We start from the raw sequence: 57,671 nt of genomic DNA, 5'->3' as shown, positions 1-57,671 counted from the left end.
CCTGGCACTGTTTGAGTCAGGGGCTATTTTGGAATACCTAGCTGATAAGTGCGGACAATTTCTGCCCGCTGAAGGGCGAGAGCGTTATGTTGTGCTGCAATGGCTTCATTGGCAAGTGGGCGGGTTGGGGCCGATGGCGGGTCAAAACCACCATTTTTGCCACTATGCACCGCAGAAAATCGAATATGCTATCGGGCGTTACGTTCGCGAGACGTATCGCTTGTACAGCGTGCTAGATCAACGACTATCTCAGCAGCATTATGTGGGTGGTGATCGTTACTCCATTGCTGATATGGCGATTTATCCATGGATTGTGCCATGGGAAAAGCAGTGCCAAACGTTAGAGGAGTTTCCTGACCTAGAGCGTTGGTTTGATGAAGTAGCACAGCGCCCAGCTGTTCGAAAAGCTTATTCTTTGATCGAAGACGTCAATCCACAGGCGGGGGGAGAAATAGATGAGCAGGCACGTAAATACTTGTTTGGCAATCGCTAAGTAGTCACTACTTGGTTGATGAGGTTGCTGCCTTCAATCGCTAGCAGCAATGTTGTTAAAAAATAATGTTGCGCTGCACAAAAGGCACTGCTAGCTTTGTTGTTAGTAAAGGCAACCGCCTGATCATCGACCGCTTATCGATGCGTGTCGAATCGCTAGCTCACTTAAGGAGATTATGTGATGAACAAGGCCGCAGAGAAATCCACCCAGCAGTTTGAGTCTGTCTTTGTATCGCCAATGCGTTCTTATACCCTGGCAGCGCTTGATTATTATCAGCAAGTCGTCAGCGCGCAAATGGATGCAGCACGTGCATACTCTGACATGACGGTTGCTCAGGCACGCACATGGTTAGACGTTAAAGATGCCGACAGCTTTAAAAAAGCTATGGAAAGTCAGCAAAAAACAGCTTCTGACCTAATGGAGCGTATGAAAGGAGACTCTGAAAAAGTCACCTCGATTAGCCAAAACTTTATGCAAGAGAGTCAGAAAATGGCGGAAGAGACCACTAAGAAAGCAGTGGAAACCGCTAAGCAGTAACCTATTTTTCATTAGGTAAATGCCTGATAGTAAGCGATCAGATGCTATTGATTGATCGATGAAATGCCGCACCGTCAGGTGCGGCATTTTTTTGTCTATATGCATTTTAACGCGTTGTAAGATGTTATTTCTGCAAGCAAAAAAGAGTGGCTGCATGCGGTGGGCTTTGCGTGGTGATATGCCCGTTACAACGGCTGTTCAGCCCGTACGTTCAACCTGAAACGGGCGATACGAATGATCTCCTTAATTGCTGTTTCACGCTCTTCAGCTAAACCATTGTGTAAGCGTGCTTCAAACGCTGCCAAAATGGCGTGGCGATCAAGCCCCTTCACCGCAATGACGAAGGGGAAGCCAAATTTTTGTTTGTAAGCAGCGTTAAGTTGTTCGAAGCGGGCAAACTCTTCAGGCGTACATTGATCTAGCCCAGCGCCTGCTTGCTCGCGTGTAGAGTCTTGGGTCAGCTCACCCGACATCGCCGCTTTGCCTGCTAAGTCAGGGTGGGCCTGAATAACAGCGATTTGCTGTTCAGGTGTTGCCCGCTGCAGCATAAGTCCCATCAGGTCAGCTAGCGCGTCAGGTGCGTCATGCGCATTGCTTAACCCTTCCTTCCAGGCTGCTTCCGCCACCCAGGGGGAGTGCTCATATACATCGCCGTAATGTTGGGTAAAGCTTTCTAAGCTGCATGTACTAGGAGCGGGCGAAAGGGTCAGTGATGTTGAGGTAGCCACTAAATTTCTCCAGTATGTTTAATAATGGGAATACTGTATACAATAAATGGTATCAACGGTACTCTTTGACCGATAGGTTAAGTCGGTCAGCTGTTATCAACAACAGTAAACAACAACTGTGATTATTAAGGAGTTGCTATGGGACGGTTAACGACTCACGTACTCGATACCGCTAAAGGACAGCCCGGCCAGGGGATTACCATTGACGTGTTCCGCCTAGCAGGCACCACGCGCGAACACTTGTGCAGTGTGATTACCAACAGCGACGGTCGTTGTGATGCGCCTATCTTAGAGGGTGATGCCCTCACGGTAGGCGAGTACGAGCTGGTTTTCTACGCGGGTGACTACTTGCGCGCCCAAGGCATCGCCTCTCAAGAGCCGCGCTTTTTGGACGTGATTCCTTTACGTTTTGGCGTTGCAGATGCCAGCCAGCACTACCATGTGCCGTTACTGCTATCCCCTTATAGTTACTCTACCTATCGCGGTAGCTAGAGCTTGGCTATCTTTTTGCCGCTTTTTGCCTAGCCTGACATTCGCTCGCTGAGTTACCAGGTAAACCTGCTAGGACTTGTTTATGCAAGCATATATTATTGATTTTGCTAACTTATTGTTACGCTGGTTGCACGTTATAGCAGCCATAGCCTGGATCGGTGAGTCGATCTATTTTGTCATGTTGGATAATGGCTTAAGAACGCCGAAAGCAGCCGAAGATCGTGAAAAAGGCGTTTTTGGAGAGATGTGGGCCGTGCATGGCGGTGGTTTCTACCATAATCAAAAGTATGCTACTGCGCCTGCCAAGCTGCCGAATGACCTTCATTGGTCGTTCTGGAAAGCCTATACGACATGGCTATCGGGTTTTGCCTTGTTCGTTATTCTCTATATGGCAAACCCGGGCTTCTATCTAGTTAACCCCAACAGCAACTGGGCGTGGGCGGCGAGTATGACAGGCTGGCAGGCCAATCTACTGGCGCTGGCCTTCTTGCTCGGCGGTTGGGTGGTTTATAACGAACTCTGTAAACGCATAAGTCCTAATATGGACCGCGACGGTCTTCTCAGCGTTGCCGTTGCGGTGATGATGATAGTGGTCGCCTATTTAAGCACTCAGATGTTCACAGGACGTGCCGCCTTCCTATTAACCGGGGCTGTGATGGCCACCGCCATGTCAGCTAACGTGTTCTTTTGGATTATTCCCGGTCAACGCCGTATGGTGAAAGCCATGAAGGCAGGTGAGGCGCCTAATCCATTAGATGGCAAGCGGGGCAAGCAGCGTTCGGTACATAACACCTACTTTACGTTGCCGGTAGTACTGTTGATGGTGAGTAACCACTACTCTTTCATCTACTCCCATGAGCTTTCCTGGGTGGTCATGGTACTGTTTATTTTTGCCGGTGCCCTTATCAGGCAATTCTTTGTATTAATGCACGCAGGAAAAACGCAGCCAGCCTATCCTGCGGTTGGGATAGGGCTTATTCTATTAGCGTTTTGGGTAGCCGCACCGAGCCCAGGTGCTGGTAATGTGAGCGCGTCTGGTGCGCCCAGCCAAGCCCAAATTTCAGGGTTAATTGATCAGCATTGTAGTCAATGCCATGCTCGCAACCCTGAGCATGCCGGTTTTTCAGCGCCGCCTGCAGGCTACGCGTTTGATACTTGGGATGAAATCCTGGGACATCAAGCGCAAATTAAGCAAGTTGTCGCGAGTCGATATATGCCACTTGGCAACATCACCAACATGAGTGATGAAGAGCGCGATATTATTGCCGCGTGGGAGGAGTGATTAAAGGAGATCCTATGAGTGATGCGCAGGCGGCGTTAAAGCAAAGACCCGCAGAAAAAGAAGGCGAGGAGCGTCACGAGTCAATCTATCGCGCGGTTAGCGATGCCATTGTAGAGCAGCGGCTAAAACCGGGGGCTCGGCTGCGCGAAGACGCCTTGTCAGACGTCTTTGGTATCAGCCGTACCGGTATTCGTAAAATCTTGCAACGCTTAGCATTAGAACAGTTGGTAACGCTCACGCCACGTCGGGGAGCCAGCGTAACACGGCCTACCGCCGAAGAGGCCAAGGATGTGTTCGACGCACGCCAGATGATTGAGTGTGGGCTAATGCCTGATGTAGCAAAGCGGATTGGAGAGAAAGAAGCCGCTGAACTACGGGAAATGGCTCGTCAGGAGCGTCAAGCGCTGCGCAATGGCCAACAGAGCATCGCTATCCGCCTGTCTGCTGACTTTCACGTGCGCCTTGCCCAGCTTTCGGGTAACGCAACGCTTGCTGAGTTTGTTGAGCGTCTGTGCTCACGCTCGTCGTTGATTCTGGCGGTTTACGGTCATCGTGGCCACTTAGGCTGCGAATCCCACGATCACGATGATTTGATCGGCTATCTAGAAGCGGGCAATGGCGAGCGTGCGAAAGCGTTTATGAGCCGCCATCTCAAAGCGATTGAAGCCTCACTTTCGATGGTTGAAGAAGAAGAGAATGTGCCAGACCTGCAGCAGATTTTTGGTGGTTAAGCAGGTTAAGTAGTCATATATAAGCAGTGAAAAAGCCCAGGCCTTTAGGCCTGGGCTTTTTTGTGAAGGTAGGAAGTTTAATGCTGTGTGAGTGCTTACATCGCAGGTGCTGGGACGGCCTTAAACTGGCGCATTAAACCATAATAGAACAGCCCACCTAACCCTGCGCCAATCAGCCAACCAAAGCCGCCAAGGCTTTCGAACGCGGGCACGATGACCGTAGAGAGCGAGAATAACGCTGCACCGCCGAAAGCAATCAAGGCGCGGCTATTCCAGCCATTAACGTAGTAGTAGGCGCTGCTGGGCGCTGAAGAGAATAGCTCTTGCATATTGAGGTGTTGGCGTTTGATCAGGTAGTAATCCACCACAATGATGCCGTAAAACGGCGCTACTATGGCACCTAAGGCGTTAACGAAGCCGGGTACGCCGATTTGGCTAATCACCGAAATCCATAGCGCACCGACAAAGAAGGCAATCACTGCGGTAATCAGGCCACCTATTTTAAAACTGATTTTGCTGGGAAACAGGTTGGCCAAGTCGTAAGCCGGTGGAATAAAGTTAGCGACCAGGTTGATGCCTACAGTGGCCGCGAAGAAGGTGAGGGCAGCCACAATGGTCAATGGTAGTGAATCAACACGCTCAACAATGTCGGCGGGATTGGTCAGCGCATCCCCAAACAGTACCAATGTGCCAGCCGTAATGATTAGCGCAATAAACGAGAAAAATGCGACGTTTAGTGGCAAGCCCAGCAAGTTGCCAAGTTTCATTTGGCGCTCGGTTTTGACAAAGCGAGTGAAATCGCCAAAGTTAATCACTACCGCTGCAAAGTAGGCCACCATGGTGCCAACAATTGCTAGAAACGCCCCAAGACTACTGCCACTTTGCTCACCGCTACCGCTAAAAATAGTGCTCACTGCGGGTAGCAGTTCACTTCCGGCCTGGAACCATACAATGATCATCAGTACGACCATCACCACATAAACCAGCGGCCCAGCCCAGTTTAGAAAGTGTTTGATACGCTCAATGCCCTGCCAGAAAATGGCAATTTGAAATAACCAAACAATCACGAAAGACAGCCAAGCGACCCCAGAAAGGCCCAGAAAAGTGCTGCCATTGTCAGCCCCAAACAGGGCTGTGATGAGCAGCGCCACTGCCGTTGAGGCAAAGTAAGTCTGTACGCCGTACCAAAAAATACCAACGATAGCGCGTAACAACGCTGGCAGGTTAGCCCCCCGTACCCCCATGCTGGCGCGAACCATAACAGGAAAAGGGATGCCATATTTGACGCTTGGTTTGCCGGTTAGGTTGACCAGGAACATGACAATGACCCCGGCAAGAATGATGGCTGCCATCACTGCCCAGCCATTCAGGCCGTAGGACAGAAACAGCGATGCCGCTAAGGTGTAGCCAAACAGGCTTTGAATATCATTCGACCACACGTTGAAGATTTCAAACGCGCCCCAGTTACGGTCTTGGGGCTTTAAGGGCGCAAGATCTTCATTGTAAAGAGTGGGATCAATTTGCTTTATATCGAGATCACTGCTGGACGGCTGCTTATTCATGGTTAACGCTCTCTTGTCGGAAACGTTTGCCTGCTACGCACAGCGAGCAGGCAGACACGCATCATGGTTACTGGGTAAAACGTTGGCAGGCAGGCCAATGCTTCATCAGTAGGTAATAGGTCAACCCGGCAGGAATAAGGCTGGCGTACCATGAGACCGAAGAGAATGTCAGCGCGGCCACAATGCCGACTACCGTGGCAATTAAGGCGGCTTTGTTGACGCCTTGATAGGGGCCAGAAGGGTCGTATAGTTTACTAATGTCCAGTGTGCGACGGCGGATGATGTAGTAATCGACGACGAGAATGGCAAAGATAGGCCCAAGAAACGCAGAGTACGTTTGTACGAATAGCTGCAGACCAGCAGCCGACTCAGGCTGAACAAGTTTCCATGGGAAAGTGGCAAATGCCAGTAGGCCTACAATAACGGTGGCGACCGGAAACTTAAGTTTGAATACGTCCATTAATACGTAGGTGGGGGGCACCACATTATTCAGTACATTCGTGGTTACCTGTGCAAAGGCGATGAATAGCAGTGTGGTCATTAGCAGGGGCGTGTTGTCTACAGCGTTAGCAAATACCTGAATGGGGTCTGCTGTGCCTGTCGCCTCTGACACCATGTAGCCAATCAAGCCCATAAACAGCGTACAGGGCAGAATAGACATGGCATAGATCGTTGTTAATAAGCTTTGGCGGGTGCCTTTCTTGTGCTCTCGTGAATAGTCGCTAACATTCAGCATCATGGTGCTATAAATGCCCAGAAACAGCATGGTAGCGCTCCAGAACGGCAAGCCCCAAGAGCCTTCCATGGTCAAAATGCTGGCCGACAGCTCATCGCCGTAGCGTTGCACCGTGGCGTAGAACATATACATCAGCGAAAGCAAAATAAAGACGCTGCCTATATTCTCAAGCCATTTAATCCCCTGAAAGCCCAGTACTGACAAACCAATCTGCAAAAATTGGAAGGTAATAAAGTAGAAAATCAGATTATCGAAACCGAACAATGTGGCAGACACCATATTGAGCGCGCCTGCGCCTATCCAGCTTTGAAAGCCGTACCACACCACCGCTGGCACAGCCCTTACCAAGCCAGGAATGCGGGTGCCGGTAAAGCCAAAGGCGCTACGCGCCTGCACCATAAAGGGAATGCCATATTTGTAGCCAGCTGCGCCATTAACTGCCAGCGCAATACCGATTACAAAGCAGCCAATCGCTATAGCGAGTGTTGCCTGTAGTAGGTTTAAGGTGCCCACCACGCTTGAACCCATGGCAAAGGTACCAATTGAGACGCATCCACCAAACCAGGCTAAAAAGTAGGACGTTCGCCCCATGATTCGCGTGCTTTGCGGTGCTAGGCTTTCTGCGCCGATGGCTTTGTCAGCTATTGCGGTGTTCGCAACGGGAGGTTCTTCTGACGTAAGAGCAGGGTTGGAGTTGCTCATGTTTCCGTCCTCGCAAGATTGTCGGTGTTATTGGCAGCTTGAGCGCATTACGCGCCCAAGCGATGCTTGCGGCATGGCGTGCTAACGGGAATACAGTTATTTTTGAAGTTATTGTTTTTAAGACCTGTTTTTAAGATCTGTTTTTAGGATCTGCTTTTAAGGTCATTCTTTTAAGTCATGGCTACTACGTGTTTTTTAGTGATATTTACCTGGGTAAGGGGAGGTGAAGGTCGGAGAGTGCAGAGAACTTGCCGGTAAATGCTTTCGGGCGCGGGTAGTCCAGGTCGCCATGTTTGCTGGTGTGGAGACCTAGGCTAACCAACGATTCTGCAAGCTTTAATGCGGCACTAACGCCCTCTATCACCGGTAAGCCAACCTCGCGGGTGATCTCTTCCGTTAAATTGGCCATTCCGCCACACCCTAAAACGATGGCACCAATGCCGTCTTCATCGCGGGCGCGGCAGCACTCTTCGACAATGCGGGTAAAGGCGGCATCAGGGTGATGTTCAAGATCGAGAACCGGAATTTCTGCAGCGCGTATGCGGCGACAGTGGTGGCGGAACCCATACTGCTCAAGTAAGTGTTCTGCAATAATGCCGGTACGCCCTAACGTCGTTACAATCGAGAATCGGGTGCTGACCAGCGTGGCTAAATGAAAGGCGGCTTCCGCAATGCCGATGACTGGCGCGCGGGTTAACTCTCGGGCTGCGAGTAAACCAGGATCGCCAAAGCAGGCCACCACGTAAGCATCGATGCCGCCTTCACGCTCTCCTTTAAGAACTTCTTCAGCAACGCCTACCGCGCTAATGGCCTCGTCAAAATGACTCTCGATGGACACCGGTCCCGCATCAGGCTGGGTGGCGGTAACCGTTGTCGATGCCGCTGCCTGCCGCTGGGCGGCTTGATGAATGGCAGCCGTCATTGAGGCTGTTGTGTTTGGATTGATAATGCGTATATGCATGTTGAATCGCTCGCTGGTAGACAAAATTGAGCATCTTGTATACGAAAATAGGGCGGTTTTGCGTGGATCGCAAGCCTTTTTATGCGGTTTAAGTACCAGCATTGCTTGACCAAATGTTCAGGTTTCAACAGGTTAGCGACTTGCCTACTATAAAATGCTAACCATCTCAGCTAATTAAGCGGTTATTGGATTGCGGTTGTTCTATAAAGTCGCTATTTTGTATACAATTATTTTCTGTATTGTAGATCTTTAATTTCAATAAAATGCTCTGCAACCCGCTATCTACAATCGTATAAAAGGAGCCGTTGAATGCCTCATTCATCTAATCGACCATCGAATGCTTACTCTCGCGATCTGGTGGGATATGGTCGTACCCCCCCTCATGCTAATTGGCCAGGCAAGGCGAAAATTGCTGTTCAGTTTGTGCTTAATTATGAAGAGGGCGGGGAGAATTGCGTCCTTCACGGCGACTCAGGCTCCGAACAGTTCCTGTCGGAAATCATCGGTGCACCGGCTTATCCGGATCGCCACTTGAGCATGGAGTCTATCTACGAGTACGGCTCCCGCGCCGGGGTGTGGCGCATTCTGCGTGAATTTGAAAAGCGTGATTTGCCTCTCACGGTGTTTGGCGTTGCCATGGCGCTGGAGCGTAACCCTGATGTCGCCCAGGCATTTCAAGAGTTAGGTCACGAGATTGCCTGTCACGGCTACCGCTGGATTCACTATCAGGAAGTGCCCGAGCACGTTGAGCGAGAGCACTTGCAGAAAGCCATGGAGATTTTCCAGCGTCTTTACGGTGAGAAGCCACAAGGCTGGTACACCGGGCGCGATAGCCCCAACACCCGGCGCTTAGTGCTAGATGAAGGCGGTTTCCTTTACGATAGCGACTATTACGGTGACGATCTGCCATTCTGGACCTCTGTGACCGATAGTCAGGGTAGTGAGCATAATCACCTTGTTGTGCCCTATACCTTAGATACTAATGATATGCGCTTTGCTGCCCCGCAAGGCTTTAATACCGCGGATCACTTCTTTACCTATCTGCGTGACGCCTTTGATGTGCTTTACGCGGAGGGCGATAATTCGCCAAAAATGCTCTCTATTGGTATGCACTGCAGGCTATTAGGGCGTCCTGGACGCTTCCGCGCGCTGCAGCGTTTTTTAGACCATATCGAGGCCCATGATCGCGTATGGGTAGCACGCCGTGTGGATATTGCTCGTCACTGGGCAGAACATCATCCCGCTCCAACCCGCTAAAAGGCAAAATAATGAATAAGTCTCCTTACTACGCCCCTACGGGGGGGCATCCGCCACAAACACAGCTAACCGCTGACCGTGCCGTGTTCACAGAAGCGTATGCGTTGATTCCCAAAGGCGTGATGCGCGATATCGTCACCAGCAACTTGCCTTTCTGGGAAGGCACTCGGTTATGGGTGCTGGCGCGTCCGCTTTCAGGCTTTGCTGAAACGTTCTCTCAATACATTATGGAAGTACAGCCTGAGGGCGGCAGTGAAAAGCCGGAGCTAGACCCCCAGGCCGAAGGCGTACTGTTCATTGTGGAAGGTGAGTTAACGCTTACTCTGGCGGGTGAGCGCCACACGATGCGCCCCGGTGGCTATGCGTTTCTTCCCCCAGGTAGCCACTGGCAAGTGCGCAATGAGTCATCTGCTCCCGTACGTTTTCACTGGGTGCGTAAAGCGTATCAGTTTGTGGAGGGGCTAGACGTACCGAAGGCTTTTGTCACCAATGAGCAAGACATTGCTCCCCTCGAAATGCCGGGAACCGAAGGTCGCTGGGCAACCACGCGCTTTGTTGATCCTGCTGATGTGCGCCATGACATGCACGTCAATATCGTGACTTTTCAGCCAGGTGGCGTGATTCCTTTTGATGAAACTCACGTGATGGAGCATGGGCTTTATGTGTTGGAAGGGAAGGCGGTGTATCACCTTAACCAGCAGTGGGTTGAGGTAGAGGCTGGCGACTTTATGTGGCTTCGCGCATTCTGCCCTCAAGCGTGTTACGCCGGCGGCCCAGGGCCATTCCGCTACTTACTGTACAAAGATGTCAACCGCCACGCCGCACTCAAGCTCTAGCATTGAGCTCAGGCGGTTAAGTTCTGGTATATAAGTTCCGGCGTTGGCTGCTTCGCTGTGTTGTTATCCGGAGAAGCAGCCTATTTTAGGATTTTATAATGATTAAATTGATAGCCGAACCGCTAACAGCTGAGGCGTTTGCGCCTTTCGGCGATGTGATAGATGCCCGTACGTCGGCGTCGTTTCCCATTAATGCAGGTCGTACCCAGCGTCACCACGACCTAGCACGTGTAGAAACGCTAGGTGACAACGCCCATACGCTGATTAATATTTTTGTCAGCCAGCCGATTACGTTACCGTTGGAATTAACTTTCTTAGAGCGCCACCCTCAGGGTAGCCAGGCCTTTATGCCGCTGCATCAAGAGCGCTTTATTGTGGTGGTAGCCCCCCCTGGCGACACTATTAACGCTGCAGATGTACGCGCGTTTGTTACTGATGGCCGTCAGGGCGTCAATTATCGGGCAGGCACCTGGCATGCTATTCAGTCGGTGCTTGAGCGTGAGGGCGAGTTTTTAGTGGTAGATAGGGGAGGTGATGGCAATAACTGCGATGAGTACTCGCTTGATATTACCGTTACTCTAGGCGAATAACTTGCGCTAACAGCATACGGTTGTCATCTTGCTCAGGTTAGCTTTTGACTGAACGAGAAAAATAGAGCGCACATTGCGCGTAGGAGACCAGCATGTCACAAGCCCACCGTTTGCCAAAACTACTCAAAATGCTGCGTCACTACGACGATCCAGTCAGCGGTGCGGATTTGTCTGAAGCGCTAGGTATACCGCTGAGTGTTCTCTACAAAGATATTGCTGTGCTTAGAGCCGTTGGGGTCGAGATTGTTAGTGAACCAGGCCAAGGCTATGTGCTCCCGCCTAGCGCTCAATTACCTCCCCCAACGCTTTGCGAGCCAGCCGCCGAACGGTCTGACGAACTGGTTTTCTATACGCATCCCCTTTCGCGGGGAGGCATTGTGCACTGGATGCTTGAAGAGCTTGGTGTGCCTTATCGCTTAGTGGTCCTGGAGTACGGGGCCACAATGCATTCGCCAGACTATTTAGCCATCAACCCGATGGGTAAGGTGCCGGCTATTCGCCACGGTGAGCGAGTGGTCACGGAGGCTGCCGCTATCTGTGCTTATCTTGCCGATGCCTTCCCTGAGGCAGGTTTGGCACCACCGCTTTCAGCAAGAGGCAACTATTATCGCTGGCTATTCTTCGCTGCTGGGCCGCTAGAAGCTGCTGCCTCGCTTAATAGCTTGGGCTTCCAACCTAACGCAGAGCAGCGGATGCGGCTAGGTTCTGGCGACTTTGCGACGGTGATTGAGGTTCTGGCTGCGGCCGTCAATGGACGCCGCTACATCGCTGGTGATGCTTTTAGCGCCGCCGATGTTTATGTCGGTTCCCACATTGGATGGGGAATGCAGTTTGGAACCCTTCCACGCCGTCCTGAATTCGAACATTACTGGGCGGGGCTGCAAAACCGTCCTGCACGGCAGCATTGCGAGATGTTCATCCAGCAGGCGTTGGCACAGTAGTTGCTCTGTAAATGGTGACGCGCCAGAGGTAGTCGTCCCCACGCTGATGAACGCTTATATAAGTTTTTATTTTCATTCTATTAATAATTAGGAAAATTATGAACGCACTGCACTTCTCTTCGATCCGTCGTACTAAAATTGTCGCCACCCTGGGCCCCGCCAGCGACCGGGAAGGTGTCTTAGAAGCCATGTTAGCGGCGGGTGTTGATGTGGTGCGTTTAAATTTCTCGCATGGCACCGCGGATGATCATCGTCGACGCTTAATGCGCGTGCGCGAAATTGCTGCTCAGCTGGGCCGAAGTGTCGCGGCGCTGGGTGACCTTCAAGGCCCTAAAATTCGCATCGCGCGCTTCAAAGAGGGCGCTGTGGTTCTTCAAGAGGGCCAGCCGTTTATTCTCGATATGGCGCTTGATGGTGATGCGGGCGATGTGCACCAAGTGGGCTGCGACTACAAAACCTTGGCGCAAGATGTGACGGCCGGTGACCGCCTACTGCTAGATGATGGTCGTGTGGTACTGGATGTCACACGAGTAGATGGCCAACAGGTACACACCGACGTGGTTGTGGGCGGTAAGCTCTCCAACCACAAGGGTATTAACAAGCAGGGCGGTGGGCTTTCTGCTCCCGCGTTGACCGAGAAAGATAAAGTTGACCTAAAAACCGCTGTTGAGATTGGTGTCGACTACCTTGCTATCTCATTCCCCCGGCATGCGGAAGATATGTTAGAAGCGCGCCGTCTACTCGGTGAGGCAGGTAAAGATATTGGCTTAGTTGCCAAGGTGGAACGTGCTGAAGCCGTAGCGGATGAGGCAACCCTTGACGGCATTATTGAAGCATCAGAAGCGGTCATGGTGGCGCGTGGCGATTTAGGGGTCGAGATTGGCGATGCCAAGTTGGTCGGTGTGCAGAAGCGCATGATCAAGCGCGCGCGTTCGCTTAACCGCGCTGTGATTACTGCCACGCAAATGATGGAAAGCATGATTTCTGCGCCGCTGCCTACCCGCGCAGAGGTATTCGACGTTGCCAACGCAGTACTGGATGGCAGTGATGCGGTAATGCTTTCCGCCGAAACGGCTGCAGGTGATTACCCACTGGAAACCGTTGAGGCGATGGCACGAGTCTGCTTAGGCGCCGAGCGTGAGAAAACTGCCCAAGAGTCAGGACACCGTATTCATGAAGGCTTCTCACGGCCAGACGAAACCATTGCACTGTCGGCAATGTATGCTGCTAACCATATGAAAGGCGTTACAGCGATTGCCTGTATGACCTCCTCGGGTTATACGCCGCTAATTGCCTCGCGTATTCGTTCAGGCTTGCCTATTGTAGGACTTGCCCACACCCCCATTGCTCAACGCCGTATGGCGCTTTATCGTGGTGTTGTATCACTGCCGTTTGATACCTCAGCAATGAGCGCCACAGAGTTGAATGACGAAGCGCTGACGCTGTTGGTTAAGCAGGGTGTTGTTAAGCTTGGCGATCACGTGATACTGACTCGAGGTGATCATATGAACGCTCACGGCGGCACTAATACCATGAAGATCATGGCAATTACCGAACAGCATATTGAGCAAGCCAAGGAATAGCGCATGCGTGCCATGTTACTGGTGTTATCGTTGCTAATCAGCCTGCCTGCCATGGCGAGTACACCGATCGTTGCGGCGGCTTCCGACCTGCAGTTCGCTTTGACGGAAGCCGCCAAGCGGTTTACGGCAAAAACAGGAGCGGATGTCAGGCTTAATTTTGGCTCATCGGGCAACTTTCGTCGTCAAATTGCTCAAGGAGCTCCTTTTGAGCTCTACTTATCGGCAGATGAAGCATATGTGTTTGCCCTTCACGAAGAGGGCCATACGCAAGATGAAGGCGTGATTTACGCCATCGGTCGATTGGTATGGCTTCAGCGCGCCAATCGTGGCGACCTACCGGATGAGGCCAACCCATTGGCGGGTGTTCAACAAGCGGTTGCAGCATACGCTAATGGGGCGCAGGAACGTATCGCTTTGGCTAATCCTGAGCACGCACCTTATGGCGCGGCAGCACAGCAAGCGCTGCGCTTCGCTACACTATGGGAGCCAACCGAGCCGCTGCGCGTGCTAGGCGAGAATGTCTCCCAAGCCGCTCAGTTTGCGCTGGCAGATGATGCTCGCGGTGGTCTAGTCGCTTACTCTCTCGCATTGGCACCGGCTCTTGCCGAACGTAGTGAGTATCTGTTGATCCCTGAGGAGTGGCATGCACCTCTGCGCCAACGCATGGTGCTCACTCGACAGGCGGGTGACGTAGCGCAAGCATTTTATGAATGGCTTCAGGAAGAAGAAGCGATGGCTATTTTTCAGCAATATGGCTTTAGTACCGAGTAATGGACTGGACAGCGCTCTCGGTATCGCTGCGCTTAGCAGGCTTGACCTGCCTCTTTTTGCTGCCCGTTGGAGTGTGGCTAGGCCGTGCGTTGGCTACCGCACATTTTCGCGGCAAAGGGCTTTGCGAAGCGCTAGTGGCGTTGCCGTTAGTGTTGCCTCCCACCGTGCTCGGCTTTTATTTGCTACAGCAATTTGGCCGCGACGCACCTTTGGGCAGCGTTTGGGCCTCGTTCACAGGGGGCGGGCTCAACTTCACTTTTAGCGGTATCTTGCTAGCCTCATTAATCGCTAATTTACCTTTTGCAATTCAGCCTATTCAGCGGGCGTTTGAGAATGTGCCCACTAATCTGCGTGAAGCGGCTTGGTGCAGCGGGCTGAGCCCTTGGCAGACCTTTTTGCGCATTGAACTACCGCTGGTATGGCCAGGCATTCTTTCCGCTATCGCATTAACATTTGCCCATACATTGGGAGAGTTTGGGGTGATTTTAATGGTCGGTGGTGCGATTGATGGGGAAACCCGCACGTTAGCGATTGCTATTTATGATCGGGTACAGGCGTTTGATGAGCAGGGGGCCGCACGTATGTCAGCGCTGCTGCTATTGGTGTCGTTAACAACCCTAGGTCTGGTCTACGGGCTTGCAGGCAGGCGCAGGTGGGTTCGTGGCTAAAGTGATCACTGGTAGCGGACTGGAGGTAATGGCCAAGCAGCGTAGTCCGATACCACTGGACGCGGCATTTAGCTGCCCAGCGGGCGAGCTTCTAGCGCTGGTGGGCCCGTCCGGTAGTGGCAAAACCACGTTACTGCGTACTATCGCTGGCCTATATCAACCAGAGCAGGGCCATGTGGCATGTTTGGGCAGCACTTGGTTAGCAACTGAACGGCGCTACTCGCTTACCCCCCAGCAGCGAAAAATCGGCATAGTGTTTCAAGATTATGCACTGTTTCCCCATCTTACTGCACTAGCGAATGTCCAGCTTGCCCTGGGACATCTTCCCCACTCTGAACGTACGCTCCGTGCGAAGCAGTGGCTTGCCAATGTGCGTTTGGAGGGGCTGGAAAAGCGCTTTCCCAGCGAACTTTCTGGCGGCCAGCGCCAACGCGTGGCGCTGGCACGCGCCTTAGCGCGTGAGCCGCAGGTATTATTGCTAGATGAACCCTTCTCAGCTGTTGATCAGGTGACCCGACGCCGGTTGCAGCGAGAACTGGCGCTGTTGCGTCAGCAAATATCGATTCCCATTATCTTGGTTACCCACGATTTAGAAGAAGCCACTGCACTAGCAGATCAAATCTGCGTGCTGCATAACGGCGTAAGTCTTCAGCAGGGGAGCCCCGAAGCACTATTTCGGCGGCCTGCCTCGCCGCTGGTGGCAAGGCTTTTAGATCGCCACAATATTTTCGAGGGTGAAGTGACCAGTGTTAATGGCCAGAAACGGCTGCAGTGGGGGGATCGCTACTTAGAGGTTGCTGTAGGCCTTTCTGATCTGCCGCAGGGTGAGAGAGTAACCTGGTACTTACCGCCTTCCGATATTGTGCTGCATCGCCGTGATCGACCTTCACAGGGTGAGCGCGAAAACCCTGTGGCCGCTACTGTGCATGAAATGGTCGTTCTTGGCGGTATCACCTCAATCTCGCTGCGTGTTTTGCATGGCGATATGCTACGTTTCGATATTGCCACCCATGCCGCTAGGCGCAACCAGCTAGCACTGGGAGAGCAGGTATATGTGTCACTGCTTGCTGCAGGCATTCATATTATGTCAGGAAAACATGTTGCTATGTCGTCACGCCATATGTCCTCAAATAACCTGTCTTCAAATAGCCAGTCTTCTACTAATATGCCCTCTCATCATAAAAGGAACTTGTCATGACTGTTACTCGCCGTCAGCTACTGAAGACGTCTTTGGGAGTTTCACTAGCGGCGAGCTTACCGTTGCCGCTGTTGAGCGCCTGGGCTGATGAATCTCGCCAAGCCTCGACATTGCCGCTGGCGATTCACAGCCAGGAAGGCCCGCATCGATTAGACGTTGAAGTGGCCGAGACCGCCGCTCAGCGACAGCGCGGCTTAATGGAGCGCGAGCACCTGCCTGAAGCGCGTGGCATGCTATTTCGGTTTGAGAGCGAACAGCCCGCTGGCAACGCCTTTTGGATGTACCGCACGTTAATCCCGTTGGATATTGCTTTTATTAACGGAGAAGGGCGCATTGTGGCGATCAACACCATGCAACCCTGTGCGTCTGATACCCCCCGTGAGTGCCCCGCTTACCCAGCCGGTGCGTCTTACCATGCCGCGCTGGAGGTTAACGCAGGCTACTTCGCTGAGCGCGGTATCCAGGTGGGCGACTGCGTATCAGTCCCTGCTTTGGCAGGGTTTTGCCGCCCTGATGCATAGTGTGCCGATACCGGCGTACTACAGTGGCTTTGCTGGGCGACGCTTACCAACGTTGAGTACGATCAGGGCAATACCGGCTACCACAAGCCCCCCGCCTACCAGCTTATGAATACCTAGGCTGTCGCCCATCAACAGCGCGCCCAAGCCAACAGCAAGTACTGGCACCAGCAAGGTCATTGGCACCACGCGATTCACAGGATGGCGGCGTAGTAAGGCATACCAAATGCCGTAAGCAACAATTGATGACATTACCGCGGTGTAAGTCATCGCTCCCCACCCGCGCCAACTCGCTTGCTGAATGGCCTGCCACTGGCCAGTTTCAAATAGCCAAGACCCTAACGCGACCTGAGGAATCGCAAACAGCGCTACCCAACCCGCCAGTGCTAAGGGAGCGATAGGCGGACCGCGCTTAATCAACAGTTGGGAAACTGCCCAGCCAAAGGCGCTTAACAAAAGAATAGTCAGCGGCAGTGGTGAGGGCAGCGTTGGCCCTCCAGCGAGCACAATAACGCCAGCGAAAGAGAACAGCAGCCCCGCGATGCGTTTTGCCCCCAGTTTTTCTTTAAGAAACACCACCGCCAGTAGCGTGGCAAAAGGCGTGCCCATCTGCACCAGCAGTGCTCCAGTGCCTGCTTCTGCTTGGCCTAAGCCGATAAACAGCAGCGCAAAATGTAGGCTGCCAAATGTGAAGGAGAGTAAGAGCAAAAAAGGCAACTGAGCTCGAGCGACAGGGTAGAAAGGCACTAATAGAGCAGCGACCAGCACAAAGCGCAGGGTCGTCATTAGTAGTGGCGGTAGCTCCGCCACGCCCACCTTTATGACAATGATATTCAGCGCCCAAATGGCGATGACGAATAGGCCTAACAACAGGTCGCGTAGTGGCACGTTGATATCCGTTGGTAACGATTTAACAGTGGCTTTAGCATATCAGTAAGCGCTACTGCAGCGTAATGGCACGGTGTTCATCCACCTGCAGTTAACGGCGAAATGCTAACGACCGGCTTCCTTTAAACTCATGAGTGCCTACAATAGAGCGTTGCCTGCTTTAGCGCTTATTTTGTAGCAAACAGAGGCACACTGTGGGTAGATAATAGATATCACTGGATACCAACTGATAAAAAAGGATCGACAATAATGACGCTGACACGCTCTATGGCTCGTTTAACGGTAGGTTTAGCTGGTGCGGCCTTGCTCTCGGCTTCTTTCTCTGCACAAGCACGTGAACTCTCTGTATCCACTGTTTTATCTGATGCTTTCCCATGGGGGCAGGCGGCGGAAAAGTGGGCGGAGTTGGTGGAAGAGCGCAGTGGTGGAGAACTAACGCTGCGGGTTTACCCGAACTCTCAGTTGGTTTCCGGTGACCAAACTCGTGAGTTTTCGGCCATGCGTTCGGGGCTAATCGATGCTGCGGTAGGCTCGACGATTAACTGGTCGCCTCAGGTTCCTGAACTGAATTTATTCTCTTTACCTTTCTTTATTCCCGATGAAGCTGCTGTGGATGCGGTTACTGGCGGAGAAGCGGGTGAGTTGGTCTTTGCAGCGATTGAGTCTCGCGGTGTTATGCCGCTGGCCTGGGGCGAAAATGGCTTCCGCCAAGTGTCAAACTCCCGTGGGCCGATTAGTCAGCCAGAGGATTTGGATGGTCTGAAAATCCGCGTGGTTGGCTCACCGCTGTTCCAGGATACCTTCTCTGCCCTTAACGCAGATCCGACGCAAATGAGTTGGACAGATGCTCAGCCAGCGTTAACCACTGGCGCGGTTGACGGGCAGGAGAATCCGCTTTCAGTATTTGATGTCGCGCGTATTGATCAGGTGGGTCAGGAGCACTTAACGCTTTGGAACTACATGAATGATCCGCTGATTTTTGCGGTTAACCAGCAGGTATGGCAGTCGCTTGATGAAGAACAGCAAGTGCTGTTGCGTGAAACGGCCATTGAAGCGGGGGAGTGGGAAATCGCGATGACGCGCGAGGAAGAAAGCGAGCGCTTGGCGGCTATTCAAGAGCGTGGTGTGACGGTTACTGAGTTAACCGATGAACAGTATCAAGCCTTTGTGGAAGCCACCCAGTCCGTTTACGAAAAATGGGCCCCGCGCATTGGTGAAGATGTGGTTAACGCGGCTCGGTCGGCTATCGACGCACGTTAATAACTCCTTAGTGTTTTAACTGCCGGCCTACAGGGCCGGTAGTTTTTTCTATTGTGAGGCTGCCATGAAAGGCTTTCCCGATGCACGCCCTGAACGTTGGCTGGGCGCGCTGTCACTTATTATTATTTCGTTGATTAGTTTGGGAAATGTGGTCACACGTTACCTGACTGGCGGCTCATTCTCGTTTACCGAAGAATTTTCCGTATTTTTGCTGGTGGTGCTTACCTTCGCAGGGGCATCGGTGGCGCTTAGGCGAAACCGTCATATTCGTATTGGTTTTTTGGAGCGGGCGCTACCTGGGCGCTGGCGCAGCGCACTTATTCTATTTCAAGCGCTATGTGGGGTAACCGTTCTGGGCTTGATCACTTGGTATGGTGGAAAGCTAGCCTGGCAAGAGTACCAATGGGAGTCGCTATCGCCGGGGTTAGGGTTGCCTCAGTGGTGGTACTTAGTATGGCTTCCGATATTATCCTTTGCCATGGTATGGCGTCTCGTTCAGCAAACCCGAGATCGACTAAACGGAGGGCTGGATAATGACGCCTGATATTTGGATGATTCTTGCCTTTGCCGGATTTTTGATATCGGGTGTGCCCGTGGCATTTTCGCTCGCGTTAGCTGGCTCGGTAGGTATTGTGGCTGGGCTTTCGCCAGATATGTTGGCGACGCTAGGCACCAATACCTATAACAGCATTGCCAAGTACCCTTTAATCGCGATACCGCTATTCATACTGACAGGACTGATTTTTGAGCGCTCTGGTGTGGCGTTACGCTTGGTACGCTTTGCTCAGGCACTTATTGGGCCTCGTCATGGCGGTCTGGCGCTGGTCGCGGTGCTGGTGTGCATGATTATGGGGGGCATGAGTGGGTCAGGCCCGGCGGATGCGGCGGCAGTGGCTATGGTAATGCTGCCAAGCATGACAAAAGCGGGCTATCCAAAGCCATTTTCCGCAACCCTTATTGCCGCATCGGCATCCACCGCTATTCTAATCCCGCCTTCCGTGGCGCTAATTCTTTACTCGATTGTGGTGCCCGGTGTCGATCTGCGCGCGTTATTTGCCGCAGGACTTTTTCCAGGCATTTTGGCAGGGCTAGCGCTGCTGGTGCCTGCGATGATCGTTGCTAAGCGTTACGGCTGGGAAGGAACACCGGTAGCAGGTGCTGAAACCTTGACCGTGCGTACGACGTTTAGGCAAGCGTTGCCCGCTTTGTTTGCTCCAGTGCTTATTTTAGGGGGGCTGCGCTCAGGCTTATTTACTCCAACAGAAGCCGCCGTTGTAGCGGTTGCCTATGGCACCATCGTGGGGTTGTTTTTGACGAAAGAACTTTCGTTACGTGACCTATGGGAATTGTTAGGAGAGGCCGCGATTATTTCTGGAGTGGTGATGTTGATTATCGCTCTAGCGGGAATTTTTGCTTGGGCTGGTACAATGCTGGGGACTTTTCGTCATTTGGCAGAGTGGATTATTGGCTTAACGGACAACGGTGTTTTGCTGTTGGTGCTGGTCATGCTAGCAGTATTAGTCGCTGGCATGCTGCTTGACGCTATTTCTATCTATCTCATCATGATGCCAGTGCTGATACCCGTCATGCAGCACTTTGAATGGAACCCGGTTTGGTTCGGCATTCTGCTAGCTATGAACATTGCAATTGGTCAATTTACCCCGCCGGTTGCGGTGAATTTAATGGTAACCACAGAGGTTGCCAAAATCCGTTTGGAAGAGACTTTAGGGTGGGCATTGCTATTTGTTGTGGCGATGGGATGTGCGCTTGCTCTTGTGGCCATTTTTCCAAGTATTGCGCTGTGGTTGCCATCTGTACTTGGTTATAACGTCTAACACACCTATGCCTGACGTCATTCGTCATAAGATGTTCAATCCGATATACGCTATGCGAATACGGCATGGCTATTAACGGTAACTAAACGTAATTCATCGGTAATCTAAGTATGTTGTCTGAGCTGCTTGTGGTAGGCAATGCCATCTACCGTGTGCATTGCCTCTAAGCATTAAGTTTATCTGTTGAACAGTAGGACTTAATTGCAAGCACTAGGATGTGTATGGGCGTTATATCGGTAATGACTTGCCGTGTATTTCGCCAAGTATGTTTTTTTTCGCTAAAGTAGTAAGTGTCGGCTGTATTAGTCGGCGTTGATAACAGATTGTCTTGAAAACGTTTTGGCAGAAAAACACCTGAGGGAACCGTTCAGCAGGTGGAGTTAAAGCGAATAACGCTCACAACATCAAGATAAAGAGGTGTGTCCATGAAACGCCATGTATTTTCCACTGCCGCCTTCTCCGGCGCGCTGATTGCGGCCGCTACGTTTGCATCTCCTGCGGTTGCACAGGAACGCTTCATCACTATCGGTACCGGTGGCCAAACAGGTGTGTACTACGTAGTCGGTCAGTCGATCTGTCGATTGGTGAACCGTCTGGAAGACGCAGACATCAAATGTAATGCACCTTCTACTGGTGGCTCAGTCGCCAATATCAATGGTATCAAATCCGGCGAATTGGATATGGGTGTCGCTCAGTCGGATGTTCAGTACCAAGCTTACAATGGCACCGGCAATTTCGAAGGCGAGGCCTATGAAGACCTGCGCGCGGTATTCCGTGTACACGGTGAGCCTTTGACTCTGCTTGCGCGTGCTGACTCGGGAATCGAAACACTCGATGACCTGGAAGGTAAGCGCGTCAATATCGGCAACCCAGGCTCTGGGCAGCGCAACACCATGGAAGTGGTGATGAGGGCGAAAGGTTGGACCGAGGACTCTTTCTCGTTAGCGTCTCAGCTTGATGCCGCCGAAATGGCTGCCGCGCTTGCTGACAACAACATCGACGCTATGGCCTATGTCGTGGGTCACCCCAATGGAGCCATCCAGGAAGCGACCACCACCGTTGATTCGCATCTGGTACCTCTCAACGATGAGACGGTTCAGGGAATCGTTGACGAGTTCCCGTACTATTCCATGTCAGTCATTCCAGGTGGATTGTACAAAGGTAATGACGAAGACGTCGAAACTTTCGGCGTCGCAGCGACCTTCGTGACCACCGCTGAGACCGATGAAGACATCATCTACCAGACCGTCAAGGCGGTATTCGATAACTTCGATCGCTTTAAGCGCCTGCACCCGGCCTTCGAGAACCTCGACCCCGAAGACATGGTGACCTCTGGTCTGTCGGCGCCACTGCATGAAGGTGCCGCCCGTTACTACCGTGAACAGGGCTGGATCGAGTAACCGTATAGCTTGACGTACTGTTACCTTGGTAAGAAATGCGCGGCTACCCCAGGGTACCGCGCATTTTAGTTTAGAATGTTTATAGGGCATTTCGATATGGCAATTATGCGTCAATCGTCTCGGAGAAGGGCAGGCATATGACTGAAGATAAGAATAGACCTTCGGGAGCCGGAGTAGACTTGGAGGATATGGTAGCCTCCAGTGACACGGGAGCCCGTAAACCGAGCGGCATGCCCGGTAAGCTTCTTGTAAGCATTGCAGCGGCGTGGTCTCTATTTCAATTGTGGATCGCTTCTCCAGTGCCCTTCATTTTGGGGTTTGGTGTTTTTAATGCCACTGAAGCTCGCTCTATCCACTTAGCTTTTGCACTGTTTCTGGCCTATATGGCCTATCCAGCGCTAAAGCGTTCACCGCGCGACCGCATTCCCATTCAGGATTGGGTATTGGCCTCGGCTGCTGCCTTCTGTGGTGCCTATATGTTCATGTTTTATGAACAGTTATCTCAACGACCGGGGGCACCGATCCTACAGGATGTGATCATTGGGGTGGCGGGGCTCCTGTTGCTGCTTGAGGCAACGCGTCGAGCGCTTGGGCCACCGCTGATGATCATTGCCTCGATCTTCATTATCTATTCCCTTGCCGGGCCCTACATGCCAGGCATTCTTTCCCATCGGGGCGTCAGTATCTTTGGTCTGGTTAATCACCAATGGCTGACTACCCAGGGGGTGTTCGGTATCGCCCTTGGGGTATCGACTAGTTTCGTATTCTTGTTTGTGCTTTTCGGTGCCCTGCTCGATAAGGCGGGTGCCGGCAACTATTTCATCAAGGTGGCGTTCTCGTTGCTGGGCCACTACAAGGGGGGGCCGGCCAAGGCCGCTGTGGTGGCATCGGGCATGACCGGCCTGATCTCGGGCTCCTCGATTGCCAATGTGGTGACTACCGGTACCTTCACCGTGCCGATGATGAAACGCGTCGGTTTTTCCGCCGAAAAGGCGGGTGCCGTCGAGGTAGCCTCCTCTGTTAACGGGCAGATCATGCCCCCTGTGATGGGGGCCGCAGCTTTCCTCATGGTCGAATATGTCGGCATCTCCTATGTGGAGGTCATCAAGCATGCCTTTCTGCCGGCACTGATTTCCTACATCGCCTTGATCTATATCGTCCATCTCGAGGCCATGAAGGCCAACCTACAGGGTCTGCCAACCAGCAACCCTCCCAAGCCGCTGGTGCGTAAGGTGATCGGCTTTTTGGGCGGTTTGTTGCTGATGATGGTGACGGCGCTGGTAGTCTACTACGGCCTGGGGTGGTTAAAACCCGTTCTGGGCTCCGCCACGCCTTGGGTGGTGAGTGTGGCCCTGGCGGTGATCTACATCGCACTGCTCAAGGTGGCTGCAGGCTACCCAGAGCTCGAACTCGATGATCCGGATGAGCCGATCTTCAAATTGCCCCAGACGCGACCAACAGTGATGGTCGGGCTGCAGTTCATTCTGCCGGTGATCGTGTTGGTTTGGTGTCTGATGGTGGAGCGCTTGTCGCCTGGGCTGTCAGCATTCTGGGCCACGGTGTTCATGGTTTTCATTATCCTGACCCAGCGCCCCATCACGGCAATCTTCCGCGGGCAGAGCGAGTTGGCCGAGGATATCCGTGCGGGTGTCCTTGATCTGTGGAGTGGCCTAGTGACCGGTGCCCGCAACATGATCGGCATCGGCATTGCCACCGCGACAGCTGGCATCATCGTTGGCGCGGTTTCCCAGACCGGTGTGGGCCTGGTGCTGGCCGATGTGGTGGAGATCCTCTCTATGGGGAACCTGATGCTGATCCTGCTGCTGACAGCAGTGCTCAGCCTGATCCTTGGCATGGGGCTGCCCACCACCGCCAACTACATCGTGGTGTCGGCACTACTCGCCCCGGTGATCGTGCAGCTCGGTGAACAGAACGGTCTGCTTGTGCCGCTGATCGCCGTTCACCTGTTCGTGTTCTATTTCGGCATTATGGCCGATGTGACACCACCGGTGGGGCTTGCCTCCTTCGCGGCAGCGGCGGTCTCGGGGGGAGACCCGATACGGACCGGTTTCCAGGCCTTCTATTACAGCTTGCGGACCGCGGCGCTACCGTTCCTGTTCATCTTCAACACCGACCTGCTGCTGATCGATGTGAGCTTCCTGCAGGGCATCCTGATCTTCATTATATCGACGATCGCGATGCTGATCTTCGCAGCTGGCACCCAAGGGTTCATGATCGTGCGTAACCGCTGGTATGAATCGATCCTGATGCTGCTGGTTGCGTTTACGCTGTTCCGCCCGGGGTTCTGGATGGACATGATCCATGATCCCTATGAGTCGGTGCCGCCATCACAATTCGTCCAGACGCTGGGTGCTGTCGACGAGGAGAGCACGCTGCGACTGCAGATCCGCGGTGAAGATGACTTCGGTGACCCGCTTACCACTTACATGATCCTGCCTGTGCCTGAAGGGCAGACGGGTGAGGAACGCCTGGAGAACTTGGGGCTTGAGCTGCTGATCGAAGATGAGAGGGCAGTGGTCGACATGGTGGCCTTCGGCAGTACGGCAGCGGACCTTGGCCTGGACTTCGATCAAGAAATCATCGAGGTGCTGGCCCCTGTTGACCGTTGGATTAAAGAGCTGATGTGGATTCCTGCGTTCCTGGTCTTTGGGCTGATTGTATTGATGCAACGTCGGCGTCGTAATAACACGTCAGCTACTGCTACCGCATGAAGGAGAATGCCATGTATAGCAAGATCATGTTGCCGGTGGACTTGAATGAGGAAGCTTCTTGGTCAAAGGCGTTGCCTACAGCCCTGACGTTATGTCGTACTTTTGGTGCTTCACTACATGTGGTTACGGTACTGCCGGATTACCGTATGCCTATGGTGGGTTCCTATTTTCCCAAGGACTTCGCTAAAAAGGCGCATGCAGCGATAACCGATGCACTTCATGACTTCATTAAGGAGAAAGTGCCTGAGGACATTCAGGTGCAAAGTGTCATTGTGAATGGATCCCCATGGGAGGGGATTATCAAGGCTGGTAAAAAACTGGATGTGGATCTTATCGTTATGGCATCACATACCAAGCGTAAATTTGTAGATTACGTTTTGGGCCCTAACGCTGAACATGTGGTTCATCACTCCAAGGTATCGGTAATGATCGTGCGCTGACGTTTTAGTACCGAGTTGCTTGTTAAGCGAACTCCAGGCCATTTGGCCTGGAGTTTTTGTTTGTGAGGTTATATTAACGCTGGCTAACGCATCGAATAAATTGGCGTTAATAGCATGAAAGCAGGATTTTTTGTACGCGATGCCGCTAGACAGCCCCACCTTGTCATTGCTCAGCTACATTAAAGATACGTTAAGCCATTAACCCATGGTTAACGAACTCATGCATGTGGCAACTTTTTCAGTGTATTGGGCAAGTTCGATCTCAATCTGAATGGGGTTTAAAAGCCACCACTGCATTGGGGTAAATCTAAGGAGTCATGCTATGAATGCAGCTACAACAAAAACGCACGGCCGAGCAGATATGCCTAATGTGAAAATCACTATTAATAAGGTGGGAATGGATCGGCCGCGTGCATGGCTTGCCGCGGGGTTTGAGGACTTTCGTCGCGCAACTGCTATCAGTTTAACCTACGGTATGTTTTGGGTGGGATTAAGCATAGCCATTACGGCGGGGGCAATAACACTCGGCTATTGGTACTGGTTATTACCTATGATCGCTGGGTTTATGTTTGTTGGGCCACTGGTGGCGGTAGGCTCCTATGGCATTAGTCTTGCTCTTGAGCGGGGAAGGGTTCCTAACCTTGGCGATGCCTTCGGCAGTTGGCGTCCGCACGCAGGCCAGTTGGCGATGATGGGCGTGATGATGATGATTTTCTTCCTCGCCTGGATTCGCCTTGCAACGCTGCTGTTCGCGTTGTTCTTTGGCTTTGAAGTACCTAGTCCAGCAACCCTTTACACATCACTCCTTACCACGCCTGAAGGATTAGGCATGATTGCAGTAGGTTCAGTAGCGGGCGGTATTCTCGCTTTCGGTGCGTTTGCGATTAGCTCAGTGGCTATCCCAACGCTAATGGATCAGGATCTTACCTTTATGGAGGGTATCGAAGCTAGCGTGCGCTGTGTTGCCAAAAACTTCCGTCCCATGCTGCTGTGGGCCGCTATTTTGACAGGTTGCGTTCTTATCGGTGTGCTTACGTTTTACATTGGCTTGGCCCTCATTTTACCCGTTTTAGGCCACGCAACATGGCATGCTTATGAAGACTTGGTGCGCTTCGAACCAGTCGAAAAACTTGAGACCTAGCGGTTAGAGAGCACTGAAATATGGGCCTCAAACTAGCTGTTAAATAAAAACATACTTAACCTGACTATGTAAAAGAGATAGCGTAACCTTTGCGCTATCTCTTTTTTATCCAGAGTCCTGCCTGTCTTGATAGTTGACAGAAGCGGTTCTATTTTCAAGACATTGTGTCGTGAGGTAAGCGTTGTGAAAGCGTTTTTACTGGGGTGGATTATGCTGGCGCTCAGTATTCCCGTGACGAGCCATGCGCGGACAGATGCCTCCCTTGATATGCCCGAAGGGCCTGTTATTCTCACAATCAGCGGTGACATCACGCATTTCAACGCAACCCAGGGCGCGCGCTTTGATCGTGATATGTTACAAGCTTTGCCACAGCACTCCTTTGAAACGGGCACGCCGTGGACCGAAGGTAGTAGTACTTATAGCGGACCGCTGATGCGTACATTGTTAGAGCATGTCGGGTTGCCTGGTTCTGGAAATAGTTCTGGAAATAGTTCTGGAAATAGTTCTGGAAATAGTTCTGGAAATAGCTCTGGAAATAGCGTTTATGTCTCTGCATTAAACGGGTTCGAAGCAGAAATTCCGATCAGTGACTTTTATGAGTACGATGTGATCCTAGCATTAGAGCGGAACGGGCAAAGCATTCCTATCCGTGAGTATGGCCCTTTGTGGGTGCTCTATCCTTTCAGCCAAGATGAGGCTCTTTTGAGTGAAAAAATGCGTTTTAGAGCTGTTTGGCAAGTTATGCAGATAAATGTCCGTTAGCCGATCTCTTTCTCGGGCTCCCCGCCTGCTGCGTTATCCGCGTCGCCTTAAAGTGGTTGCTATGATTACCGTCCTGCTGTTCGCGGCAGCTTTGGTAGTGGCAGCGTTAGCGGCTTGGCGTCAGGATAATTTGACACAAAGTTTGAGAGAAGATACGGCTTGGGTTGTTTATAAGCTTGATCGCGATGCGATTCAGCTATTCAACCACTTGCTTGCGGCCACCCGTGGCCCGATTTCACCTTCCGATCAGGACGATCTGAACCTGCACTTCGAACTGCTCTATAGTCGAATAACGCTGTTACAAGAGGGCGAGGTGAGCCTGCTGCTAGACAACATCAGTATGGCAAAAGCGTTATTAGTTCAAATTCAGCAGCAGCTAGATACGCTAGATCCCATGTTTGAACCTCATGCATCTTTGCCTCAGCTGCCGATTGCTGAGCTAGAGGAAGAGCTGTTGGTGCTAACTCGACTGACAGAGCGATTTGTTATCGCTATTAATGGTTATCTAGCGAAGTCTGCTACTGAAGAGCGCGCGCTATTAAATATTTTATATAATCTTTTAATGTCGTTATTGGTGGGAATGAGTTTCGCTGTATTGCTGGTAATTGTGTTTCTGGTGCGTGAAATGCGAGAAAGCGCCTCCGCTCGTCGTGAGCAAGAGCAACTTAGCCATCAACTAGAAATCACTGCCACGCAGGCACAGGCCGCGAATCACGCTAAATCTGACTTTTTAGCAATGGTTAGTCATGAAATTCGCACGCCGCTCAACGGCGTTATTGGTATGAGTGAGTTGCTGCGTGAACCATCTAGCCTTGCGCAAGTAGAAGACTATGCTCGTACGATTCATGACAGCGCTAATCAGTTGTTAGCGATGATCAATGAAATTCTTGATTTTTCAAAGATTGAAGCAGGGCACCTAACGCTTGAAACTTCGCCCACCGCCCTTAAACCATTAGTCGACAGCGTTATATCGCTTTTTGAGCCTCGCGCTAAGGAAAAAGGCCTGCAGTTAGCGTTAGATGTTGATCCTTTAGTACCGGCATGGGTAATGATCGATGCCAGCCGATTGCGCCAGATTTTGCTTAACCTCATCACAAACGCTATTAAATTTACTGACCATGGTAGAGTCAATATACGTATTTATTCCACGGTAAAGAGCCTGTTATTTGAAGTTTGTGATACCGGTTGTGGCTTAAATGAGGAGCAACAGGCGTCACTGTTTGAGCCATTTCAACAAGCGGATGAGTCTGTTGCGCGCAGATTCGGTGGTACTGGACTAGGTTTGGCGATTTGTAAACGCTTAAGCGAAGCCATGCAAGGACGATTAGGGGTTCGTAGCACTCCTGGGCAGGGCAGCACATTTTGGTGCGAATTGCCCCTGGTAGAAGCCAGCCCCGTCACCGCTCCATTGCCGCCCGAACCAACGCAGGATTTTACAGGCACCTCCCTACTACTTGTGGAAGACAATGCCGTCAATCGTAAAGTTGCCACTGGGCTGCTGTCGCGCCTTGGATGTGATGTCGTCTGTGCTGAAAATGGCCAAGATGCACTGGACATGGTGCAGGCTCAGCAGGTGCACCTTATCTTTATGGATATCCAGCTACCGGATATTGACGGCATCACCGTGACCAAAAGGCTTCGATCTCAAGGCGGTTGGCTGGCTAACGTGCCGATTGTGGCCATGACGGCTGGCGGCGTGGAAGATGTTCGTCAGCGCTGTCTAGCAGCAGGAATGAACGATTACATTACCAAACCACTATCACTACTTTCCCTTAGCAATGTGCTGTCACTGCAGCTATTTACGGCTTCGCGCCCAGATTCCTTGTCGGCGTTGCCTTTAGATCAGGAGCAGCAAGAGTTACAGCCACTCCTTAACCATGCAACACTAGAGTCCCTGGTTATGTCACTGGGAGCTGAAAGTGTCGATCAGCTCATCATGCTTTATTACCAGCAAGTGAGTGATTACTCTGCGCAGTTGGCTGCTTACCTAAGGAACGCGGAATTTCTGACAACGGAGCAAGCCAAGCAAGTGGCGCGCTTAGCACATCAGCTGCGCGGCGAATCGCTCGGTGTGGGGGCAGAGCGTTTGGCCGCTGAGGCTAAACGGCTCGAAATAATCGCTAGTAACAGCGCGTCTTCACCGCAAGATTTTACTGAAACCATGAATCTGTTGAGGCAAACCGCTTCGCGAACTCATGCAGCGTTGGAGAAATGGCGCCGTGACGATAGCACCGAAGAATAGCGGTATTCAGATCGCTGCCAGCAACCAGCTAAATCCCTTTCAAGCCGCCGGTGAACTGGCTCAGCAGCTAGGCCATGAGCACTTAGGTTTTGTGCTGTTTTTTTGCAGTGCAGAGTATCCGTTAGAGGAACTAGCAGCTGCCCTTGGCGGTGCGTTTGATAAGGTGCCGATGAGTGGTTGCACGACGGCGGGCGAGATTACACCGCTAGGCTATGACCGAGGCTCTGTGGTTGCGATAGGTTTTGATAGTCGCGTGTTTGCAATCGAAACCGCACTGGTAGACGACCTTGAACACTTTGACCTTAGCCGCGCACAACCGCTCGTCGACACTTTGCTGGAGCGTTGCCGACAGCAGGCGGTTGCACCCGTGAACGAGCATAGCTTTGCCCTCACGTTACTAGATGGTTTGTCCAGCCGTGAAGAACAGGTGTTAGCAACCTTAGATGCTGCTCTTGGACGTATTCCCAGCTTTGGCGGCTCGGCCGGTGATGATAATCACCTTACCCATACCCATGTTTATGCGAATGGGCATTTTCATACCCGCGCGGCCGTGGTGGTAATGCTTAACACGCGGCTCCCGTTTGAGGTGTTTTCTACCCACCATCTTGAGCCGCTTGCCCATAAATTGGTGGTAACAGAGGCTGACCGGGAGCAGCGCCGAGTGCTAGAACTCAACGGATTACCTGCTGCTGACGTGTATGCAGCGTTAGTCGGCTGTTCTGTTGATGCGCTATCGCCATCCATTTTTGCCCAGCACCCGCTGGCAGTTTATATCGGCGGCCAACACTATATTCGTTCAATACAACGCGTGAATGAAGATGCTAGCCTAACGTTTTACTGTGCGGTAGAAACGGGCATTGTGCTCACCGCGATGCGGCCTGCGCCGTTACTCTTAGATCTAGAGGTGATGCTACAGCGCGTGCAACAACGCCTGGGTGCAACACCTTCGATTATAGGCTGTGATTGTTTCTTAAGGCGTATGGCGCTTGAGTCCTTGCAGCAGTTGGATCAGGCGTCAGCGCTGCTTCGTCAGGCACGAGTGGTGGGGTTTAATACCTACGGCGAACATCATCATGGCATGCACGTAAACCAAACCTTTACGGGGGTGGCTTTTGGCGCTCTTCCAACTAGCGGCGGATAGTGATACTGCGGCGGATAATGCCACGCTGCGCGAGGAAAACCGCCGTTTGCGTAAGGTTTGCCAGGCGCTGATGGAGCGTGTGGAGTCCGGAGCAAGCCCCAACAGCGCTCCCTATGCAGCGTTTGAGCGCTCGGTGCTGCTGGCAGAGCAAGTACGCGAACGCACCGACGCACTTCACCGCACATTAGATGAACTTAGCCAAGTGAATGCACGACTGCTGGCGGCGAATGCCGAAGCGGAGGCGGCCAATCTTTCCAAAACGAAATTTTTAGCGGCGGTCAGTCATGACCTGCTTCAGCCGTTAAACGCCGCACGGTTATTCGCCAGTGCCTTAGAAACGCATGCGCTCCCCGAGGCCTCCCAGGCTTTAGTAGGGCACATAGGGCGTTCGTTAAAAGATGTCGAAGGGCTTTTAGGTACATTGGTGGATATTTCCCGCCTGGATGCCGGCGTGCTCCATGCGGATAAAGCACCGTTTGCGGTAAGTACGCTGTTAGATGCCTTGGCCGAAGAGTATCGGCAAGTGGCCGCCGTACGTGGGCTGACGCTTAACTATGTGCCGTCGAGTGTGGTGGTCGAATCTGATCTAGCGCTGCTGGCGCGTGTCGTGCGCAACTTCCTCAGCAATGCTGTGCGCTATACCGAACATGGTCACTTACTGCTTGGCTGTCGACGACGCGCCAACGGTCTTGAAATTATGGTGGGCGATACTGGGCCGGGTATACCAGAGCCACAGCGTAAGGCGATTTTTCTAGAATTTCGCCGCGCCAACCAGTCCCAAAGTGGCCACAGCCGAGGGCTTGGATTGGGACTGGCAATCGTAGATCGTATCAGCACTATGTTAGAGCACCCGGTGTCGCTTACTTCACAGCTTGGGCGTGGCTCGCTTTTTTCTGTGCTGGTCCCTTTTTCTGTGCCAGCACCTAATGCAGCCCCAAGCGCGGGCGCATCGCCCGTTGCGTATGCGCCAAAAGCGTTGCCTGGATCTGATCGTTGGCAGCACGATCCGCTACAAGGCTGTGTCATATGGGTGATTGATGATGATCCCGCGATTATAGAAGGGATGCAGGCGTTGCTGGGCAGTTGGGGGTGTCGGGTGAGGGCAGCCGCTACGGTGAGTGCGCTGGAAGCAGCGAGTGACGGTGAGCGCCCGGCTGTGCTGTTGGTGGATTATCACCTGGGGGATCACCGCGAAAATGGGATCGATCTGGCGGCAAGATTGCGTCGACGCTACCCAGGGTTGGCCACCGTAGTCATCACTGCCAACCATGAGGCAGCCTTGAAGCGGGCCACCCGGGAAGCAGGTATGCACTGTTTGTTAAAGCCGCTTAAGCCTCTTCGTTTAAAGATGCTACTGGGAACGCTCTTAGAGAATTCCACTTAACGGGAAGTCGGCAGTTAGGTGGAAGAGGTTCGTTTGGCAAGATAAGCGCCTAGCTCCTCTTCACCTGCGATGACGATGGCATGCACTCTACTTGTTGCACCTAGCTTGCGTAAAATAGCCGAGACATGCGTTTTAACGGTAGTTTCAGCGATGAACAGTTCTCGTGCGATCTGTTTGTTGGACATCCCCTGAGCCATGCAACCCAATACATCTAACTGCTTGTCGGTTAAGCGTATTAGCCGTTCGCGGGATACCTCCGACGAAGGCGTCAACGCTGATGACTCCATGCGTGGGGGCGGCTGGCGCATAATATCTGCAGGCAGATAAAGTTGCCCCTGAAGAATTTGGTTGAGTGCTGCTAACAGCTGCTCTCGGGGAGTTGATTTCGGAATATAGCCTACGGCACCTTGGGTAATGGCATCTAACACCAACTGGCGCTCCTGATGTGCCGAAACAATAGCGACGGGGAGCCATGGGAATCTTTCTCGAAGTATTGTCAGACCCTCTAGTCCATCGGCATCGGGCAGGCTTAAATCGAGCAACAGCAGATCAAGCTCATCGTGGGTGCCTATCGTGTGAATAGCCGCCGCCAAACTGTCCGACTCCAGCAGTTGAGTATCTGTTAAACCAGCGCTAATCACCGCGTGTAGTGCTTCGCGAAACAGCGGATGGTCATCTGCCACTAGCAACGAGTACATGGCGTCTCCTACCAAGGGATGAGGGTGCGTCCTGCCATCGGGCTATATCGTAAATGGCGTGTGTAGCTAACACTGGGTAGGCACCTTATTTAATAATCATAATACTCAGGAGCTTTACCATGATCTACGCCAACCCGGGTGATGCTGGTTCCGTTGTGTCCTTTGAAAAACGCTTTGGCAACTATATCGGCGGTGAGTTTGTTCCCCCGGTCAACGGCCAGTACTTTGATAATATCAGTCCTGTTAACGGCCAAGTATTCTGCGAAATTCCCCGCTCTAGCGCTGAAGACATTGAGAAAGCGCTAGATGCAGCTCACAAAGCAGCGCCTGCCTGGGGTAAAACCTCCGTTCAAGAGCGCAGTAACATCCTACTTAAGATTGCCGACCGCCTCGAGCAAAACCTTGAAATGCTGGCTGTCGCAGAAACGTGGGATAACGGAAAAGCGGTTCGTGAAACCCTGAATGCGGATATTCCGCTTGCTGTTGACCACTTCCGTTACTTTGCTGGCTGCCTGCGCTCACAAGAAGGTACGGCTGCGGATATCGATGCTAACACTGTTGCCTACCACTTCCATGAGCCGCTGGGCGTTGTTGGTCAAATTATTCCCTGGAACTTCCCGATTCTAATGGCTGCTTGGAAACTTGGCCCTGCCCTTGCCGCAGGTAACTGCGTCATACTGAAGCCAGCTGAGCAAACTCCTGCCTCGATATTGAAAGTTATGGAGGTTATTGGCGACCTGCTGCCACCCGGCGTGCTAAACGTCGTTAATGGATTTGGCGCAGAGGCAGGCCAAGCACTCGCCACCAGCAAGCGTATTGCCAAAATTGCCTTTACCGGTTCGACGCCGGTTGGCTCGCATATTCTTAAATGTGCCGCAGAAAATATTATCCCCTCGACAGTGGAGCTGGGTGGTAAATCGCCCAATATCTATTTCGCTGACATCATGAACGCCGAGCCGACGTTTATTGATAAAGCCGTCGAAGGCTTAGTGCTGGCCTTCTTCAACCAAGGCGAAGTATGTACCTGTCCTTCTCGTGCGTTGATTCAAGAGAGCATGTACGACGAGTTTATGGCCAAGGTGGTTGAGCGGACTAAAACAATCAAGCGTGGTAACCCGCTGGATACCGACGTGCAAGTAGGTGCTCAGGCGTCACAAGAGCAGTTCGATAAAATTATGTCGTACATGGACATCGCGCGCGACGAAGGCGCCGAGTTCCTTGCTGGCGGTGATAAAGAGAGCCTGGATGACAGCATCAATGGCGGCTACTACATCCAGCCGACACTGCTCAAAGGCAACAACAAGATGCGCGTTTTCCAGGAAGAGATTTTTGGACCTGTGGTCGCTGTTACCACCTTCAAAGATGAAGAAGAAGCGCTCGCTATTGCCAACGATACCGAGTTCGGCCTGGGTGCCGGCGTATGGAGCCGTGACATCAACGTCGCCTTCCGTATGGGGCGTGGCATTCAAGCAGGTCGTGTATGGACCAACTGCTATCACCAGTACCCTGCCCATGCTGCGTTTGGCGGTTATAAGAAATCAGGCGTAGGTCGCGAAACCCATAAAGTGGCGCTTGAGCACTATCAGCAAACTAAGAACCTGCTAGTGAGTTACGATATTAACCCGCTAGGTTTCTTCTAATACACTATTCTGCAGTGATACCGCCCGGCCATTGCCGGGCGTTTTGCTACTCCTCTGACGCTTACTGTAACGATAAGAGCAACCACAAGTTGCCACATCGACAACCATCAGGAGTTGCATTATGGATAACACAATGCGGGCGGCAGTCGTACGCGAATTCGGCCAGCCACTAGCGATAGAAGAAGTAAACGTGCCTCGTCCCAAGCGGGGAGAGGTGCTGATGAAGGTGGCGGCCTCTGGCGTTTGCCACACCGATTTACACGCAGCACACGGCGATTGGCCGGTAAAACCCTCGCCACCGTTTATTCCAGGGCACGAAGGCGTTGGGCATATCGTGGCGGTGGGTGACGGCGTTACCCATGTCAAAGAGGGCGATCGTATTGGCGTGCCCTGGCTGTACTCAGCCTGTGGTTACTGTGAACACTGTTTAGGCGGCTGGGAAACCCTGTGTGAATCCCAGCAAAATACCGGTTATTCGGTCAACGGTGGGTTTGCCGACTATACCTTGGCGGATGCGGGCTATGTAGGGCGTCTGCCGGACGCCGTTGATTTCATTGAAATAGCCCCGGTTCTGTGTGCGGGAGTGACGGTTTATAAAGGCTTGAAAATGACCGATACCCGCCCCGGCCAGTGGGTGGTTATTTCAGGCGTCGGCGGCCTGGGGCACATGGCGGTGCAGTACGCGAAAGCGATGGGGCTGAACGTCGCGGCTGTTGATATTGACGACGGTAAATTAGCCCTAGCCGAACGGCTAGGTGCCACTGTAACGGTTAACGCGATGAAAACCGACCCGGCGGCGTATCTGAAGAAAACCATTGGTGGTGCCCATGGGGCACTGGTCACAGCGGTATCGCCGAAGGCGTTTGATCAAGCGCAAAACATGCTGCGCCGTGGTGGCACTCTGGTGCTCAATGGCTTGCCTCCGGGTGACTTCCCACTGCCGATCTTCAGCACGGTGCTTAACGGTATTACCATTCGTGGCTCTATCGTGGGGACGCGCAGTGACCTTCAAGAAGCGCTGGATTTCGCCGCCGAAGGCAAAGTCAAAGCGACCGTGGCGACCGACACGCTAGACAATATCAACGACGTCTTCCAACGTATGATCGACGGCAAGATAGAAGGCCGTATTGTGCTGGATATGGCGAGCTGAGCGAGCAAGTGGGGGAGACGATAGCTCCCCCTTTTATTCCCTGCCGTCTATTCAATACCCACTGAATCTTTCTTTTCCAACCAGCGTTGTGCCATACGCTCGGCATGGGCAAGATTGCTCACGACCGCTAATTTGCCCACTTCACGCTTAATGCCCGCGCGTTTAATTTTGAGTGCCAGGCGCGGCTGCAGCCCAACAAACATCACTCCTACGCCTTGTTCGCTAAGCTCACGGCGCAACGTATCTAACGCCACCATGGCCGTGGTATCCAGACTGGGAACTGCGCGCATATCCAGAACGATAATTCGCACGCTGTGATCAATTACTCGTAGCGTGGCAATCGCCTTTTCTGCGGCGCCGAAAAATAGTGGGCCGTGAATTTTGTAAAGGGCGACTTCCGGTGGGAAGTGCGCGTCTTTATCGGGTGTGTCTAAGCGTTGAGTGTGGGTCAACTGTGCCATGCGGCGAATAAACAAGGCGGCGGCCAAGCCAATACCGACAGCCACCGCAATCACCATATCGAAAAGTACCGTTAGCCCAAAGCAGATCACCAGCACCCACACATCGCTAGCGGGGGCACTTTTCAGTGTATGCACAAAGTGTCGTGCCTCGCTCATATTCCAGGCGATGATAAATAGTAGCGCAGCCAGGGCCGCCATAGGCACATGTCCCAGAACGCCTGCCAGCGCGACTACCGCGAGTAGCACCACCAGCGAATGAACTACTGCGGCGAGAGGTGAGAAGGCGCCGCTTTTGATGTTGGTCGCCGTGCGGGCAAGCGCTGCTGTGGCAGTAATGCCGCCAAAGAAGGGCACGATTAAGTTGCCCAGCCCCTGACCAATCAGTTCAGCATTAGGATCATGTCGAGTGCGGGTTAGGCCATCTGCCACGACGGCGCAGAGCAGTGATTCAATGGCCGCCAGTAACGCGATGGCTAGCGCTGGGCCAAGCAGCGCTTGAATTAGCGCGAAGTTAATCTCAAGCGGTGCGCCGTCAGCGCCAGGAAAGTGCCAGGGTGCAGCAACGCTAGGTGCAAAGGGTGGAATGCCGCTACCGCTTTCACCTTGGAACTCCCAGCTAAACCGTGAGGCGATCGTGTCGACTTTAACGCCACTCATTACTAGTAGTGCGGCAGCCAGGGTACCTACCGCCAAGCCAACTAGTGGCGCAGGTATCGGGGTATTCAATCTGGGCCAGATTAACAGCGTTGCCAAGGTAACAACTCCCACGCTGATTTCTGCGGGGGAAAGAGTGGGTAGCGCTTGGCCAATCAGTACTAGGTTATGCAGGGTACTATCGCCTAGCTCTACTCCGGCCAAGCCAAGAAAGTCAGGTAGTTGTAGGAGCGCAATGACTACCCCGATGCCCGCCGTAAAGCCGAGGATAACCGGGTAGGGCACGTACTGAATCAGACTGCCTAACCGAGAAAGCCCCAGTGCGACCAAAATAGCACCCGCCATCAGTGTGGCGATCAGCAGTCCGCCCAGGCCATGGTTGGCGACAATAGGAAATAGAATTACCACAAAAGCGGCGGTGGGGCCGGAAATGTTAAAACGCGAGCCACCCGTCAAAGCGATCACTGCGCCCGCGACAATCGCAGTATAAAGCCCGTGTTGGGGCGGCACGCCAGTGGCAATCGCCAACGCCATAGAAAGTGGGACGGCTACCACACCAATCGTTAGCCCCGCCATGACATCACGTTTCAATTTGGCAAGCGTGTATCCTTCGCGCCAAGCGCTAAGTAGTGCACTGCCCGGCACTGGAAAGGCGTATCCCGAAGGTCGGTGAGCGCGGGCCATCAGGCAAGTCTCCTAATAAAGTTGAAAAACAAGCAAGTGGGAAAACAAGCAAGTGGGAAAACAAAGTTTTACGTTACGCCTGCCCAGTGATTCTCACAATATGGCGTTAGTTGTGAGGGGCATCATCAGGGCGTTTTTCGGGCATAAAAAAATCCCAGCACGTAGGCTGGGATTTCTCTTTTCACTTAAAGACTTACGCCATTACATCTGGGAATCTTCGGGCGGTTCGCCGATGGTGCCTGGCATTGCTTGCACATGGCCCATCTGTTGACCTGCCAGAGTAAGGAAGTGTAGATGGCGTTCGTACTCTGCCACGAGATCACCAATCACTTGACCACGGGTATAGCCGTTCAAATCTTTATCTTGACCGCCTTCAGCTAAGTACACGTCCAAGCGGACATAGAAGTCATCATCCGCAGGTATAAAGCTGGGTGTACGCATACGGTGCGGACATACTTGATAGACAAAGCTAGTGGCATCGCCCAGGTCAACCTGCAGCGTCAGATTGGGAAGCGACTCGCCATCAAGATGCTCTTCGGTAACGTTGGCGGTTTGGCCTCGGCTTTCAAGTTCTTGGGCAAATTGCGTCATCGCTGGGCGAATAGAGTGCTGAATGGTTGCCGCGGCACCCGCACGGTTAGAGGTATCCAGCGCACGATCCAAACGCTCGCGCCAGTCGCCGCCGGGTGCGCCACCGGCAATCATGCGACGTGCGTCGGCTTTGCTGCCTTCCAGTTTTAGGGCTTTATACATTCCCACCATGACGGCGAAAATCACCAACGAGAAAGGCAGGGCGGTAATCACCACGGCACTTTGCAGAGCGTTTAAGCCGCCAGCCATTAACAGGGCGATGGTGATCAAGCCAATCACTGCCGACCAGAAAATACGCAGACGGATCGGCGCATCATGGTTAACGTCACTCAAAATAGAAGTGAAGTTGGCCAGTACCAGCGCACCTGAGTCCGCAGAGGTAATAAAGAACACAATGCCTAGCACTGTTACTATGGCTGCAGTAAGACCTGCGTAAGGATAGTACTCAAGCAGTGTATAAAGCGTGGTTTGCGGAGTGTTGAGTGCCTGCTCACCCAGCTCGACCACACCTTGGTTGGCCACCAGCTCAATGCCGCTGTTACCGAACACCGACATCCAGACCATCATAAAGGCCAGCGGAATAAACAACGCTCCAGCAACAAATTCGCGGATGGTACGGCCACGTGAAATACGTGCCAAGAAAAGGCCGACAAACGGTGTCCAGGCAATCCACCAGCCCCAGAAGAAGATCGTCCACCACATTTTCCACTCTTGGGCGCCTTCATCGGCAAACGCGTAGGTGTCAAAGCTGGCACCCACAAACCCAGAAAGGTAGTCACCGGCGTTATTGACCACTTTATCTAGTAGGACCAGGGTATCGCCTGAAAAGAGTACAAATAGCATCAGGGCTAGCGCGAGTAGCATGTTGAACTCAGAAAGACGGCGAATGCCTTTCTCGACGCCAGTCACCACAGAAATGGTTGCCAACACCACGACCAGGACGATCAAAATCACTTGGACGGTGAGGGTTTCAGGCACGCCGAACATATAGGTAAGGCCGTAATTGAGCTGCATCACCCCAATACCCAGGCTAGTGGCGATACCGAATACAGTGGAGACAACAGCGGTAATGTCTACGGCGTTACCGATTGGCCCGTGGATACGCTTGCCTAAAATTGGATAGAGAGCGCTACGGATCGCCAGTGGCAAGCGATGGCGGTAACTAAAGTAGGCCAGCGCCATACCCATCAACACGTACAGCCCCCAGCCGGAAAGCCCCCAGTGCAGATAGGTTTGAACGACGGCCTGACGCATGGCCTCTTGGCTTTCAGGCGCTAGATCAGGTGGTGCCAGATAGTGGGCGACCGGTTCAGCAACGCTGAAAAACAGCAAGTCAATACCGATACCTGCAGCAAACAGCATGGCTGACCACGATAGCAACGAAAACTCAGGCCGAGAGTGATCTGGGCCAAGGCGAATGCTGCCAAAGCGCGACATGCCAATAATCACCACAAATACCAGATAAGCCACAATCGCCAGCATGTAGTACCAGCCGAATGTTTTACTTACCCAGGCAAGCCCAGCATCGAAGAAAGCACCGGCCTGTTCGGTAAACAGCATGGTAAGAATCAAGAAAAGGAGAATTCCCGCCACACTCCCGTGGAAAACCACGGGATTGAGGCGGTCGCGTGAGGGGAGGTTGGGGTTGTCTTTCGCCATGGAGGCGGACTCCTGTTGTTAAGACAAGAATTAAAAACAGCGTTATTTTTGAATGAACGTTCAAATAAAATACGCGGTTTATGTGCTCACTTCAAGTCGACGGGAAGCTTTCAGACCCGCGGATAAAGCGCTTTTCAGGAGTATAGAAACAAAAATGCCCGGCTAGGCCGGGCGTTAGAGCAGGGTTTGACGTTTAATAAACGCTTACTCTGCCGCACTTTCCCCTGCAGGTTCGCTGTGGTGTCCACGACGCTCATGATCGCGCTTGCCATGAGCTCCTTCACCCTGGCGACGCTCGCCATGTCTCTCAGCATGCATCTCGCGCATGGCATCGCGCAGAGTTTGTTGCTCTTCTTCGGTTAGGATCTCGGCCACCTGTGCTTGGTGCTCTTCGCGCAGCGACAGCATGGCATCACGGTGTTCAGCGTGTGCTTCGTTTAAGGCAGTTTGCTGCTCTTCGCTTAAACCGGCGCGTTGATAAGCTTCTTGGCGGTACTCTTCCATGCGTTCCTGCATTGCTTCGCGGTCAATACCTGCACTGTTGTGGTGACCGGCATTGGCACTGACGGCTAAAGGCATAAGTGCAACGGCAAGTAGTGCAGGAGCAAATAATTGACGTAATGTCATGTTCATAATAGACCTCGAAACGTTTTAAAAAGTGGCAGTTTATCGATGTCAGTATCTAGGAGCTTGGTGTAAAACGTTTGCACAAAGTGTGCAACAACCGTGACCTTATTTTAGCTTACACGGTCACAATCACTTGGGTGGGGGCTCACTGGATTTAAGAACTGGATTTAAGAAGACCTGTGATTAAAAACTGTATTGAGGGGGGAGTATTGAGGAATTTTACATGCTGGATTTACTTATTATGCGTCGATACCTGGGCGTAAGCGCGCTGACTCTCTTGATGAGTGGCTGCGGTGCAACGCATCAAGCCAGCCAGGGCCTACCTGCCATTGAGCAGGGGATGCTGAACACTCCGCAGACCTTTACTCGACTACCTTCCAAACGTTATACACCTGATGATTGGGCACAAACATTGAGCGCCCAGGTGCTATTGCCGAATGCGTCAGACGCAGAGCGTCGACCAGCTGCACTCATTGTGCATGGCGGTGGCTGGCGCAACCGTGGACCTGACGACATGGAGGCGATTGCTGAGCAGTTAGCAGAGCAGGGATATGTGACAGTGAATATTGAGCACCGCTTTGCTCCCGAGTACCGATTCCCTGAACAGCTACATGATTTACAACAGGCGATGAGCTGGATTCACAGTAACGCTGAGCGTTGGCAAGTGGATACTGACCGCATCGTGGGCGTTGGCTTTTCTTCTGGCGCACATTTGATAAGCCTGCTTGCCTTGGCTGGCGATGAAGGCCCGCTTGGCGACCCCTATGGTGGCGAGCACACAAAGCTAGCAGCGGTGTTGGTCGGCGGTCTACCCAGTGATCTGCTGAAGTTTGATGACGGCCGCTTGGTGGTCGACTTTATTGGCGGCACCCGCGCCGAAAAACCAGAGGCCTATGTGCTGGCTTCACCTGCGCGGCAAATCACCCCTCAGGCACCACCGTTTTTTCTGTTTCATGGCAGTTGGGATCAGCTAGTGCCCGTTGATCACGCTACTGACTTCTATCAAGCACTCCAGGCTCAGGGCACTGAAAGCGAGCTTTACTTACAGCGTGGCTACGGTCATTTTGCCAGCTTTCTGCTGCGTGGTAGCGCCATTGACGCGGGAATCGCCTTTTTAAATCGCCAAGTTCAGCCACCGATTGTAGAGAGCAAATAGACGGGGTTATCCCTCAGGCTGATATTTATATCCAACCCCGTAAACGGAGCGAATAATCTCTAGCTCGGGGAGTGCTTCATGGATTTTTTTGCGTAGCTTCTTAATGTGGCTGTCCACGGTACGCTCCGAGACAATGCGATTATCCCTGTACATGTGATCCATTAGCTGCTCGCGACTGAAGATACGTCCCGGGGACTGCATCATGACGCGCAATAGTTGGAACTCTACGGCAGTGAGGCCAAGGTCGTGCCCATTGGCAAGCGCCTGCCAGCCCTCTTCATCGAGTGTCACTGGTGCTTGTGGGGTGGTGTCGGAGGCGTCATCGACTTGCGCCGCGGCTTGGCTGCGGCGTAATACGGCTTTTACGCGGGCAACCACTTCGCGGGGGCTAAAGGGTTTGCAAACATAGTCGTCTGCACCTAGCTCCAAGCCCAGTAAACGATCAACTTCCTCGACTTTCGCGGTCACCATAATAATGGGTAAGTTAGGCCAGTGTTGACGGATTTCTCGACACAGCGCTAGTCCATCTTTACCAGGGAGCATGACATCTAGCAGTACTAATGCAGGAACGTGCTGGGTTAGCCAGGGCATAACGTCGTTGCCGTTGGCAATTATTGTCGGAGCAAAATTATTGTTTTCCAGGTAGTCCGCCATTAAGCGGGCAATTTTAGGCTCGTCTTCAACAATGAGCAGTGAGGCGTCTTGGGATGAATTATTCTCAGACATAGTCAGCTCGCTTAGATTAAGAGGCAATAAATAGCGGAAAGCGCAGCGTCCATTTCAGGCCGCCTAGCTCAGAAACGCCAGGTGAGAGTGTTCCGCCATGGGCATTGACTAACGCGCTAGCAATAGAGAGCCCCAGCCCGCTGCCGCCACTTGCGCGGTTACGTGAGCCTTCCACGCGGTATAGGCGTTCAGTTAAGCGTGAAAGCTCGTTTTCAGGCACGCCTGGGGAACTGTCTTCCCAAGTAATCACAGCATGGTTAGTCTCGCAGGTTAATGAAACCCGTAGCTCTCCTGGTGGTTGTGTATAGGCGCAGCTGTTATCCAGCAGGTTATTCCAGAGCTGGCGTAGGCGTTGGGCATCCCCTTGTATCATGATGCCGGGGGTAAGCTGGCTTGACAGTGTCAGGCCGCTCTCTTCTAGCCAGCGGTCGGCATCGGATAAACGGCCTTTCAAGCTTTCGCTAAGGTTCATTGGCGCTAGCTGAATATCTAATGCGCCTGCATCACTTTGCGAAAGCAGCCTCAAGTCAGTGACTAACCGTTCCAGTTGAGACACTTCTTGAGCCAGTGAGCTAAGATTTTCCTGGTTTAGCGGACGAATCCCATCCTGCATCGCTTCGATTTCACCACGCAGGACTGCCAACGGGGTACGTAGTTCGTGCGCTGTGTCTGATACCCATCGTGCTCTGGCGTCACGGCTAGCTTCTAAGGTGGCCGCCAATACGTTGAAATCGCGTGCCAAACTGGAAAGTTCATCTCGGCCGCGTTCTGGTAACCGAGTGTGATAATCACCTTCGGTTAAGCGCAATGTTGCGCCCGCCAATGCTCGGGTGCGTCGGCCTAGCCACCAGGAAAGCCCTCCTGCCAGTAACAGCGATGCTAACCCAAGAGAAACAACAATAAGCACCAAATTGCGCTGCTGGCGCTCTAGGAAGCGACTTTCCATGCGCTCCATCATATCTTGCGGAGGACGAAACCCCAGTTCTCCAATCGCTTCATTGTTGCCGCTTGAGGTCACGTCGCTATACAGGGTGAGCCACCGCCAACCGTTTGAGCCGCGTGCGCTCTCAACAGGCGGGACGACGAAGCGGCCATCGCTATTGCGTAAAGCGAAGTCCTGAGCTTCGCCGAGAGGAGAAGGGCGATCACGGTGTGCCTGGCCAAGCTCAAAGCGCACAATATAGGGCCAGCGCTCTGGCGATTGCTCCAACCACTCCCAACTGCCTTGGGTTTCCCAGCGAGTAATTAGCCCATCCGCCAGCAGCGTAGCGCGTCGCTCTTGGGCTTGATTGAGATATTCTAAAAAGCCGCGATCGATGCTGTAAGTTACTGCTAAAAAAACGCTCGCTGCAATGGCTACGTTGACGCTTAAAATCGCCACAAAAAGCTTTAGACCCAGCCGAGAAGGGCGCCACTGGCGCAGCGAAGCGAACAGTTTCATTAGCTGGCTCCCTCATGGCTTGGTTGGGGTGGTTTGTTGAGTCGTTCGCGCAGGTTTTCTAAACCCAAATAGAGGCAGGGCACTACCAGCAACAAAATAACCGTGGCGAATAGCATGCCAAACCCTAGTGAAATAGCCATGGGTATCATAAAGCGCGCTTGGCGAGAGGTTTCTAGAATCATTGGTGCCAAGCCTAAAAACGTGGTGAGTGTGGTCATCATAATCGGCCGCAGGCGGCGGGTCGCCGCGGCGACAATCGCTTCGCGGGCATCCATGCCCTCGCGACGCTTACGGTTAGCATAATCAATCAGAACCAGGGCATCGTTAATTACCACGCCCGAAAGTGCCAGCATACCAAGTAGGCTGATAATCGATAGTCCGAACCCCATTAGCATATGGCCTGCAACGGCCCCGACAATACCAAACGGAATAGCGGCCAGTACCAGCAGTGGCTGAAAGTAACTCCGGAAAGGAATGGCCAATAATGCATATAGCGCGGCCAGCATTAGCCACATGGCGTTGCGAAGTGTGGCTAAATTGTCGGCGGTATCTTGCTGTCGACCGCCCATGCTCACTTCAAGCCCTGCCCAGGTATTGCTAAGCGTGGGGAAAACATCCTCTTGTAGCGTGGCGAGCACCTGGTTAATTGCTTGGTCGCCTTCCGAGTCTGCGGTCACTGTAATGATTCGCCGGCCATCGATACGCTGAAGACTGCTAGAAGCTTGGCTTAACGTAATATCTGCAACGCGTGACAGCGGAACGCTTAGGCCGTCGGGGGTCCGGATCGGCAGCCGATAAAGCTCATTGAGGCTATCGCGATCTTGTTCTGGCAGGCGTACCTCAACGCTGACTTCTCGGCGGCCAATAAATTGTTCTATGGCTGTGGCACCCTGTAGCGGGCCGCGTAGCGCCTGGGCTAGGTCGCTGCCTGTTAGCCCTAACGCGCGCCCTTCAGCAGATAGGCGCATTTCAAGCTGCGGTTTGCCGTCTCCCAGTCCGCTGTCGATATCGGTTAACCCATATTCAGCCAGTTGTTCAGCCAACTGCGCAGCGGCCGCTTCTAACACTTGGGTGTTTGGGTGGGATAAACGCAGGCTTAGCGCTGCACCACTACCGGGGCCGCCGAAGTCTGACTCAAAGCGCACTGATTGCGCGCCGACTAAGTCGCCTGTTAAGTCGCGCCACTCCTGGGCAATTCGAGATGGAGGCCAGGCATCTAAACTTTCTCTGGCGATATCCAGGCGCACTTGCAGGTTCTCACCATCCAGGCTGCTGCGGGTACTGCTAAAGCTGAGGGTTGCCTCGCGTTCGCTAAGTTCCTCGGCGGCATTGAGTAATTGTTGGCTTAGTCCGCGGCTAACGCTAATGTTGCTGCCAATCGGCAGGGTAACGCTGGCTTGAACTTGGTCCGATTCCACTCTGGGCATAAGTGAAAAGCCAAGCCTACCGCTCATTGCCCAGGCAAGCGTGACACATAGCAAGGCGACGCCTAGGGATACAGTCAGCAGGCGTTGAGTAAGCGCGCGCTGTAAAAACGGTTCAAACTGCTGGTAAGTAAAGTGATGCAAGCCCTTTTGCATGCGTAGACGAACAGCTTCTATAGGGCGTTGCCATACGGGTGTCTGGCGGGGTTTGCTGGCGTGGGCGAGGTGGGCGGGTAGTATAAACAGAGCTTCCACCAGAGAAATAATAAAGACCGTGGTAACGACCACTGGCACGGTAGCAAAAATAAGCCCTAAAAAGCCGGGTAAAAACAGTAGTGGCAGGAACGCAACAATATTAGACAGAATCGCAAAGGTAAGCGGTGTGGCGATTTCTTGAGCACCTTTCACCGCGGCATCGCGCAGTGAGTAGCCCTGTTCCCGGTAGCTGTAAATATTCTCACCGACCAGAATAGCATCATCCACGACGATGCCAAGGGCAATAATAAAGGCGAACATCGACATCATATTGAGTGAGACGCCAACCCATGGCAGAAACAGCATTGCACCCAAAAATGCTGTCGGGATGCCTAGCGTTACCCAGAAGGCCAATCGTGCCTCAAGAAACAGTGCCATCAGAATTAGCACCAGTGCCAAGCCCATCCAGGCGTTTTTTAGCAGCAGGTTCAGACGGTCTTCATAGATTTCTGAGCTATCTCTGGAAACATCCAGGCGTATCCCGTTGGGCAGGTTGTCGCGCAGCCGCTCCAGCTCAACGTAAACGGCTTGGGAGATACTCGTCGGCGTTTGATCGCCAATCTGATAGATATCCACCGATAAGCCCTGCTCGCCGTTGTAGAACTCCTCGCGATCGGTTTCAGCAAACCCTTCTCTTACGCGAGCAATATCGCCCAGTAAAATGGGGGAACCTTGGGCAGTGGTGAGAATAGGGAGCGCGGCAAACTCGTCCGCACTGTTGCGGCGTCCCTGATAGCGAATCAACCACTCACCTTCGGCGGTAGTGAGCTGGCCACTGGCGAGATCGAGCGCTTCTTCGGCAATTCGGCTGGCAAGTTGTTGATGGTCTAACCCAAAGCGCTCAATGGCTTCTTCATCCAAAAGCACCTGGATTTCACGTTCCCGATTGCCGGAGAGCTCTGCACGGGAGATACCGCTACTGGCCTGTAATTCTGCGCGCACATCCTCGGCGGCGTCATGCAGTGCGGCTAAGCCCACGGAGCCATACACCTGCAAGCTCACCACGCTGCGAGAGCGGCCAGCCAGGGTAAAGCGCGGTGGATCCGCTGCGTTAGGCAAGGTCGTGATAGCATTCACAGCCTGCTGGATATCCTGATAGGCCCGCATTACATCAACGCCGTCGATCAGCGTGGCGCTGACCACGCCGCTACCTTCACCAGCGCTGGCGGTTAATTCATCGATGCCTTCCACATCAGCAATGGCAGCTTCAACCGGTAGCAGCAAACTTTGCTCAACATCTTCCGGTGTGGCACCGGGATAGCCGATGCTAACTTGGATGATTTCCGTTTCAAATTCCGGGAAAACCTCTTTCTTGATGGCCAAGGATGCCATTAAACCGCCGACGATAAACAGCACCATCATCAGGTTAGGGGCAACGCCATGGTCGACCATCCAGGCGAGTGGGCCACGGCGAATCATGGGCTTTCCTCATCACTGGCTGGCGTGTCGCCTCGCTGGCGAATGCGGACTTGTTGGCCTTCACGAGGCTGAGCCAAGCCGGCAATAACCACCCGCTGTCCGGGGACTAAACCGCTGCGTACCAGCGCCGTTTCCTGCCCGCGGTAGGCCAGGGTGACATGGGTGCTGCGTAGGCGATCTTCATCATCTACCCACCACACCTGCTCGCCGGGACGCAATGCGGCAGAAGGCAAGGCGATAAGCGGCTCCTGGGTTGTGCTATGAAAGGCAACACGCAGCACATCGCCAAGGCGCAGTGCGGGACCATCTTGCTCTAGCGACAGCGGGTCATTCACGGCGATCAAAAGCTGCGCCTGTAAGCCGTTCTCTTCCAGGTTTGGCAGAATAGAAATTAAGTTACCTTCTCTGCTTGTTCCTTCCGGCCAGCCTTGGCTGGTAAGCGTGACGCGGCTGCCCGGCGTTAGCCAACCCAAAATATCCCCCGGCAACGAAGCGCGAACCCAAAACTGTTCGACGCCGACCAAGCTGAGTACTTCAGTACCCTGGCTTAACAGGGTTCCTGCGCCAACCAAGCGGTCTTGCACCATGGCTCGCCAAGGGGCAGCTAACGTGGCACGCTCAAGATTAAGCGCTGCTTGGTCTCGCACCACGCGTGCTTGCGTTAATTGCGCTTGAGCTTGGCGTAGCTGTGGTTCACGGAGCACCAATGCACGGCGCTCAGCACTGAGTTGGCGGCCAAAAGATTCATACTCACTTCGGGCGCGCTGTTGCTCCGCTTGTTCTAGCGCTAGCTGCGCCTGCGCGTTGGCCAACTGCGCTTCGGCATCTTCGAGAATCAGACGTAAATCGGCCTGATCGATATAAGCAACCGGCGCTCCTTGTTCGACGACCTGACCTGGAAGAACGCCTTCGCCAAAGCGCTCTAGCTGACCAGCCACTCGACTGGCTAACATCGTGGATTTCTCAGCTTCTACTCGACCAAAACCGTTAAGCATCGGCGCTTGCAGGCGCTCTTCAGCCGTCATGATATCCACTAAGGGTGGCGCGGCGGGCGGTGGCGGGCGGCGTTCAACGCGAGGCGGCTGGCTGATAATCCACCAAGCCAAGGTTAAGCCGCCAACGAAAACCAGTAGTGCTGCCAAGGCTCCGAAACCGATACGGCCTTGTTGAGAAGGTGCGTGAAAGTGAGAGGAGGTCATTACCGCGCGGCATCCGTTGGCTGAGGGCGAAAATTCCAGAGAAAATGGCGTATCATGCTAGCATCACCGATACGCAAGCAATGATTAGGTAAACAATGTGCAAATAGCGTGCAACCCGTTAAGCATCGCTGCAGCGTGCGGTTTAACCGCTGACGGGCCTCACAATACCTGTCATTATTATTTTGCAAAGCACTAAATTCACTGGTTAATGTGACGTCATGAAAAACACCGCCACTCGCGATAAGTTAATTGAAACCGGTGCCGAGCTGATTGCCCAGCAGGGCTACAATGCGACGGGTATTAATGCCGTCTTAAAAACCTGTGGTGTGCCTAAAGGATCGTTTTACCACTACTTTTCCAGCAAAGAAGATTTTGGACTGGCGGTGATCGAGCGCTTTGCCAGTCAGTATGATGAACGCTTGGCAACACTGTTTGAAGACGCTTCGTTGCCGCCGTTAGAGCGCATACGGCGTTACTTCGCCACTGGGCGTGAGCATATGTTGGACTGCGACCACACCACTGGCTGCTTGATTGGTAACCTGGGTCAGGAGCTTTCGGGGCAGAGTGACACCTTCCGTGATGCACTTAACTTGGTGTTCCAGCGCTGGGAGAAGCGTTTAGCCGTCTGCCTGAAAGAAGCGCAAAATCAGAATGATATCGATAAGGCAATTGTTCCAGAAGCCCTGGCTAGTTTTATATTGTCGGGCTGGGAAGGCGCTATATTGCGCGCTAAAACGCTTAAGTCAGTCGCTCCTATGGAGCACTTTGAGTCGATTTTATTTGCCCATGTGCTGGCGCCATCAGTGTCCTGCGAAGCAAGCCGCTAGTGACGTGCGCGAAAATGGCGCTCTCCGCTAGCCACATCATTGCACACGGCTGCCAGCAGCGAATCATCTAGCGACGGGTCGTCCAGTGACAGCAGGCCGCACTGAGCCAACGCAGACCGCAAACTTATCTGTTCATCTAAGCGCTGGTAGACCACTCTCACACAACAGGGCATACGCTCACTGTTATCAGCCACCCCCATTTTCAATCCGGTTAAGCGTGTGACTTGGCTTTGGTAGCTGGGAAACAGAATAGTTTGGGTGATTTCATGGCCATTGAGGGTCTCGTGGTCAACCAAAAATAGTCGGTCTGCAAGTTTAACGGCAGTTCCTACGTACCGGTTATGACAGGGCCGCTTTCCCAGAGCGACTTGCATACGCTCGGTGCGCTGGTACACCACACCTCCTTCTCTGGCTTCTAGGCACACCAACGTGCGCATCAAATGCCCAGGGCGCGACATTGAGTGGTAAAGCTCGAAGTAGCGACCTAGATAACGCTCCATACCTTCGCTACCCCGCTGAATCAACGCATTAGGCCAGGGTAGTGTGTTCGGTGAGCTATCTGCGTTGAGCTGGCCGGTTTGCACCAGCGCACGGAAGTCGTGGTGAGGCAGCGCAATATCTTCTGGCGTTACCCCAAAAAAGTGGCAAATACGCTGCAGCGCGGCGTGGCTTGGGTAATAGCGACCGCTGAGGTAGCGGTTGAATTGAGCACGGTTAATGGATAAGCGGCGGCAAACGTCCGCAATAGACGGGTAGTAGCTGCATAGCAGGCGTAAGTTGGCCACAAAATCATCATGCATGGGGGCGGTTTCAGCGTTCTCAGTAAGCGTCGGTGCGGCTAATGTGACGCTTCGAGCCTGTCAGTGCAATGCTTCCCAAGACGAAGCGGGTAAAAAACTGGATAATGGCCGCCATCAGCCTATGGCCCCAAGACCTTCAGCACATTTATCTATCCGGATGCCCGCTCATGGAAATCAAAGTTAACTATCTCGACAACCTCCGCTTAGAGGCCAAGTTCGACGATTTTACGGTTATCTCCGACCAGCCGATTCGCTATAAGGGCGATGGCTCGGCACCTGGGCCGTTTGACTACTTCCTGGCGTCGTCTGCCATGTGTGCGGCCTACTTTGTAAAGGTTTACTGCAACGCCCGCGATATTCCTACCGAAAATATTCGCCTGTCACAGAACAACATCGTTGACCCGGAAGACCGCTATAAGCAGATCTTCAAAATCCAGGTCGAGTTGCCGGAAGATATTTCTGAAAAAGATCGCCAGGGTATTCTGCGTTCCATCGATCGCTGCACGGTTAAGAAGGTGGTTCAAACCGGCCCTGATTTCCAGATCGAGACGGTAGAAAACATCGACGAGGACGCCCAGGCACTGCTGATGGGAGCGCCGGAGGGCAGTGCTACTTATATTCCAGGCAAAGACCTGCCATTAGAACAAACCATCGCCAATATGAGCGCGATGCTGGCTGACCTGGGCATGAAGATCGAGATCGCCTCCTGGCGCAATATCGTGCCCCACGTCTGGTCACTGCATATTCGCGATGCGGCTTCACCGATGTGTTTCACCAATGGCAAAGGGGCTACCAAAGAGAGCGCCCTGTGTTCGGCGCTGGGCGAATTTATTGAGCGCTTAAGCTGTAACTTCTTCTATAACGATCAGTACTTTGGTGAAGAGATTGCCAACAGCGATTTTGTTCACTACCCCAATGAAAAGTGGTTCAAGCCGGGGCCTAATGATGAACTTCCCGCAGAAATTCTCGACGACCATTGTCGCGATATTTATAACCCTGAAGGCGAGCTGTGTGGCTCGCATCTGATCGATACCAACTCGGGGCGTGAAGACCGCGGTATCGTCTCGTTGCCCTTTGTGCGCCAGTCCGACGGCGAAACGGTCTACTTCCCCTCCAATCTGATCGAAAACCTGTTCCTCAGTAACGGTATGAGCGCGGGCAATACCCTGGTAGAAGCCCAGGTGCAGTGCCTGTCGGAAATTTTCGAGCGGGCGGTGAAGCGCGAAATCCTCGAACAGGAGTTAGCTCTGCCGGATGTACCGCAGGACATGCTAGCCAAGTATCCAAGTATCGTAGAAGGCATTAACGCCCTGGAAGCCCAAGGGTTCCCGGTGTTGGTCAAAGATGCCTCTATGGGCGGGCAGTTCCCGGTGATGTGCGTCACCTTAATGAACCCGCGTACCGGCGGCGTATTTGCTTCATTTGGCGCGCACCCGAGCTTTGAAGTGGCGCTGGAGCGCAGCCTAACTGAGCTTCTGCAGGGGCGCAGTTTCGAAGGATTAAACGATCTGCCACTGCCGACGTTTAACTCGCAAACCGTTTCTGAACCCAACAATTTTGTTGAGCACTTTATCGACTCGGTGGGCGTCGTTTCCTGGCGCTTCTTTAGTGCCAAGCCCGATTTTGAATTCAGTGAATGGGATTTCTCTGGCAGCAATGAGGAAGAGGCCGAGACGCTGTTTGGCATTTTTGAGGAGCTGGGCGCTGAAGTGTACATGGCGGTCCACGAAGACCTGGGCGCACCCGTCTGTCGCATTCTGGTACCGGGTTACTCAGAGGTGTACCCCATTGAAGATTTAATCTGGGATAACACCAATAAAGCGTTGGACTACCGGGAAGATATTCTCAATTTACACCGCTTGGATGACGACCAGCTCACCGACCTAGTCGAGCGGCTGGAAGAGAGCCAGATGGATGACCACGCCGATATCATCACGCTGATCGGTATCGAGTTTGATGAGAACACTGTGTGGGGGCAGCTAACGATTCTAGAGCTCAAGCTGCTGGTTTACCTCGCGCTGCAACGCCATGAAGAGGCGCTGGACTGCGTGCAGATGTTCCTGCAGTACAACGACAACACCGTCGAGCGCGGCCTGTTCTACCAGGCGGTAAACGCGGTGCTGGAAATTGTGTTGGATGATGAACTGGAGCTTGAAAATTATCTGCATAACTTCCAGCGCATGTTCGGCGAAGCGACCATGGCGGCTGTCGTAGGGTCGGTAAGTGGCGAAGTACGCTTCCACGGCCTAACGCCGACTAACATGCAGTTAGAAGGTCTGGAGCGCCACCAGCGCTTGATCGAAAGCTATAAGAAGCTCCATGCGGCGCGAGCGGCGAAAGCGATTAAGTAACAAGCGAGCCTCTATCGGGGTGTGTCAATATAGACTTGAACGAACGGTGCGCAGCCTTAAAAGGCGCGCACCGTTCTTATGTGATGCACTCTGGTGCAGCCGCTGATGCAGTGAGTGCACACAACTGCATCGCTGCGCCAAATTTAATTCCTCCCCATGCTTGGTAAAACGTTCTCCGCGGCGCGGTTTTAAGAAGCGCGAAATAAAACGACGCGAATTCCAACATAACGCTAATACAAGAACGCGGAGAAAATCACATGCTTGATATGCTCAATGAGCTCCTCTGGGGAAAGGTACTGCTAGTGCTGCTAGTAGGCGTTGGCATCGGTTTTACCGTTGCTTCCCGCTTTGTGCAGTTTCGTTATTTCGGCCAAATGTTTCGCATCCTGGGGTCGGGTCAGGCCTTTAAGCGTAATAAACACGGCCACTTAAGTTCGTTTCAGGCACTTGTTCTATCAGTGGCAGGGCGCGTGGGTGGCGGTAATATTGCCGGCGTAGCGGTCGCGATTACGCTAGGTGGCCCAGGGGCTATTTTCTGGATGTGGCTGGTGGGCCTGATGGGTATGGCGACTAGCTTTTTAGAATGTACCCTCGCGCAGACCTACAAAGAAGCGGAAGGCGATGGCACTTATCGCGGTGGCCCGGCGTATTACATTGTTAAAGGATTAGGTAAACAGTGGCGTTGGCTGGCAGCGTTTTACTCGGTGCTATTGCTGTTAACCTTTGGTTTTGCCTTTACCGCACTGCAATCTTATGCGGTAGCGACCTCGTTTGGCGACGCCTTCGGTGTGCCGGTGCTTTACAGCGGCATTGCCCTGGCCATGCTGGTCGGGCTGATTATTTTTGGTGGCATCAAGCGTATTGCGCGTATCTCAGAGTATCTAGTGCCTTTTATGGCGGTCAGCTATATCGCCATTGCGCTGTTGGTCATCGCCATGAACATTGGTGAAATTCCCGGCGTTATAACGCTAATCGTAAAAAGTGCGTTCGGCCTTGAGCCGCTGATTGGTGGCGGTATTGGTGCGGCCATTATGATGGGCTTGAAGCGTGGCCTGTTTTCTAACGAAGCGGGTCTGGGCAGTGCGCCTAATGTGGCGGCGGTTGCTTACGTACCGCACCCAGCTAACCAAGGTATCGTGCAGGCGTTTTCGGTGTTTATCGATACCGTGATTATCTGCTCGGCCACGGCGTTTTTGATTCTGCTCAGCGGTGTGTACGACCCGGCCGCAGGTGCTGGCGTTGAAGGTATCGCCCTCACCCAAGCGGCGCTTGCCGATCATGTAGGCGAATGGGGTCGCACCTTTGTTAGCCTCGCGCTGCTGTTGTTTGCGTTCAGTACTATTTTGTACAACTACTACCTAGGCGAGAACAGCCTCAACTTCTTTAGCCGCGATAACCAGAATCTGTTTAACGCTTTCCGGGTCGCCATTGTGTTGCTGGTGTGCTGGGGCGCGACCACAGATCTTGGCACTGTGTTCGGATTTGCCGATGTCACCATGGGCCTTCTGGCGGTGGTTAACCTCGTGGCACTGATTCTGTTGTTCAAGTGCGGCCTACGCATTCTTAACGATTACGATAGCCAGCGTCGCCAGGGCATCAAGCAGCCAATTTTCGATGCCAATCAACACCCAGATCTTGAGCTAGATCCGAAAGCCTGGGAGCTAGAGCCTGAAGAGGCCGAAGCGTTAAAGCAGCGTCTAGAAAGCGCGCCTGCTAAGTAAGCCCCCGTATGCACTAACGCTATTAGATAAGGAGAGACTATGCCCCGCGTACTCATGCTCTACACCGGCGGTACCATTGGTATGCAGCCATCGCCACATGGGTATGTGCCTTGCGCGGGGCTGGCCGAGCGCTTAACCGCGCACTTAGCGATGGGCGATGCCGACAGGCTACCATCGTTTGATGTGCTGGAAATGCAGCCTCTCATTGATAGTGCCGAGCTAATGCCCGACGCCTGGAACCGTTTAGTGGCACAGTTAGAAAGCCACTGGCAAACATACGATGGGTTTGTGGTGCTACACGGTACCGATACCATGGCGTATAGCGCCGCTGCGTTGTCGTTTATGCTCGGCGCGCTCAACAAGCCGGTGATCTTCACTGGCGCTCAAATTCCTTTGGGGGAGCCCCGTAGCGATGCACTGAATAATCTCGTCAGTGCACTGCAACTGGTGGCTAACTCCGCAACACCTTGTGAAGTGAGTCTGGTCTTTCACGATCGACTTTTGCGCGGTAATCGCGCGCGCAAGGTGCGCACCCAGGGGTTAGATGCCTTCGACTCTCCCAATTTTCCTTGGCTTGCCGAGCTTGGCATCGCCATATCTTACCCTCAGCCCTCTGCGTTGCTGAGCGGACGGCCTGACTTTTCCCCCATTGAGGTAGATGATGAGGCGGTTGCGATATTGCCACTCTATCCTGGTATGTCGCTACGTCGCGCCAAGGCGTTGCTGGCCGATGAACGCTTAAAAGGTTTGATTCTGCATAGCTACGGCGTGGGCAACCCGCCTAGTTTTGAAGGCGAGCTGTTAACGGCGTTAACGGCTGCAAATGAACGAGGGGTCGCACTGCTTAACGTGACTCAGTGCGCCCAAGGGGAAGTCGTACAGGGAGCCTACGCTACCGGCGCGGCGCTGAACCAAGCCGGTGTGATTGCAGGAGGTGATATCACCCTAGAGGCCGCCGTTGCAAAGCTCACGGTGCTGCTAGGTCGTGGAATGAGCGGCCCTGCACTGCGCAGGGCACTTAGCGGCTCACTACGGGGCGAGTGCAGCTAACGACTTGCCTACTAGTGCTTTTTAACCTTCCAAATTCGCCACGTTAAGATGGCTATAATAAGCGCACTCAGTGGCGCTATAACGGAGGCAGCAACGTTGGGTTCGATATCGACACCGAGTGCTCTTAAGCTTTCCAGCCCTAATTTCATTAAGCTAAAAATGTAGTAGCTGATGACGATGATCGAGAGGCCTTCAACGGCCTTTTGGATTTTTAGCTGGCTGCTCGCACGGGCATCTAAACTCTGCAAAATTTTGTAGTTTTGCCTCTCGATTTCGACCTGGGTGCGGGTACGCAACAAGTCGTTTAAGCGTGTAGCGCTGGTGGCCAGCGTTTCTACGCGGCGATTCATGGCATCGCAGTAACGCACGGCAGGCTCAAAACGCCGCAAAATAAACATGCCAAGCCGAGGATAATTACCGATACGCTCCTCGCGTAGCTCATTGATGCGTGCCAACACGATGTTGGCATAGGCATCGGTCGCGCTAAAGCGTTGACGTGTTTGTACTCCGCAGCGTTCGAGTTTTGCCGAGAGCAGTGTCAAGGCGTTGAGCAACGGTTCGGCTGGTGAGGTGTGCTGTTCGGCGTGTTGATGAGAGAGCGCAGACAGCTCCGTTTCATAGTGTTGTAGCTCACGGCTGAGTGCTTTGGCTTCCGGTAGCGCCAGCATTGCCATTATGCGGTAAGTCTCAATATCAAATAAGCGTCTTGCCATCCTGCCTAGTCGATAGCTATCCAGATTATCGTTAACCATTAGCAATCGGTTTCTTTGTTGATCATCCAGGTTGAAGTCGCTCCAAACCGTGGCATCTCCGCCGCCTACCTGTGAACCCGCTGGCTGATCTAATCCATAGGCCTCCACGCTACCTGCCCATCGATTAGCCGTTTCCACGCGCAATACGCTGGCGCTGATTATTTTATCGGCAACATCCGCGAGCAAACGGGCTAAAAAAGTAGGTGGTGTTGGCCAAATGCGAGGGTTGCTGTTGTTGTCGTGCTTAATGGTCAGCGTAAAAAACTCGGTGTGCCGCTCCCACTTTACTAAGCAACCCTGGCAACTGACTATTTGCTGAACCTGATCGGGCGTGACAGCGACCTCTGTCAGCTCTGCTAGGCGATTAAGCAACGTCGTAACGTCATCGCCTTCAAGCGTAAAAGCGTAGTGATGAAGACAAGCAGGCCCTTCAAAATAGATGGGAGGCCGCGCGTGAAGCTCGTTATGTAATGCCGTGTGTTGAGCATGCATGAAACAAATTACCTGATCTATTGTTGTTACGAGTGTTGTAAAGAGAGTTGTAAAGAGTGTCGTTAAGAGCGTTGTGACGAATGTTGTTATGAATAACCAGTTTGTTGGCTAACCTAGTTGCCAAGCGGCGTTAGCCAAAGAACCAATAGCAGACAGTGATGGCAGTAATAATGCCCGCAGCGTCAGCGATGAGCGCGCAGCCCAGGCCATGGCGAATACGGGTAACGCCGACCGCGCCAAAATAGACCGCTAGCACGTAGAAGGTCGTCTCGGTGCTGCCTTGCAGGGTGGCGGCCAGCAGGCCAGGAAAGCTATCGACGCCAAAGTTGTTCATTGTCTCAATCATCATGGCTCGCGAGCCGCTACCAGAAAGCGGTTTTACAAAGGCGGTAGGCAGCGCATCTACAAAGCGAGTGTCCCAGCCAATCCCTTCCACTAACCAGCGAATGCCACTGAGCCCTGCGTCCAGAACGCCGCTGGCACGCAGTACGCCAACTGCCACCAGCATGGCAATAAGATACGGCAGTAGGGTGACGGTAAAATTGACACCTTCTTTTGCCCCTTCAATAAAGGCGTCATACACCCTGACACCACGCAGTGCGCCGACCACTAAAAACATCATGACAATAGTGAATAACGTTAGGTTACCCACCAGTGTTGAAGCAGCCGCCAATGCCTGGGCCGACATGCCCGCCAGCGTGGTGATTAATAGCCCTAAGGCAAGCGCTGCAGCGACCAAATAGGCCAGCACCACGGGTTGCCAGAGCTTTAAGCGCTGTACGAGTGCAACCGCGAGTAGCCCTGCCAGGCTGGAGGCGCTGGTAGCCAGCAGAATCGGTAGAAAGACCAGGGTAGGCTCTGCCGCGCCTTGCTGAGCACGATAAATGAAGATCGTGACAGGTAGCAGCGTCAGTGATGAGGTATTGAGTACTAAAAACAGGATTTGTGCGTTGCTGGCAGTATCGCGGCTCGGGTTAAGACTTTGAAGCGATTGCATGGCTTTAATGCCAATCGGTGTCGCAGCGTTATCTAAGCCTAGAATGTTAGCCGCAAAGTTCATGCTAATTAGCCCCATGGCAGGGTGGCCCCGGGGCACTTCTGGCATTAGGCGGGAAAACAGTGGGTCAAGCACGCGGCCTAGTAAGCGAATCATGCCTGCCTTTTCGGCAATTGAAAGAAAGCCTAACCAAAGCGTCATCGTGCCTAGCAGCACTAAAATAATATCCACGCTGACGCTTGCCATATCGAACAGCGATTGCACTAAGCGAGCAAAAACCTCGCTATCACCACCGACTAACCACTGCCATAAAGACGCTGCAAACGCAGCAATGAAAAAGCTTAACCAAATTCCGTTTAGCATGGTAGGCAGTCATCCTGGGCAGTGAAGCAGTTGTGTTTTAACTGCGCGTACACTCCTAACTAAGCGTGCGCAAAAGGGTGCGTAGTTACAAATAACGCTGCTTATCCTACCCAATGATTGCCTGCAATCGCTAACCCGACAGCGAAAGAAAAAACAGAATCAGTGGTGGAGAGAGTAGTGACAGGATAAATCCGCTGACCACTGCAATCGGGACACAGGCCACACCGCCGTGCTGCTGGATCACCGGCAAGGTAAAGTCCATCGACGTCGCGCCGCCATAGCCAATGGCTAGCGCGGTGTGGCGGTGGATAACGAGCGGAATCAGAATAAATGCCAGCAGTTCGCGCGTTAGGTCGTTGAAAAACGCCACGCCACCCATTAACGGACCAAGTTGGTCGCCAATCAAAATAGCCGAAAGCGAATACCAGCCAAAGCCAGATGCCATGGCTAAGCCTTCATTCCAACTAAGTGAGAGTAGCGGGGCGGCTAAAAAGCCAGCCAACAGTGAGCTCAGTGCAAGGGTGACCGCGATGGCAAGCCCTAGGCGATTGAGCAAAATTTGTTTAAGTGGCATGCCAGAATTGCGTAGCTGGCAGCCAATCAGCATCAATAGTGCGTATAGCACCCATTCCGCCAGCCAGTCGGCGGTGGTAAACAGCGCTTCCCCAATAAGCGGGCCGAGCAGTAGCCCAACCGCTACACCACCTGCCACCACGCCTACCA

General features: G+C 53.0%; 49 protein-coding genes (2 of these 49 only partly in view). 32 read left to right on the top strand and 17 right to left on the bottom strand.

What is annotated here, in order from left to right; genetic code table 11:
- Positions 1–493, top strand: the 3' portion of a protein-coding gene (locus ACN06F_RS14300) for a glutathione binding-like protein (RefSeq protein ID WP_038477908.1). Its footprint begins 197 nt before the window's first position; the window shows 493 of its 690 coding nt (coding positions 198–690); its start codon lies beyond the left edge, outside the window; it ends in the stop codon at positions 491–493.
- A gap of 180 nt (positions 494–673) precedes the next feature.
- Positions 674–1,030 carry a phasin family protein gene (locus ACN06F_RS14295; RefSeq protein WP_038477905.1) on the top strand — a complete coding sequence of 119 codons (357 nt, stop codon included), beginning with the start codon at positions 674–676 and terminating at the stop codon, positions 1,028–1,030.
- A 185-nt stretch (positions 1,031–1,215) separates the two neighbouring features.
- Here ACN06F_RS14295 and uraD read toward each other — a convergent pair whose 3' ends face one another.
- Positions 1,216–1,758, bottom strand: coding sequence for a 2-oxo-4-hydroxy-4-carboxy-5-ureidoimidazoline decarboxylase (gene uraD / locus ACN06F_RS14290; RefSeq protein ID WP_120386400.1), 543 nt, complete (start codon positions 1,756–1,758; stop codon positions 1,216–1,218).
- 138 nt (positions 1,759–1,896) lie between these two features.
- On the opposite strand from uraD, the gene uraH reads away from it, so the two are divergent.
- The 3 genes from uraH (at position 1,897) to ACN06F_RS14275 (ending at position 4,263) form a co-directional block, all read left to right on the top strand.
- The gene (uraH, locus tag ACN06F_RS14285; RefSeq protein ID WP_120386401.1) at positions 1,897–2,250 is read left to right on the top strand and encodes a hydroxyisourate hydrolase; all 354 of its coding nucleotides are present in this window, start codon (positions 1,897–1,899) and stop codon (positions 2,248–2,250) included.
- A gap of 82 nt (positions 2,251–2,332) precedes the next feature.
- A complete protein-coding gene (locus ACN06F_RS14280; RefSeq protein ID WP_120386402.1) occupies positions 2,333–3,532 on the top strand; it encodes a urate hydroxylase PuuD in 1,200 nt (399 codons plus the stop codon).
- A 14-nt stretch (positions 3,533–3,546) separates the two neighbouring features.
- Complete coding sequence (locus ACN06F_RS14275) at positions 3,547–4,263, top strand: GntR family transcriptional regulator (RefSeq protein ID WP_038477893.1); 717 nt, start codon at positions 3,547–3,549, stop codon at positions 4,261–4,263.
- 95 nt (positions 4,264–4,358) lie between these two features.
- On the opposite strand, the gene ACN06F_RS14270 is transcribed toward ACN06F_RS14275, so the two are convergent.
- The 3 genes from ACN06F_RS14270 to ACN06F_RS14260 form a co-directional block, all read right to left on the bottom strand.
- The gene (locus tag ACN06F_RS14270; RefSeq protein ID WP_038477890.1) at positions 4,359–5,825 is read right to left on the bottom strand and encodes an NCS1 family nucleobase:cation symporter-1; all 1,467 of its coding nucleotides are present in this window, start codon (positions 5,823–5,825) and stop codon (positions 4,359–4,361) included.
- Positions 5,826–5,892: 67 nt separating this feature from the next.
- The gene (locus ACN06F_RS14265) at positions 5,893–7,263 is read right to left on the bottom strand and encodes an NCS1 family transporter (RefSeq protein ID WP_038477887.1); all 1,371 of its coding nucleotides are present in this window, start codon (positions 7,261–7,263) and stop codon (positions 5,893–5,895) included.
- Between the two features lie 205 nt (positions 7,264–7,468).
- Positions 7,469–8,224, bottom strand: coding sequence for an aspartate/glutamate racemase family protein (locus ACN06F_RS14260; protein WP_038477886.1), 756 nt, complete (start codon positions 8,222–8,224; stop codon positions 7,469–7,471).
- A 309-nt stretch (positions 8,225–8,533) separates the two neighbouring features.
- On the opposite strand from ACN06F_RS14260, the gene puuE reads away from it, so the two are divergent.
- The 9 genes from puuE (at position 8,534) to ACN06F_RS14215 (ending at position 16,589) form a co-directional block, all read left to right on the top strand.
- A complete protein-coding gene (gene puuE, locus ACN06F_RS14255) occupies positions 8,534–9,481 on the top strand; it encodes an allantoinase PuuE (protein WP_433924141.1) in 948 nt (315 codons plus the stop codon).
- An 11-nt stretch (positions 9,482–9,492) separates the two neighbouring features.
- A complete protein-coding gene (locus tag ACN06F_RS14250) occupies positions 9,493–10,317 on the top strand; it encodes a bifunctional allantoicase/(S)-ureidoglycine aminohydrolase (protein ID WP_038477883.1) in 825 nt (274 codons plus the stop codon).
- 98 nt (positions 10,318–10,415) lie between these two features.
- A complete protein-coding gene (locus tag ACN06F_RS14245) occupies positions 10,416–10,907 on the top strand; it encodes an ureidoglycolate lyase (protein WP_038477881.1) in 492 nt (163 codons plus the stop codon).
- A gap of 92 nt (positions 10,908–10,999) precedes the next feature.
- Entirely contained in the window at positions 11,000–11,848 is an 849-nt protein-coding gene (locus ACN06F_RS14240) for a glutathione S-transferase N-terminal domain-containing protein (RefSeq protein WP_433924140.1), read from the top strand.
- Positions 11,849–11,946: 98 nt separating this feature from the next.
- Positions 11,947–13,431, top strand: a complete 1,485-nt coding sequence (pyk, locus tag ACN06F_RS14235; RefSeq protein WP_433924139.1) for a pyruvate kinase — start codon at positions 11,947–11,949, stop codon at positions 13,429–13,431.
- A gap of 3 nt (positions 13,432–13,434) precedes the next feature.
- Positions 13,435–14,202: a molybdate ABC transporter substrate-binding protein gene (gene modA / locus ACN06F_RS14230; RefSeq protein ID WP_433924138.1), complete on the top strand. Its 768-nt coding sequence runs from the start codon at positions 13,435–13,437 to the stop codon at positions 14,200–14,202.
- A complete protein-coding gene (gene modB, locus ACN06F_RS14225; protein WP_038477870.1) occupies positions 14,202–14,870 on the top strand; it encodes a molybdate ABC transporter permease subunit in 669 nt (222 codons plus the stop codon). The genes modA and modB overlap by 1 nt, the downstream gene beginning before the upstream one ends.
- On the top strand, positions 14,863–16,068 hold the full coding sequence (locus ACN06F_RS14220; protein ID WP_198348916.1) for an ABC transporter ATP-binding protein: 1,206 nt from the start codon (positions 14,863–14,865) through the stop codon (positions 16,066–16,068). The genes modB and ACN06F_RS14220 overlap by 8 nt, the downstream gene beginning before the upstream one ends.
- Positions 16,065–16,589, top strand: a complete 525-nt coding sequence (locus ACN06F_RS14215) for a DUF192 domain-containing protein (RefSeq protein WP_038477864.1) — start codon at positions 16,065–16,067, stop codon at positions 16,587–16,589. Before ACN06F_RS14220 ends, ACN06F_RS14215 begins: the two co-directional genes overlap by 4 nt.
- A gap of 18 nt (positions 16,590–16,607) precedes the next feature.
- Here ACN06F_RS14215 and ACN06F_RS14210 read toward each other — a convergent pair whose 3' ends face one another.
- Positions 16,608–17,474 (bottom strand): DMT family transporter, encoded by an 867-nt coding sequence (locus tag ACN06F_RS14210; protein WP_038477861.1) that lies wholly within the window; start codon positions 17,472–17,474, stop codon positions 16,608–16,610.
- Between the two features lie 249 nt (positions 17,475–17,723).
- Between ACN06F_RS14210 and ACN06F_RS14205 the strand changes: the two genes are divergently transcribed.
- The 11 genes from ACN06F_RS14205 (at position 17,724) to ACN06F_RS14155 (ending at position 31,811) form a co-directional block, all read left to right on the top strand.
- Complete coding sequence (locus ACN06F_RS14205) at positions 17,724–18,734, top strand: DctP family TRAP transporter solute-binding subunit (protein ID WP_038477858.1); 1,011 nt, start codon at positions 17,724–17,726, stop codon at positions 18,732–18,734.
- A gap of 64 nt (positions 18,735–18,798) precedes the next feature.
- Positions 18,799–19,278: a TRAP transporter small permease gene (locus ACN06F_RS14200; RefSeq protein WP_038477856.1), complete on the top strand. Its 480-nt coding sequence runs from the start codon at positions 18,799–18,801 to the stop codon at positions 19,276–19,278.
- Positions 19,268–20,569 (top strand): TRAP transporter large permease, encoded by a 1,302-nt coding sequence (locus tag ACN06F_RS14195; RefSeq protein ID WP_198348917.1) that lies wholly within the window; start codon positions 19,268–19,270, stop codon positions 20,567–20,569. The genes ACN06F_RS14200 and ACN06F_RS14195 overlap by 11 nt, the downstream gene beginning before the upstream one ends.
- A gap of 425 nt (positions 20,570–20,994) precedes the next feature.
- On the top strand, positions 20,995–21,969 hold the full coding sequence (locus tag ACN06F_RS14190) for a TAXI family TRAP transporter solute-binding subunit (protein ID WP_038477850.1): 975 nt from the start codon (positions 20,995–20,997) through the stop codon (positions 21,967–21,969).
- Between the two features lie 137 nt (positions 21,970–22,106).
- Entirely contained in the window at positions 22,107–24,701 is a 2,595-nt protein-coding gene (locus tag ACN06F_RS14185) for a TRAP transporter permease (protein WP_095604039.1), read from the top strand.
- Between the two features lie 11 nt (positions 24,702–24,712).
- A complete protein-coding gene (locus ACN06F_RS14180) occupies positions 24,713–25,141 on the top strand; it encodes a universal stress protein (RefSeq protein ID WP_038477844.1) in 429 nt (142 codons plus the stop codon).
- Between the two features lie 322 nt (positions 25,142–25,463).
- A complete protein-coding gene (locus tag ACN06F_RS14175) occupies positions 25,464–26,282 on the top strand; it encodes a DUF2189 domain-containing protein (RefSeq protein WP_038477841.1) in 819 nt (272 codons plus the stop codon).
- A gap of 183 nt (positions 26,283–26,465) precedes the next feature.
- A complete protein-coding gene (locus ACN06F_RS14170) occupies positions 26,466–27,044 on the top strand; it encodes a molybdopterin-dependent oxidoreductase (RefSeq protein ID WP_433924137.1) in 579 nt (192 codons plus the stop codon).
- Positions 27,034–29,286: an ATP-binding protein gene (locus ACN06F_RS14165; RefSeq protein ID WP_433924136.1), complete on the top strand. Its 2,253-nt coding sequence runs from the start codon at positions 27,034–27,036 to the stop codon at positions 29,284–29,286. Before ACN06F_RS14170 ends, ACN06F_RS14165 begins: the two co-directional genes overlap by 11 nt.
- Positions 29,240–30,427 (top strand): nitric oxide-sensing protein NosP, encoded by a 1,188-nt coding sequence (gene nosP, locus ACN06F_RS14160; RefSeq protein ID WP_433924135.1) that lies wholly within the window; start codon positions 29,240–29,242, stop codon positions 30,425–30,427. The genes ACN06F_RS14165 and nosP overlap by 47 nt, the downstream gene beginning before the upstream one ends.
- Positions 30,399–31,811, top strand: coding sequence for a hybrid sensor histidine kinase/response regulator (locus ACN06F_RS14155; protein WP_271910743.1), 1,413 nt, complete (start codon positions 30,399–30,401; stop codon positions 31,809–31,811). The genes nosP and ACN06F_RS14155 overlap by 29 nt, the downstream gene beginning before the upstream one ends.
- Before the next feature lie 14 nt (positions 31,812–31,825).
- On the opposite strand, the gene ACN06F_RS14150 is transcribed toward ACN06F_RS14155, so the two are convergent.
- Positions 31,826–32,509: a LuxR C-terminal-related transcriptional regulator gene (locus tag ACN06F_RS14150; RefSeq protein ID WP_089039695.1), complete on the bottom strand. Its 684-nt coding sequence runs from the start codon at positions 32,507–32,509 to the stop codon at positions 31,826–31,828.
- Positions 32,510–32,628: 119 nt separating this feature from the next.
- On the opposite strand from ACN06F_RS14150, the gene exaC reads away from it, so the two are divergent.
- Complete coding sequence (gene exaC, locus ACN06F_RS14145; protein ID WP_009721344.1) at positions 32,629–34,149, top strand: acetaldehyde dehydrogenase ExaC; 1,521 nt, start codon at positions 32,629–32,631, stop codon at positions 34,147–34,149.
- 121 nt (positions 34,150–34,270) lie between these two features.
- Complete coding sequence (adhP, locus tag ACN06F_RS14140; RefSeq protein ID WP_176472115.1) at positions 34,271–35,299, top strand: alcohol dehydrogenase AdhP; 1,029 nt, start codon at positions 34,271–34,273, stop codon at positions 35,297–35,299.
- A 47-nt stretch (positions 35,300–35,346) separates the two neighbouring features.
- On the opposite strand, the gene dauA is transcribed toward adhP, so the two are convergent.
- The 3 genes from dauA to ACN06F_RS14125 form a co-directional block, all read right to left on the bottom strand.
- Positions 35,347–37,098, bottom strand: a complete 1,752-nt coding sequence (gene dauA, locus ACN06F_RS14135) for a C4-dicarboxylic acid transporter DauA (RefSeq protein ID WP_433924134.1) — start codon at positions 37,096–37,098, stop codon at positions 35,347–35,349.
- Positions 37,099–37,299: 201 nt separating this feature from the next.
- The gene (gene betT / locus ACN06F_RS14130) at positions 37,300–39,348 is read right to left on the bottom strand and encodes a choline BCCT transporter BetT (protein ID WP_038477818.1); all 2,049 of its coding nucleotides are present in this window, start codon (positions 39,346–39,348) and stop codon (positions 37,300–37,302) included.
- Positions 39,349–39,552: 204 nt separating this feature from the next.
- Positions 39,553–39,981, bottom strand: a complete 429-nt coding sequence (locus ACN06F_RS14125; protein ID WP_433924133.1) for a hypothetical protein — start codon at positions 39,979–39,981, stop codon at positions 39,553–39,555.
- 217 nt (positions 39,982–40,198) lie between these two features.
- Here ACN06F_RS14125 and ACN06F_RS14120 point away from each other — a divergent pair, with 217 nt between their 5' ends.
- Positions 40,199–41,131: an alpha/beta hydrolase fold domain-containing protein gene (locus tag ACN06F_RS14120; protein ID WP_433924132.1), complete on the top strand. Its 933-nt coding sequence runs from the start codon at positions 40,199–40,201 to the stop codon at positions 41,129–41,131.
- 6 nt (positions 41,132–41,137) lie between these two features.
- On the opposite strand, the gene ACN06F_RS14115 is transcribed toward ACN06F_RS14120, so the two are convergent.
- From ACN06F_RS14115 to ACN06F_RS14100, 4 genes are read right to left on the bottom strand one after another with little or no spacing between them, the layout of a single operon-like run.
- The gene (locus ACN06F_RS14115) at positions 41,138–41,857 is read right to left on the bottom strand and encodes a response regulator (protein ID WP_038477812.1); all 720 of its coding nucleotides are present in this window, start codon (positions 41,855–41,857) and stop codon (positions 41,138–41,140) included.
- A 16-nt stretch (positions 41,858–41,873) separates the two neighbouring features.
- Complete coding sequence (locus ACN06F_RS14110) at positions 41,874–43,298, bottom strand: ATP-binding protein (protein ID WP_038477808.1); 1,425 nt, start codon at positions 43,296–43,298, stop codon at positions 41,874–41,876.
- Complete coding sequence (locus ACN06F_RS14105; protein ID WP_433924131.1) at positions 43,298–46,396, bottom strand: efflux RND transporter permease subunit; 3,099 nt, start codon at positions 46,394–46,396, stop codon at positions 43,298–43,300. Before ACN06F_RS14105 ends, ACN06F_RS14110 begins: the two co-directional genes overlap by 1 nt.
- Entirely contained in the window at positions 46,393–47,595 is a 1,203-nt protein-coding gene (locus tag ACN06F_RS14100; RefSeq protein ID WP_433924130.1) for an efflux RND transporter periplasmic adaptor subunit, read from the bottom strand. Before ACN06F_RS14100 ends, ACN06F_RS14105 begins: the two co-directional genes overlap by 4 nt.
- Before the next feature lie 218 nt (positions 47,596–47,813).
- Here ACN06F_RS14100 and ACN06F_RS14095 point away from each other — a divergent pair, with 218 nt between their 5' ends.
- Positions 47,814–48,422: a TetR/AcrR family transcriptional regulator gene (locus tag ACN06F_RS14095; protein WP_038477800.1), complete on the top strand. Its 609-nt coding sequence runs from the start codon at positions 47,814–47,816 to the stop codon at positions 48,420–48,422.
- Here the strand turns inward: ACN06F_RS14095 and ACN06F_RS14090 are convergent.
- The gene (locus tag ACN06F_RS14090; RefSeq protein WP_038477797.1) at positions 48,419–49,222 is read right to left on the bottom strand and encodes a helix-turn-helix domain-containing protein; all 804 of its coding nucleotides are present in this window, start codon (positions 49,220–49,222) and stop codon (positions 48,419–48,421) included. The genes ACN06F_RS14095 and ACN06F_RS14090 overlap by 4 nt on opposite strands.
- A gap of 167 nt (positions 49,223–49,389) precedes the next feature.
- On the opposite strand from ACN06F_RS14090, the gene ACN06F_RS14085 reads away from it, so the two are divergent.
- From ACN06F_RS14085 to ACN06F_RS14075, 3 genes are all read left to right on the top strand, one after another.
- Positions 49,390–51,573 carry an OsmC domain/YcaO domain-containing protein gene (locus tag ACN06F_RS14085; protein ID WP_433924129.1) on the top strand — a complete coding sequence of 728 codons (2,184 nt, stop codon included), beginning with the start codon at positions 49,390–49,392 and terminating at the stop codon, positions 51,571–51,573.
- Between the two features lie 257 nt (positions 51,574–51,830).
- Positions 51,831–53,294: an alanine/glycine:cation symporter family protein gene (locus tag ACN06F_RS14080; RefSeq protein ID WP_038477791.1), complete on the top strand. Its 1,464-nt coding sequence runs from the start codon at positions 51,831–51,833 to the stop codon at positions 53,292–53,294.
- 39 nt (positions 53,295–53,333) lie between these two features.
- Positions 53,334–54,344, top strand: coding sequence for a type I asparaginase (locus tag ACN06F_RS14075; RefSeq protein ID WP_038477788.1), 1,011 nt, complete (start codon positions 53,334–53,336; stop codon positions 54,342–54,344).
- A gap of 11 nt (positions 54,345–54,355) precedes the next feature.
- Here ACN06F_RS14075 and ACN06F_RS14070 read toward each other — a convergent pair whose 3' ends face one another.
- The 3 genes from ACN06F_RS14070 to ACN06F_RS14060 form a co-directional block, all read right to left on the bottom strand.
- Positions 54,356–55,588 carry a DUF3422 domain-containing protein gene (locus ACN06F_RS14070; protein ID WP_038477785.1) on the bottom strand — a complete coding sequence of 411 codons (1,233 nt, stop codon included), beginning with the start codon at positions 55,586–55,588 and terminating at the stop codon, positions 54,356–54,358.
- A gap of 130 nt (positions 55,589–55,718) precedes the next feature.
- Positions 55,719–56,948: a nucleoside recognition domain-containing protein gene (locus ACN06F_RS14065; protein ID WP_433924128.1), complete on the bottom strand. Its 1,230-nt coding sequence runs from the start codon at positions 56,946–56,948 to the stop codon at positions 55,719–55,721.
- 130 nt (positions 56,949–57,078) lie between these two features.
- Positions 57,079–57,671 carry the 3' portion of a lysine exporter LysO family protein gene (locus ACN06F_RS14060; RefSeq protein ID WP_433924127.1) on the bottom strand. 340 nt of this gene lie beyond the right edge of the window, so the window shows 593 of its 933 coding nt (coding positions 341–933); its start codon lies beyond the right edge, outside the window — the gene reads right to left on this strand; the stop codon is at positions 57,079–57,081.

Origin of the sequence: Vreelandella sp. 21 (assembly GCF_050995515.1) — a bacterium.
Taxonomy (GTDB): domain Bacteria; phylum Pseudomonadota; class Gammaproteobacteria; order Pseudomonadales; family Halomonadaceae; genus Vreelandella; species Vreelandella alkaliphila.
Note: the sequence above shows the minus strand (reverse complement) of the source record. Positions and strands in the feature narration are given on the sequence as shown.

What these genes read in the sequence shown, in the direction of transcription:
- ACN06F_RS14295 (WP_038477905.1), top strand. Translation starts at nt 674, where the DNA reads ATGAACAAGGCCGCAGAGAAATCCACCCAGCAGTTTGAGTCTGTCTTT.
- uraH (WP_120386401.1), top strand. Translation starts at nt 1,897, where the DNA reads ATGGGACGGTTAACGACTCACGTACTCGATACCGCTAAAGGACAGCCC.
- ACN06F_RS14280 (WP_120386402.1), top strand. Translation starts at nt 2,333, where the DNA reads ATGCAAGCATATATTATTGATTTTGCTAACTTATTGTTACGCTGGTTG.
- ACN06F_RS14275 (WP_038477893.1), top strand. Translation starts at nt 3,547, where the DNA reads ATGAGTGATGCGCAGGCGGCGTTAAAGCAAAGACCCGCAGAAAAAGAA.
- ACN06F_RS14270 (WP_038477890.1), bottom strand. Translation starts at nt 5,825, where the DNA reads ATGAATAAGCAGCCGTCCAGCAGTGATCTCGATATAAAGCAAATTGAT.
- ACN06F_RS14265 (WP_038477887.1), bottom strand. Translation starts at nt 7,263, where the DNA reads ATGAGCAACTCCAACCCTGCTCTTACGTCAGAAGAACCTCCCGTTGCG.
- ACN06F_RS14260 (WP_038477886.1), bottom strand. Translation starts at nt 8,224, where the DNA reads ATGCATATACGCATTATCAATCCAAACACAACAGCCTCAATGACGGCT.
- puuE (WP_433924141.1), top strand. Translation starts at nt 8,534, where the DNA reads ATGCCTCATTCATCTAATCGACCATCGAATGCTTACTCTCGCGATCTG.
- ACN06F_RS14250 (WP_038477883.1), top strand. Translation starts at nt 9,493, where the DNA reads ATGAATAAGTCTCCTTACTACGCCCCTACGGGGGGGCATCCGCCACAA.
- ACN06F_RS14245 (WP_038477881.1), top strand. Translation starts at nt 10,416, where the DNA reads ATGATTAAATTGATAGCCGAACCGCTAACAGCTGAGGCGTTTGCGCCT.
- ACN06F_RS14240 (WP_433924140.1), top strand. Translation starts at nt 11,000, where the DNA reads ATGTCACAAGCCCACCGTTTGCCAAAACTACTCAAAATGCTGCGTCAC.
- pyk (WP_433924139.1), top strand. Translation starts at nt 11,947, where the DNA reads ATGAACGCACTGCACTTCTCTTCGATCCGTCGTACTAAAATTGTCGCC.
- modA (WP_433924138.1), top strand. Translation starts at nt 13,435, where the DNA reads ATGCGTGCCATGTTACTGGTGTTATCGTTGCTAATCAGCCTGCCTGCC.
- modB (WP_038477870.1), top strand. Translation starts at nt 14,202, where the DNA reads ATGGACTGGACAGCGCTCTCGGTATCGCTGCGCTTAGCAGGCTTGACC.
- ACN06F_RS14215 (WP_038477864.1), top strand. Translation starts at nt 16,065, where the DNA reads ATGACTGTTACTCGCCGTCAGCTACTGAAGACGTCTTTGGGAGTTTCA.
- ACN06F_RS14205 (WP_038477858.1), top strand. Translation starts at nt 17,724, where the DNA reads ATGACGCTGACACGCTCTATGGCTCGTTTAACGGTAGGTTTAGCTGGT.
- ACN06F_RS14200 (WP_038477856.1), top strand. Translation starts at nt 18,799, where the DNA reads ATGAAAGGCTTTCCCGATGCACGCCCTGAACGTTGGCTGGGCGCGCTG.
- ACN06F_RS14195 (WP_198348917.1), top strand. Translation starts at nt 19,268, where the DNA reads ATGACGCCTGATATTTGGATGATTCTTGCCTTTGCCGGATTTTTGATA.
- ACN06F_RS14190 (WP_038477850.1), top strand. Translation starts at nt 20,995, where the DNA reads ATGAAACGCCATGTATTTTCCACTGCCGCCTTCTCCGGCGCGCTGATT.
- ACN06F_RS14185 (WP_095604039.1), top strand. Translation starts at nt 22,107, where the DNA reads ATGACTGAAGATAAGAATAGACCTTCGGGAGCCGGAGTAGACTTGGAG.
- ACN06F_RS14180 (WP_038477844.1), top strand. Translation starts at nt 24,713, where the DNA reads ATGTATAGCAAGATCATGTTGCCGGTGGACTTGAATGAGGAAGCTTCT.
- ACN06F_RS14175 (WP_038477841.1), top strand. Translation starts at nt 25,464, where the DNA reads ATGAATGCAGCTACAACAAAAACGCACGGCCGAGCAGATATGCCTAAT.
- ACN06F_RS14165 (WP_433924136.1), top strand. Translation starts at nt 27,034, where the DNA reads ATGTCCGTTAGCCGATCTCTTTCTCGGGCTCCCCGCCTGCTGCGTTAT.
- nosP (WP_433924135.1), top strand. Translation starts at nt 29,240, where the DNA reads ATGCAGCGTTGGAGAAATGGCGCCGTGACGATAGCACCGAAGAATAGC.
- ACN06F_RS14150 (WP_089039695.1), bottom strand. Translation starts at nt 32,509, where the DNA reads ATGTACTCGTTGCTAGTGGCAGATGACCATCCGCTGTTTCGCGAAGCA.
- exaC (WP_009721344.1), top strand. Translation starts at nt 32,629, where the DNA reads ATGATCTACGCCAACCCGGGTGATGCTGGTTCCGTTGTGTCCTTTGAA.
- adhP (WP_176472115.1), top strand. Translation starts at nt 34,271, where the DNA reads ATGGATAACACAATGCGGGCGGCAGTCGTACGCGAATTCGGCCAGCCA.
- dauA (WP_433924134.1), bottom strand. Translation starts at nt 37,098, where the DNA reads ATGGCCCGCGCTCACCGACCTTCGGGATACGCCTTTCCAGTGCCGGGC.
- betT (WP_038477818.1), bottom strand. Translation starts at nt 39,348, where the DNA reads ATGGCGAAAGACAACCCCAACCTCCCCTCACGCGACCGCCTCAATCCC.
- ACN06F_RS14125 (WP_433924133.1), bottom strand. Translation starts at nt 39,981, where the DNA reads ATGAACATGACATTACGTCAATTATTTGCTCCTGCACTACTTGCCGTT.
- ACN06F_RS14120 (WP_433924132.1), top strand. Translation starts at nt 40,199, where the DNA reads ATGCTGGATTTACTTATTATGCGTCGATACCTGGGCGTAAGCGCGCTG.
- ACN06F_RS14115 (WP_038477812.1), bottom strand. Translation starts at nt 41,857, where the DNA reads ATGTCTGAGAATAATTCATCCCAAGACGCCTCACTGCTCATTGTTGAA.
- ACN06F_RS14110 (WP_038477808.1), bottom strand. Translation starts at nt 43,298, where the DNA reads ATGAAACTGTTCGCTTCGCTGCGCCAGTGGCGCCCTTCTCGGCTGGGT.
- ACN06F_RS14105 (WP_433924131.1), bottom strand. Translation starts at nt 46,396, where the DNA reads ATGATTCGCCGTGGCCCACTCGCCTGGATGGTCGACCATGGCGTTGCC.
- ACN06F_RS14100 (WP_433924130.1), bottom strand. Translation starts at nt 47,595, where the DNA reads ATGACCTCCTCTCACTTTCACGCACCTTCTCAACAAGGCCGTATCGGT.
- ACN06F_RS14095 (WP_038477800.1), top strand. Translation starts at nt 47,814, where the DNA reads ATGAAAAACACCGCCACTCGCGATAAGTTAATTGAAACCGGTGCCGAG.
- ACN06F_RS14090 (WP_038477797.1), bottom strand. Translation starts at nt 49,222, where the DNA reads ATGCATGATGATTTTGTGGCCAACTTACGCCTGCTATGCAGCTACTAC.
- ACN06F_RS14085 (WP_433924129.1), top strand. Translation starts at nt 49,390, where the DNA reads ATGGAAATCAAAGTTAACTATCTCGACAACCTCCGCTTAGAGGCCAAG.
- ACN06F_RS14080 (WP_038477791.1), top strand. Translation starts at nt 51,831, where the DNA reads ATGCTTGATATGCTCAATGAGCTCCTCTGGGGAAAGGTACTGCTAGTG.
- ACN06F_RS14075 (WP_038477788.1), top strand. Translation starts at nt 53,334, where the DNA reads ATGCCCCGCGTACTCATGCTCTACACCGGCGGTACCATTGGTATGCAG.
- ACN06F_RS14070 (WP_038477785.1), bottom strand. Translation starts at nt 55,588, where the DNA reads ATGCATGCTCAACACACGGCATTACATAACGAGCTTCACGCGCGGCCT.
- ACN06F_RS14065 (WP_433924128.1), bottom strand. Translation starts at nt 56,948, where the DNA reads ATGCTAAACGGAATTTGGTTAAGCTTTTTCATTGCTGCGTTTGCAGCG.